The 57531-nt window shown below is 60.4% G+C and carries 52 protein-coding genes, 2 pseudogenes and 1 riboswitch (1 of these 55 only partly in view); of the genes and pseudogenes, 39 read left to right on the forward strand and 15 right to left on the reverse strand.

Going from position 1 to position 57531, the window contains the following annotated elements; all coding sequences use genetic code 11:
- The 13 genes and pseudogenes from ACN5AZ_RS15795 to ACN5AZ_RS15855 form a co-directional block, all read left to right on the forward strand.
- A pseudogene (locus ACN5AZ_RS15795) lies at positions 1 to 111 on the forward strand (bifunctional methylenetetrahydrofolate dehydrogenase/methenyltetrahydrofolate cyclohydrolase); the annotation flags it as partial.
- Between the two features lie 67 nt (positions 112 to 178).
- Positions 179 to 1063, forward strand: a complete 885-nt coding sequence (gene purU / locus ACN5AZ_RS15800; RefSeq protein ID WP_419429869.1) for a formyltetrahydrofolate deformylase — start codon at positions 179 to 181, stop codon at positions 1061 to 1063.
- 132 nt (positions 1064 to 1195) lie between these two features.
- On the forward strand, positions 1196 to 1873 hold the full coding sequence (locus ACN5AZ_RS15805) for a FadR/GntR family transcriptional regulator (RefSeq protein ID WP_419429870.1): 678 nt from the start codon (positions 1196 to 1198) through the stop codon (positions 1871 to 1873).
- Positions 1874 to 2239: 366 nt separating this feature from the next.
- Positions 2240 to 3619, forward strand: a complete 1380-nt coding sequence (locus tag ACN5AZ_RS15810; protein ID WP_419429871.1) for an ammonium transporter — start codon at positions 2240 to 2242, stop codon at positions 3617 to 3619.
- Positions 3620 to 3643: 24 nt separating this feature from the next.
- The gene (locus ACN5AZ_RS15815; RefSeq protein WP_419429872.1) at positions 3644 to 3817 is read left to right on the forward strand and encodes a hypothetical protein; all 174 of its coding nucleotides are present in this window, start codon (positions 3644 to 3646) and stop codon (positions 3815 to 3817) included.
- Between the two features lie 113 nt (positions 3818 to 3930).
- Positions 3931 to 5064 (forward strand): aminomethyltransferase family protein, encoded by a 1134-nt coding sequence (locus ACN5AZ_RS15820; protein WP_419429873.1) that lies wholly within the window; start codon positions 3931 to 3933, stop codon positions 5062 to 5064.
- A gap of 72 nt (positions 5065 to 5136) precedes the next feature.
- Positions 5137 to 5739, forward strand: a complete 603-nt coding sequence (locus tag ACN5AZ_RS15825) for a dimethylamine monooxygenase subunit DmmA family protein (protein WP_419429874.1) — start codon at positions 5137 to 5139, stop codon at positions 5737 to 5739.
- Positions 5736 to 6683, forward strand: a complete 948-nt coding sequence (locus ACN5AZ_RS15830) for a PDR/VanB family oxidoreductase (protein ID WP_419429875.1) — start codon at positions 5736 to 5738, stop codon at positions 6681 to 6683. Before ACN5AZ_RS15825 ends, ACN5AZ_RS15830 begins: the two co-directional genes overlap by 4 nt.
- Before the next feature lie 12 nt (positions 6684 to 6695).
- Complete coding sequence (locus ACN5AZ_RS15835) at positions 6696 to 7736, forward strand: heme-dependent oxidative N-demethylase family protein (protein ID WP_419429876.1); 1041 nt, start codon at positions 6696 to 6698, stop codon at positions 7734 to 7736.
- Between the two features lie 119 nt (positions 7737 to 7855).
- Positions 7856 to 9109 (forward strand): MFS transporter, encoded by a 1254-nt coding sequence (locus ACN5AZ_RS15840; protein ID WP_419429877.1) that lies wholly within the window; start codon positions 7856 to 7858, stop codon positions 9107 to 9109.
- Between the two features lie 176 nt (positions 9110 to 9285).
- The gene (locus tag ACN5AZ_RS15845) at positions 9286 to 11559 is read left to right on the forward strand and encodes a polysaccharide lyase family 7 protein (RefSeq protein ID WP_419429878.1); all 2274 of its coding nucleotides are present in this window, start codon (positions 9286 to 9288) and stop codon (positions 11557 to 11559) included.
- Between the two features lie 130 nt (positions 11560 to 11689).
- Complete coding sequence (locus ACN5AZ_RS15850) at positions 11690 to 12208, forward strand: redoxin domain-containing protein (RefSeq protein ID WP_419429879.1); 519 nt, start codon at positions 11690 to 11692, stop codon at positions 12206 to 12208.
- A gap of 173 nt (positions 12209 to 12381) precedes the next feature.
- Positions 12382 to 15267, forward strand: a complete 2886-nt coding sequence (locus ACN5AZ_RS15855) for an EAL domain-containing protein (protein WP_419429880.1) — start codon at positions 12382 to 12384, stop codon at positions 15265 to 15267.
- Position 15268: 1 nt separating this feature from the next.
- Here the strand turns inward: ACN5AZ_RS15855 and ACN5AZ_RS15860 are convergent, their stop codons facing one another.
- Positions 15269 to 15625, reverse strand: a complete 357-nt coding sequence (locus ACN5AZ_RS15860; RefSeq protein ID WP_419429881.1) for an H-type lectin domain-containing protein — start codon at positions 15623 to 15625, stop codon at positions 15269 to 15271.
- 374 nt (positions 15626 to 15999) lie between these two features.
- On the opposite strand from ACN5AZ_RS15860, the gene ACN5AZ_RS15865 reads away from it, so the two are divergent.
- The 4 genes from ACN5AZ_RS15865 to ACN5AZ_RS15880 all read left to right on the forward strand — a co-directional run bounded on the left by ACN5AZ_RS15865 (position 16000) and on the right by ACN5AZ_RS15880 (position 20178).
- A complete protein-coding gene (locus ACN5AZ_RS15865; RefSeq protein WP_419429882.1) occupies positions 16000 to 17013 on the forward strand; it encodes an AraC family transcriptional regulator in 1014 nt (337 codons plus the stop codon).
- Between the two features lie 544 nt (positions 17014 to 17557).
- On the forward strand, positions 17558 to 19393 hold the full coding sequence (locus ACN5AZ_RS15870) for a Hint domain-containing protein (protein ID WP_419429883.1): 1836 nt from the start codon (positions 17558 to 17560) through the stop codon (positions 19391 to 19393).
- A 45-nt stretch (positions 19394 to 19438) separates the two neighbouring features.
- On the forward strand, positions 19439 to 19669 hold the full coding sequence (locus ACN5AZ_RS15875; RefSeq protein WP_419429884.1) for a hypothetical protein: 231 nt from the start codon (positions 19439 to 19441) through the stop codon (positions 19667 to 19669).
- A 35-nt stretch (positions 19670 to 19704) separates the two neighbouring features.
- Complete coding sequence (locus ACN5AZ_RS15880; RefSeq protein ID WP_419429885.1) at positions 19705 to 20178, forward strand: Hint domain-containing protein; 474 nt, start codon at positions 19705 to 19707, stop codon at positions 20176 to 20178.
- Positions 20179 to 20228: 50 nt separating this feature from the next.
- Here ACN5AZ_RS15880 and ACN5AZ_RS15885 read toward each other — a convergent pair.
- Positions 20229 to 21282 (reverse strand): annotated as a pseudogene (locus tag ACN5AZ_RS15885) (IS30 family transposase).
- A gap of 173 nt (positions 21283 to 21455) precedes the next feature.
- On the opposite strand from ACN5AZ_RS15885, the gene ACN5AZ_RS15890 reads away from it, so the two are divergent.
- From ACN5AZ_RS15890 to ACN5AZ_RS15955, 14 genes are all read left to right on the forward strand, one after another.
- Positions 21456 to 22001 (forward strand): exonuclease domain-containing protein, encoded by a 546-nt coding sequence (locus tag ACN5AZ_RS15890; protein WP_419429886.1) that lies wholly within the window; start codon positions 21456 to 21458, stop codon positions 21999 to 22001.
- Between the two features lie 223 nt (positions 22002 to 22224).
- Positions 22225 to 23787, forward strand: coding sequence for an ABC transporter substrate-binding protein (locus ACN5AZ_RS15895; protein WP_419429887.1), 1563 nt, complete (start codon positions 22225 to 22227; stop codon positions 23785 to 23787).
- A gap of 103 nt (positions 23788 to 23890) precedes the next feature.
- Positions 23891 to 24871 carry an ABC transporter permease gene (locus ACN5AZ_RS15900; RefSeq protein ID WP_419429888.1) on the forward strand — a complete coding sequence of 327 codons (981 nt, stop codon included), beginning with the start codon at positions 23891 to 23893 and terminating at the stop codon, positions 24869 to 24871.
- Positions 24868 to 25830, forward strand: a complete 963-nt coding sequence (locus ACN5AZ_RS15905) for an ABC transporter permease (RefSeq protein WP_419429889.1) — start codon at positions 24868 to 24870, stop codon at positions 25828 to 25830. The genes ACN5AZ_RS15900 and ACN5AZ_RS15905 overlap by 4 nt, the downstream gene beginning before the upstream one ends.
- Before the next feature lie 4 nt (positions 25831 to 25834).
- A complete protein-coding gene (locus ACN5AZ_RS15910) occupies positions 25835 to 26827 on the forward strand; it encodes an ABC transporter ATP-binding protein (protein WP_419429890.1) in 993 nt (330 codons plus the stop codon).
- Positions 26824 to 27882 (forward strand): ABC transporter ATP-binding protein, encoded by a 1059-nt coding sequence (locus ACN5AZ_RS15915; protein ID WP_419429891.1) that lies wholly within the window; start codon positions 26824 to 26826, stop codon positions 27880 to 27882. Before ACN5AZ_RS15910 ends, ACN5AZ_RS15915 begins: the two co-directional genes overlap by 4 nt.
- Position 27883: 1 nt before the next feature.
- Entirely contained in the window at positions 27884 to 28849 is a 966-nt protein-coding gene (locus ACN5AZ_RS15920; RefSeq protein WP_419429892.1) for a LysR family transcriptional regulator, read from the forward strand.
- A 2-nt stretch (positions 28850 to 28851) separates the two neighbouring features.
- Positions 28852 to 30471 carry a peptide ABC transporter substrate-binding protein gene (locus ACN5AZ_RS15925; protein ID WP_419429893.1) on the forward strand — a complete coding sequence of 540 codons (1620 nt, stop codon included), beginning with the start codon at positions 28852 to 28854 and terminating at the stop codon, positions 30469 to 30471.
- Between the two features lie 54 nt (positions 30472 to 30525).
- Positions 30526 to 31458, forward strand: a complete 933-nt coding sequence (locus tag ACN5AZ_RS15930; protein ID WP_419429894.1) for an ABC transporter permease subunit — start codon at positions 30526 to 30528, stop codon at positions 31456 to 31458.
- Positions 31455 to 32429, forward strand: coding sequence for an ABC transporter permease (locus tag ACN5AZ_RS15935; RefSeq protein WP_419429895.1), 975 nt, complete (start codon positions 31455 to 31457; stop codon positions 32427 to 32429). The genes ACN5AZ_RS15930 and ACN5AZ_RS15935 overlap by 4 nt, the downstream gene beginning before the upstream one ends.
- Positions 32430 to 33392 (forward strand): ABC transporter ATP-binding protein, encoded by a 963-nt coding sequence (locus ACN5AZ_RS15940; protein WP_419429896.1) that lies wholly within the window; start codon positions 32430 to 32432, stop codon positions 33390 to 33392.
- Positions 33389 to 34372, forward strand: a complete 984-nt coding sequence (locus ACN5AZ_RS15945; protein ID WP_419429897.1) for an ABC transporter ATP-binding protein — start codon at positions 33389 to 33391, stop codon at positions 34370 to 34372. The genes ACN5AZ_RS15940 and ACN5AZ_RS15945 overlap by 4 nt, the downstream gene beginning before the upstream one ends.
- A 44-nt stretch (positions 34373 to 34416) precedes the next feature.
- A riboswitch (FMN riboswitch) is annotated at positions 34417 to 34586 on the forward strand.
- Positions 34587 to 34656: 70 nt separating this feature from the next.
- Positions 34657 to 35133: a 6,7-dimethyl-8-ribityllumazine synthase gene (locus ACN5AZ_RS15950; protein WP_419429898.1), complete on the forward strand. Its 477-nt coding sequence runs from the start codon at positions 34657 to 34659 to the stop codon at positions 35131 to 35133.
- 95 nt (positions 35134 to 35228) lie between these two features.
- Entirely contained in the window at positions 35229 to 36191 is a 963-nt protein-coding gene (locus ACN5AZ_RS15955) for a class 1 fructose-bisphosphatase (protein ID WP_419429899.1), read from the forward strand.
- Here ACN5AZ_RS15955 and ACN5AZ_RS15960 read toward each other — a convergent pair whose 3' ends face one another.
- The 9 genes from ACN5AZ_RS15960 to ACN5AZ_RS16000 all read right to left on the reverse strand — a co-directional run bounded on the left by ACN5AZ_RS15960 (position 36192) and on the right by ACN5AZ_RS16000 (position 46699).
- Positions 36192 to 36800 carry a glutathione S-transferase family protein gene (locus ACN5AZ_RS15960; protein ID WP_419429900.1) on the reverse strand — a complete coding sequence of 203 codons (609 nt, stop codon included), beginning with the start codon at positions 36798 to 36800 and terminating at the stop codon, positions 36192 to 36194.
- Between the two features lie 77 nt (positions 36801 to 36877).
- Positions 36878 to 37858, reverse strand: coding sequence for an asparaginase (locus ACN5AZ_RS15965; RefSeq protein ID WP_419429901.1), 981 nt, complete (start codon positions 37856 to 37858; stop codon positions 36878 to 36880).
- A gap of 101 nt (positions 37859 to 37959) precedes the next feature.
- A complete protein-coding gene (locus ACN5AZ_RS15970) occupies positions 37960 to 38844 on the reverse strand; it encodes a sugar kinase (protein ID WP_419429902.1) in 885 nt (294 codons plus the stop codon).
- A 60-nt stretch (positions 38845 to 38904) separates the two neighbouring features.
- Complete coding sequence (locus ACN5AZ_RS15975; protein WP_419429903.1) at positions 38905 to 39648, reverse strand: SDR family NAD(P)-dependent oxidoreductase; 744 nt, start codon at positions 39646 to 39648, stop codon at positions 38905 to 38907.
- A 48-nt stretch (positions 39649 to 39696) separates the two neighbouring features.
- On the reverse strand, positions 39697 to 42006 hold the full coding sequence (locus ACN5AZ_RS15980; RefSeq protein ID WP_419429904.1) for a DUF4962 domain-containing protein: 2310 nt from the start codon (positions 42004 to 42006) through the stop codon (positions 39697 to 39699).
- Between the two features lie 115 nt (positions 42007 to 42121).
- Positions 42122 to 43687, reverse strand: coding sequence for an extracellular solute-binding protein (locus ACN5AZ_RS15985; RefSeq protein ID WP_419429905.1), 1566 nt, complete (start codon positions 43685 to 43687; stop codon positions 42122 to 42124).
- Between the two features lie 35 nt (positions 43688 to 43722).
- On the reverse strand, positions 43723 to 44604 hold the full coding sequence (locus tag ACN5AZ_RS15990; RefSeq protein ID WP_419429906.1) for a carbohydrate ABC transporter permease: 882 nt from the start codon (positions 44602 to 44604) through the stop codon (positions 43723 to 43725).
- 5 nt (positions 44605 to 44609) lie between these two features.
- Positions 44610 to 45605 carry an ABC transporter permease gene (locus ACN5AZ_RS15995; RefSeq protein WP_419429907.1) on the reverse strand — a complete coding sequence of 332 codons (996 nt, stop codon included), beginning with the start codon at positions 45603 to 45605 and terminating at the stop codon, positions 44610 to 44612.
- Complete coding sequence (locus ACN5AZ_RS16000; RefSeq protein WP_419429908.1) at positions 45602 to 46699, reverse strand: ABC transporter ATP-binding protein; 1098 nt, start codon at positions 46697 to 46699, stop codon at positions 45602 to 45604. The genes ACN5AZ_RS15995 and ACN5AZ_RS16000 overlap by 4 nt, the downstream gene beginning before the upstream one ends.
- Positions 46700 to 46920: 221 nt before the next feature.
- Between ACN5AZ_RS16000 and ACN5AZ_RS16005 the strand changes: the two genes are divergently transcribed.
- The 5 genes from ACN5AZ_RS16005 to ACN5AZ_RS16025 all read left to right on the forward strand — a co-directional run bounded on the left by ACN5AZ_RS16005 (position 46921) and on the right by ACN5AZ_RS16025 (position 51959).
- The gene (locus ACN5AZ_RS16005) at positions 46921 to 47616 is read left to right on the forward strand and encodes a GntR family transcriptional regulator (protein ID WP_419429909.1); all 696 of its coding nucleotides are present in this window, start codon (positions 46921 to 46923) and stop codon (positions 47614 to 47616) included.
- Positions 47617 to 47772: 156 nt separating this feature from the next.
- The gene (locus ACN5AZ_RS16010) at positions 47773 to 48759 is read left to right on the forward strand and encodes a TRAP transporter substrate-binding protein (protein WP_419429910.1); all 987 of its coding nucleotides are present in this window, start codon (positions 47773 to 47775) and stop codon (positions 48757 to 48759) included.
- A gap of 52 nt (positions 48760 to 48811) precedes the next feature.
- Positions 48812 to 49351, forward strand: coding sequence for a TRAP transporter small permease (locus ACN5AZ_RS16015; RefSeq protein WP_419429911.1), 540 nt, complete (start codon positions 48812 to 48814; stop codon positions 49349 to 49351).
- Positions 49351 to 50634, forward strand: a complete 1284-nt coding sequence (locus ACN5AZ_RS16020) for a TRAP transporter large permease (protein ID WP_419429912.1) — start codon at positions 49351 to 49353, stop codon at positions 50632 to 50634. The genes ACN5AZ_RS16015 and ACN5AZ_RS16020 overlap by 1 nt, the downstream gene beginning before the upstream one ends.
- Positions 50631 to 51959, forward strand: coding sequence for an MATE family efflux transporter (locus tag ACN5AZ_RS16025; RefSeq protein ID WP_419429913.1), 1329 nt, complete (start codon positions 50631 to 50633; stop codon positions 51957 to 51959). The genes ACN5AZ_RS16020 and ACN5AZ_RS16025 overlap by 4 nt, the downstream gene beginning before the upstream one ends.
- Here the strand turns inward: ACN5AZ_RS16025 and ACN5AZ_RS16030 are convergent.
- Genes ACN5AZ_RS16030 through ACN5AZ_RS16045 form a run of 4 tightly spaced genes read right to left on the reverse strand, consistent with a single transcriptional unit; the run spans position 51956 to position 55640 of the window.
- Entirely contained in the window at positions 51956 to 52675 is a 720-nt protein-coding gene (locus ACN5AZ_RS16030; RefSeq protein WP_419429914.1) for an ABC transporter permease, read from the reverse strand. The two genes, ACN5AZ_RS16025 and ACN5AZ_RS16030, sit on opposite strands and share 4 nt — an antisense overlap.
- The gene (locus ACN5AZ_RS16035) at positions 52672 to 53595 is read right to left on the reverse strand and encodes an ABC transporter ATP-binding protein (RefSeq protein ID WP_419429915.1); all 924 of its coding nucleotides are present in this window, start codon (positions 53593 to 53595) and stop codon (positions 52672 to 52674) included. The genes ACN5AZ_RS16030 and ACN5AZ_RS16035 overlap by 4 nt, the downstream gene beginning before the upstream one ends.
- Before the next feature lies 1 nt (position 53596).
- On the reverse strand, positions 53597 to 54736 hold the full coding sequence (locus tag ACN5AZ_RS16040) for an ABC transporter permease (RefSeq protein ID WP_419429916.1): 1140 nt from the start codon (positions 54734 to 54736) through the stop codon (positions 53597 to 53599).
- A gap of 4 nt (positions 54737 to 54740) precedes the next feature.
- Positions 54741 to 55640, reverse strand: coding sequence for an ABC transporter substrate-binding protein (locus ACN5AZ_RS16045; protein WP_419429917.1), 900 nt, complete (start codon positions 55638 to 55640; stop codon positions 54741 to 54743).
- Positions 55641 to 55911: 271 nt separating this feature from the next.
- Between ACN5AZ_RS16045 and ACN5AZ_RS16050 the strand changes: the two genes are divergently transcribed.
- The 3 genes in view from ACN5AZ_RS16050 to ACN5AZ_RS16060 are tightly spaced (at most 4 nt apart) and all read left to right on the forward strand, a layout consistent with a single transcriptional unit that may run on beyond the window.
- The gene (locus ACN5AZ_RS16050) at positions 55912 to 56655 is read left to right on the forward strand and encodes an amino acid ABC transporter substrate-binding protein (protein ID WP_419429918.1); all 744 of its coding nucleotides are present in this window, start codon (positions 55912 to 55914) and stop codon (positions 56653 to 56655) included.
- Positions 56656 to 56659: 4 nt separating this feature from the next.
- Positions 56660 to 57334: an amino acid ABC transporter permease gene (locus ACN5AZ_RS16055; RefSeq protein ID WP_419429919.1), complete on the forward strand. Its 675-nt coding sequence runs from the start codon at positions 56660 to 56662 to the stop codon at positions 57332 to 57334.
- On the forward strand, positions 57331 to 57531 hold the start of the coding sequence (locus tag ACN5AZ_RS16060; protein WP_419429920.1) for an amino acid ABC transporter ATP-binding protein. Its footprint extends 534 nt past the window's final position; the window shows 201 of its 735 coding nt (coding positions 1-201); its start codon is at positions 57331 to 57333; its stop codon lies beyond the right edge, outside the window. Before ACN5AZ_RS16055 ends, ACN5AZ_RS16060 begins: the two co-directional genes overlap by 4 nt.

Below are 57531 nucleotides of genomic sequence, written 5' to 3' on the forward strand. Positions count from 1 at the left end.
CCGGTCCCCGGCGGCGTCGGCCCTATGACCATCGCCTGTCTGCTGGCCAACACCGTCACCGCCTGCTGCCGCGCCAACGGGTTGACCGAACCGGACGGGCTGACGGCGTAAGCCCCAAAACATCAGAAAAACAATAAACGGCCGGACACAGGGACGGCCGCCACATGGAGTATATGCAATGAAGAAATTCTGCCTGACCGTTACCTGCAGCACTGCGCGCGGCATCGTTGCCGCGATTTCCGGCTTTCTCGCCGAACATGGCTGCAACATCACCGACAGCTCGCAATTCGACGACGTGGGCACGGGCAATTTCTTTATGCGGATCAGTTTTGAATCCCAGGACGGGGCCGATCTGGCGAAGCTCAGGGCCGATTTCGCACCGATCGCCAAGAGCTTTGACATGACCAGCGCCTTTCATGACGAGGCCGAAAAGATGAAGGTGGTCATCATGGTGTCGCGCTTCGGGCATTGCCTGAACGATCTGCTGTACCGTGTAAAGATCGGGGCGCTGCCGGTGGAAATCGTGGCGGTGATCTCTAACCACATGGATTACCAGAAGGTTGTGGTAAACAACGACATTCCGTTCCACTGCATTCGCGTGACGCCGGAAAACAAACCCGAGGCCGAGGCGGCCATTATGAAAGTGGTCGAGGATGCCGGGGCGGAGCTGATCGTGCTGGCCCGTTACATGCAGATCCTGTCGGATGAGATGTGTCGCAAGATGTCGGGCCGCATCATCAATATCCACCATTCGTTTTTGCCGTCGTTCAAGGGCGCGAACCCGTATAAACAGGCCTTTGCCCGTGGCGTGAAGCTGATCGGGGCGACCTCGCATTACGTGACCAGCGATCTGGATGAGGGGCCGATCATCGAACAGGACGTTGTGCGCATCACCCATGCGCAAAGCCCTGATGATTTTGTCTCTCTCGGGCGTGATGTGGAAAGTCAGGTTTTGGCCCGCGCCATACATGCGCACGCAAATCATCGGGTTTTCCTGAATGGGAACAAGACGGTGGTGGTGCAGGCCTCTCCCGGCTCCTACAGCTCTGAACGCATGGGATAACCCGCGCGAGACTGAGTTCGCACAAAAATGCGGCATAGGTACTGGACGGGGCAAGGCGGATTGGTCTAATTGGTCCAAACCAGTCAGGACAGTGCCTTGCCCAGTCGCCCCACGCCACAGTCCGGCGCAAATTTGCCCGGATCTACAATCCGTTACGTGTTCGACACCCTGTCTACGCGGATTGTTACACAGGAATATGCCAGCGAAGAGCGGCTTCCGTCCGAGCGGCAGCTGGCGCAGGATCTTGGCGTGGCGCGCAACACGGTGCGCGAGGCGCTCGACCAGCTGGAGGCGCGCGGCATGATCCGGCGCCGCGCGGGGTCGGGGTCGTTCGTGACCTATGATCCAGAAGGCGCGACGGGGTCCACCTCTCCGGTGGCTGCCGATGTCGGCCCCCTGCAACTGCAAAGTGTGCGCGGCATTCTGGAACCCGAGATGATCCGCATCGCCATCGTCAACATGTCACCGCGCCAGATCGAAGCGCTGTCGGTCGTGCTGTCCAAGATGGAAGGCGTGCAGGGGGATGTGACCGGCTTTATGCGGCTGGAGGAAGAATTCCATCGTCTGATTGCCGAAGGCACGGGCAATCCGCTGCTGGTCGCCTGCTACAATCTGGTCCTTGACGCGCGGCGACAGGAATTCCGGTCTGCCATGTACCGGCGGCACCTGACACCCGCCCGCATGGCCGCCTATCAACGCGGCTACAACGGCCTGTTCAACGCCATCGCCGCCCGCGACATTGAAGAAGCCAGTGAGTTCATGAAGCTGGCCCTGATCGAAGATCAACGGATTTTGCTGCAAGAGGATTGATTGGATCAATCCGGTTTGCACCACCTTTGCGCCAGATCTCTTTCGCAGACCACCAACCCCGGAGCGCTTGTTGGCCAGCGAATCTGCTCATGCGAGGTCGGTCTGAAGGCCGCGCGTTTAGCGCCTTGCGCGCTTCATTCAACGCCCGCAGCGATTAATTTATGAACAAGCGCCACGTCACTGGGCCGCAATTTCCTTAAATCGACGTAAAAATATATTCCTCACAAGAAAAAAGTTTGACCGAAGATCGACCTGTCGGCTGAGGTTTGGCCATCAAGTGATCCAGTTGCCAAAATTGGTATGAACCAGAACAACAACGGCAACGGCGCGCTTGGGTGAAGTCATGCTCAGAACAGGGAGAACGACTTGGAACAGGATCTAACGTCCCTAGCCACCGCCGTTGCGGAGCTACAGGCGAGCGTCTCGGCCACGAACGGGACATTCGCTGAAACCTTTTACTACCTCACCATCCCGCTGATGGTGCTTATCCACGTCGGCTTTCTGGCCTACGAGATGGGTGCCTCGCGATCAAAGAACGCCTTGGCGTCGGGGATCAAGAACATCCTCGCCTTTGCGATGATCGTGCCATTTTTCTACTGCATCGGCTGGTGGATCTATTGGGCCTTCCCCACGGGTCTGACCCTGTCCGAAGGCGCCATGGGCATTTCCGGTCTGGCTTATGCCAACTCCATCGCCCTGCCATGGAGCGAATACATGGGACCGAACCTCGACGACCGCGCATCGGGCGTGTTCTGGGGGGCCTTTGTGCTGTTTGCCGCGACCACAGCGTCGATCATGTCCGGCGGCGTCATCGAACGCATCAAGCTGACAGGCTTTGTCGTTCTGGCAATCGTTCTGGGCGCCTTTGTCTGGATTTTGGCCGGGGCCTGGGGCTGGCATTCTGACGGCTGGCTGGTGACGAAATTCGGCTACCACGACTTCGGGGCGGCAGGGGTCGTTCATATGATCGCGGGCTTCTTCACCCTTGGCGTGTTGATCAACCTCGGGCCGCGTATCGGCAAGTTCAATGCCGATGGCAGCGCGAACCACATCGCGGGGCATTCCATGCCAATGACGCTGATCGGCCTGATGCTGATTATCGCAGGGTTCTGGGGCTTCTTGATGGGCTGCGTCATCGTTCCCGGCGAGGCCTGGTCCTGGAGCGCCACCATCGAAGGCACCATCTACGGCACGCCGATGACGATTTCGGGCATGACGTTCAATACGCTTATGGGCTTTGCCGGTGGCATCATCGGCGCGTGGATGGTCACACGTGATCCGTTCTGGATGATGTCCGGCGCGCTTGGCGGCATCATCTCCTGCGCGGCGGGTCTGGACCTGTGGTACCCGCCCATGGCCTTTGTGATCGGCTTTATCGGGGCCTCGGCCATGCCGTTTGTCGCAAGCTTTGTGGAAAAGCGCGGTGTTGACGACGCAGTAGGCGCGTTTGCCGTGCACGGTTTCCTGGGCATGTGGGGCGTTCTGGTCGTGGGCATTGCCGCTCAGGGCTATCCGGCGATGTTCGGCGAGGACGTGATCACCACTTCCTTCACCGGACAGCTTGTCGGCGCCATCGTGATGGGCCTGCTGGGCTTTGTCCCCGGCTATGCGGTCTCTTTCTTGCTGAAGGTGACAGGCCAGCTGCGGGTGCCGGAAGAGGCAGAGATCCTCGGTCTCGACGCGGTCAAGGTGCCGGCCAGCGCCTATCCCGAAGGGATGCGCGCCTCTGTCAGCCCTGCTGAATAACCCTCGGATACGAAAGGAAACATCATGGAAGCACCATTTGACGTAACCACTTGGGACGGCATCACCGGCGCCTTTTACACGGGCTACGGGTCGATCGAAGGGTTCTGGCTGATCGTATGTCTGGGATTGGTGGCTGCGGCTGTCACCTTTGGCTGGCGGCACGAGGAACACGCCTACAAGGCGACCAAGGGCAAATAAGCACCAAAGCTCCGGCGCCGCCAAGACGCGGCCCGGAGCACGCGGCCCCCGCATATCACAAACCAACCACGGGACAGGCCGCATACAATTGCGCACGACAGGAAGGATAAGACATGGTCACATCGTGGAGGTTCTCCGCCCTCGCAGACCGACACCGCGCCTTGGGCTCCGAGCTTGAGGACTGGAGCGGCATGGGCACGGCCTGGAGCTACGACAAGGATCAGAAAACAGAATATGAGGCCATCCGCACCAAGGCAGGTGTCATGGATGTCTCGGGCCTGAAGAAGGTCCATGTCGTCGGGCCGCATGCGCAATATGTGATCGACAAGGCCACAACCCGCAGCATCGAAAAGCTCAAACCCGGTCGGTCCACCTATGCCACCATGCTCAACGATCAGGGCAAGTTCGTGGACGATTGCGTGATCTACCGGATGGGGCCGCACAGCTTTATGGTGGTGCATGGCTCTGGCGCGGGACACGAGCAGCTGACCATGTATGCGGCGGGGCGCAATGTGGCGCTGCTGTTCGACGACGACCTGCACGACATTTCCTTTCAGGGCCCGCTGGCGGTGGATTATCTGGAAAAGCACGTCCCCGGCATTCGGGATGTGGTCTATTTCAGCCACATCCAGACGGTTCTGTTTGGCAAGCCTGTCATGATCTCGCGCACAGGCTACACCGGCGAACGCGGCTACGAGATCTTCTGCCGCCGTCAGGATGCGGGCGAGATCTGGGACACCATCGTGGCCGAAGGGGCGGACATGGGGATCGTGCCGACACGGTTTACCACGCTCGATTGGCTGCGCGCCGAAAGCTATCTGCTGTTCTTCCCATACGACAACTCAGAGATGTATCCCTTTGACAACGAAGGTCCGGGCGACACGCTTTGGGAGCTTGGTCTGGATTTCACCGTCTCACCCGGGAAAACCGGCTTTCGCGGGGCCGAAGAGCACTATCGCCTGCAAGGCAAGGAACGGTTCAAGATCTACGGCGTCAAGCTGGAGGGCACCTCGCCCGCGCCCGAAGGCGCCCCATTGTTCAAGGACGGGACGCAGGTCGGGATCGTCACGGTCGGGGTCTATTCCGAACTGAACGGCCACAACGTCGGGATTGCCCGCATGCCGGTCGAATGCGCGGTCGAAGGCACCGCCCTGAGTGTGGACATCGACGGCACACAGGTCCCCGCCATTGCCCATTCGATGCCGTTCTACGACGTCGACAAAAAGCGCCGTACCGCAAAAGGCTGATACCGCTTTAGGCGAAGATCGTTCCGGCAGGGCGTGTCTTGCCGGAACCCAAGGAAGACCACGGGAAACGCTATGTCCAACACCAAATTCTCCCCTTCGATAGACTCGCGACCCATCTATGCGGGGCTGACCCCCGGCGGCAGCGGCCCGGCCATCATGGTCGCGGATGAGGCGGGGGCTGCGGCCCTGACGGACCTGTTCGCCGCTGACCGGAGCATGCCCGCGCGCGCGCAGGTCATTCTGGTGGGGGCAGGGGACACCAGCCAATCCGCCTTGCGCAAACACGCCCCGGCCGGGCTGGCCTTGGCCGCTGATCTGGACACTGCCATCCCCGTTATGACACAGCTTTTGGCCACGGCGCATATGGGCACACGGATGTATCTGGCGGGCAGTGAGGGGCTGTTGGGCCGCGCCTCTGCCACAGCTCTGTCCGCTGGTCTGCCGCTTGATGCGATCGAGATGGAACATCGCGGCCCCATCGCGCGGCGTATGCAATGTGTACACTGCAAAGGCTTCACCGATGACGTGATCACGGACCCGTTTCGCTGTTCGCACTGCGGGCTGACCCTGTTTGTGCGTGACCATTTCTCGCGGCGTCTGGGCGCGTTTCAGGCGGTTTGCGTCGACGCCGAGACCCCCGGCATCGTCCCTGCCCCGCAGGAGATCCAGCCATGACCCATTTGAACCTGACCGTGACAGAGATCGAAACCCTGTCCCCCCTCGTCAAACGGTTCCGTTTTGAAGACCCGGACGGCGCGCCATTGCCCGCGTTCTCCGGCGGTGCCCATATCACGGTTGAAATGCCGATGGACGGGATCATCCGGCGCAACAGCTATTCGCTGATCTCGGACCCCAACGACGTCTCCGGGTATGAGATTGCCGTGCGCCGCGAGGATACCGGTCGGGGCGGGTCGCGCCACATGCACAGCGCTGTGACCGAAGGCAGCGCGGTCAAGGTCTCTGCCCCCGCCAATCTGTTCTCGCTCGATCTGCGGGCGCGCAAACATGTGCTGATCGCCGGGGGCATCGGCATCACCCCGTTCGTGTCGCAGCTTCGGCAGCTTGACGCTGTGCAACAGCCCTTCGAACTACACTACGCCGCGCGCAGCCGTGCAGAGGCCGCAGGCCTGAAACTGTTGCCGGAGACATCACAGATCCATATTCACATCTCCGAGGAAGGCTCACGGATGGATCTGGGCGCGATCCTGTCCAACCAGCCCCTTGGCACCCATGTCTACACCTGCGGCCCTGAAGGGTTGATTGCGGCTGTGGCCGATCAGACCGCACGGCTGGGCTGGCCCGCCACTGCAATCCACTCCGAAGCCTTTGCCGCGCCCCCGCCCGGCGCGCCCTTTGACGTGACCCTGCGCAGCAGCGGGAAAGCGGTGCATGTGAAGGCCGATCAAAGCCTGCTCGAAGCCTTGGAAGAGGCCCATGTGCCCATAGACTATTCGTGTCGAGGGGGCGCTTGCGGGCGCTGCGAGACTCGCGTGACCGCCTGTGACGGGCGCATCCAGCACAATGACCACTGGCTGTCCGAGACCGAACGCGCCGAGCAGAAAACCATCATGCCCTGCATGTCGCGTTTCAATGGCGCGCGGCTGGAACTGGATCTCTGAAGGAGACATCAGATGACCAAGCATTTTAACGACGAAACATTTCGCGGCGATTACACCTATCACAATTCGCCGGAGGCGATCCGCCGTTTTCCCTTTCCGTTTGACCAAGACAGCTACATGTATTCGGTCAATATCGAGCCGCACCCCGGTGGCCCGAAGGGCAGCCCGTTCGAGCACGCGTTTGACGTAGACGAACATTATGTCGCCGAGATGCAGGACCGCGCGATCACGCTTGCCGATGATCCGATGCGCTGCCAGTCGCTGCCGCACATGGAATTGGCCGGGTGGGATCTGCTGGAGCTGATCATGGTGTCCAAGGCGCGTGATTACCCGCAGTGGTTCAGCCTGACGCGCGATGGCGACCAGTGGCATTGGATCAACAAGCCGCTCGGCATCGAACAAAGGTTCACGTTCCTTGACAGCAGCACGCTGCCTTGCGGCCCGTTGGAGTACATCACCCGACAGGCGCAGGGGGATTTTGCACTTCTGCACGAACGGGAGGGCAACCTGTGGCTTGATGCCGGAATGATCACCTCGCAGGCGGATTGGTCGCTGGATTTTAATGTCGGCATGAACTTCTTTGAATGGCACGCGCCGGTGCCAAAGGCGCGATCCATGGGTGTTTTCGATAAAGCGCTGAAGTTTCTTCTGTCCGTCACGCAGGCGCAGGCCTACCGACGGCTGAACTGGACAATGACGGTCAACCCGCGCTTGGACACCTCGCCCGAGAACTATCACAAATGGGGGCCGGAAAAGCGGACCATCACGCCGGAGAACGTTGGCGAAAAGCAGTTTCTGCGCGTCGAGCTGCAGAATTTCTATCGGCTGCCTCGCTCTAACGCGATTGCCTTTCCGATCCGGTGCTATCTGTGCAACCTGAGGGATCTGGCGAGCCAGCCGAAATGGGGGCGGCGTCTGCATCGCGTGTTGCGCGACATCGACCCCGATCTGGCGGACTACAAAGGCTTTGCCGTGAACCAGCAGATGATCCTGTCCTATCTCGAACAATTCGATGATGGTGCGCCGACGTCGGCGGGGATTTTCCCCGATTGATACAGGCGGTGCGATGCGTGCCAATCCGTCGCAATCGACCCTTGATGCGGCGGTGCAGCATGCGCCGCGCACTGCCGCTGCGTGTAGCCTGACCCCGGGCGACATCCGGTGAGGGGCAGATGATCAACGTGCTATCAAGTGTTTGGGCGCTGCTGGTTGGCGTGGTATTTATCATGCTTGGCAATGGCATGCACTTTACCCTGATCGCGCTGCGCGGCGGGATCGAAGGGTTTTCCGCGACCGAGCTGGCCATCGTCACGTCGGGCTATTTCGTGGGCTTTCTGGCCGGTGCCACCCAGACGCCTGCCCTGATCCGCAAGGTGGGGCACGTTCGGGTCTTTGCGGCCTTGGGCAGCTTCATGTCCGCCGGCCTTATCGCCTTTACGCTGCTTGCGGAGCCATGGGCCTGGACCCTGTTGCGGATCATGGTCGGCTTTTGCATGTCGGGCATTTATGTGACCGCCGAAAGCTGGCTCAACGATGCGGCCACCAATGAAAACCGTGGCAAGATCCTGTCCGCCTATATGGTCGCGCAGACCTTGGGCATCATTGGCGCGCAGGGCTTGCTGACCTTGGGTGACGCGGCGACGGCGGCGCTGTTTATCGGCGCCTCGATCCTTGTGTCGGTGTCCTTTGGCCCGATCCTGTTGACCGTCACACCCGTTCCCGCAGCCGAGGTCACGCGGTCCATGCCGTTGCAGAGGCTGGCACGATCCGCCCCCTTGGGCACGGTCGGTATTTTCCTGCTGGGCAACGTCTATGCCACGCAGTCCGGTATGGGGGCGGTGTTTGGCACGCAGATCGGCCTGAGCACGGACCAGATTGTGCTGTTCATCGCGATGCTGTTCGCGGGCGCGCTGGTGCTGCAATATCCCGTGGGCTGGCTGTCGGACCGGATGGACCGTCGCATTCTGATTGCGGTGACCTCGGCCCTGGCGGTGTGTTTCTGTCTGGGCGGCTGGGCTGCGGGCGAAAACCAGTGGTTTTTGATGGGCGCCGCCTTCCTCAGCGGGGGTGTGACCACGCCGCTTTATGCGCTTTTGCTGGCCTACGCCAATGACAGTCTCGACCCGACAGAGATGCCCGCCGCTGCCGGGGGTTTGGTTCTGACCTTTGGCATCGGTGCCATTCTGGGGCCGCTGCTGACGGGATGGGCGATGGAGCATTTCGGCCCCTTCGCCTTTTGGGCCTACCTCGCGACCACCTTCGGGATGGTCACCACATACGCGCTGTACCGGATGACCCGCACCGAGGCCACGCCGGTCGAGGAGACCGACAGCTACATCGGTGTCCTGCCCACGGCATCGCCTATGGTGGTCGAAGCCGCCGGTGCATGGGCGGCAGAACAGGGGGAAGAAGGCCCTGCAAGCTGATAAATGGGTATGCAACTGACCTAAAGTCACGGAATCAATATCCCAATACAAAACCCGTCAAAATTTACAAATTTCCATTCATAAACAGTGATTTGTAAGATTCACAAAAAACACCCTCCCGCGATGTATCCAAGTTGATATACAAGTATAAGCAGTATCTTTGGGAGGAGATCACCGTGACACACCGAGCAACGGGCTTTGTTGGCCTGTGCGTCAGTGCGATGCTTGCATCGCAGGCTGCCGCGAACACCGCCTGTGACGCGTCAGATGCGCTGACGGTCATTTCGGCAACCGACGACGGCATGTATGATGACGTCTACGGGCCGCACAACATTATCGATGGCTCGACCGATCCGACCTCGCGCTGGTCGAACGAAAGCCTTGGCGCACCGAAAAGCGTCGTGCTGGATCTGGGGGCCGAACAGACGGTCAAGGGCCTGTCGATTGCGTGGTACAAGGGCAACGAACGCGCAACGCGCTTTACCGTAGACGCCTCTGTCGATGGCGAAAGCTACAGCCAGATCATCGCTGAGCAGCAATCCAGCGGCGAAACGCTGGATCTTGAAGCCTACGATATGGCACCGGTTCAGGCGCGCTATCTGCGGATCAACGGCAATGGCAACACCAGCAACGACTGGAACAGCATCACAGAGGCCGCCGTCACAGGCTGCGGCGTGGCCGTGGAAAAACCCGACCAGCCCGTGATCACCGAGAAGCTGGGCACCGGCATGTTCGGTCTTGATCCGGAGAAATCTCCGGGCGAGAATTTTGACCTGCTGGGATGGTATGTGACCACGCCTGCGGACGACGATGGCAACGGCATCTCCGACAGCGTCTATGAAAACGAGCTTGCGGCGGGCTGGACCGATCCGCGGTATTTCTACACCGACCCCGCCACAGGCGGCATGGTGTTCCGCGTCACACCGGCGGGGGCCAAAACCTCCAAGAACACCAGCTACACCCGCACCGAATTGCGCGGCATGCTGCGTCGGGGCGACTATTCGATCCAGACCCGTGTCGAGGGCGGTTACCCCAATAAAAACAACTGGGTCTTCTCCTCTGCGCCGTTGTCCGCGCAGGCCGCCTCTGCCGGTGTTGATGGCAAAATGACCGCCACTTTGGCCGTCAATCAGGTCACCCGCACGGGATCGGACAATCAGGTGGGCCGCGTTGTGATCGGCCAGATCCACGCCAAGAATGATGAACCGATCCGGCTGTATTACCGCAAGCTGCCGCAGAACAAATACGGCTCGATCTACTTTGCCCACGACCCCGAAGTCGGTAAGGAAACCTGGGTGAACGTCATCGGTGATCGCGGCAACCGCATTGCCAACCCTGACGATGGGATCGCGCTGGACGAGGTGTTCAGCTACGAGATCGAGGTGACCGGCGAGCCCGAGGGCGACCAGATCATCCCGATGCTGCACCTCAAGATCATCCGCGACGATGGTACCGAGGTTGTGGCCGAACCTTTTGACATGCGCGACAGCGGATTTTCGGTCGAAGACGAATTCATGTTCTTCAAGGCAGGCGCCTACACCGGCAACAACACCAGCCCAACACCGGAAACAGACTTTGACCGCGTGATCTTTTACAAGCTGGACGTCAGCCACGATCCCGCCCCGACAGACGGTCCGGCATTGGATATGAAGGCCGCTCCGGCTCCTGTCGTGGCAGAGGCCGAGCCTGCAAAAGCCGGCGTCGTCTTTGCCGATGATTTCGCGGACGGCGGGCGCGATGCCTCGGGCGAGATGGATGCAAATTGGTGGACGACCTCGACCAGCTCGGCCATCGAAATCGCACCCGGCAAGTTGGGCTTGGTGTCCGGCGGGTCGGGGCGCGGCATTCGCGGCACATTCACCCCCCAAGAGCTGTCGGTTGGTCAAACCCTGAAGGCGAGCTTTGATTTCACCACCCCTGCGACGCTGGGCACCGACCGAGACTCTGCCTTTCGGATCGGCTTGTTCGACACGCTTGGCCGTGCCGAGCTTGAGGGCGACCTGTCCGCTTCGTCGAAACAGCCCAACCCGGTCTACGATGGCCTGCCGGGCTACATGATGGATCTTGATGTTGGTCTGGCCAATCCGGACGCGGCGAATATTGGCATCCGCAAGCACAAGGATGACACCCAAGGGCGCCTGTTGGGGACGACCAAAGGGTACCAGAGCCTTGGCGAGGGCGGCGCCTCCTATCAGCTGGCCCCCGAGACTGCCTACAGCGGAAGCCTGTCGGTGGAGCGGCTGGCCGAGGGGCTGCGGATTTCCGGCAGTCTGAGCCAAGACGGCACTGTCTTGTCCGAATTCAGCCATCTCGACGAAGGCGCATCGCAGACGACCTTTGGCATGCTGGGCTTCCACGTGAACAGCAAAACCTTTGGCAGTTCTAAGACACCCGACGAGGCGGACAACGGCGTCGACTTTACCAAGGTCTCTGTCGAAATTCTGGAATAAGCTTTGACGCGAGACAGGGCAGGGCGGGGATATCTCCGCCCTGCCTGCCATTACACACAACCGTGACCTGAAACGACTTGGCTGCCGTTACGTGATCTGACTTACTGCCGCCGACACGAAAGGAAACTCCATGTCTCACACAGCCCCGCGCGTCGGCGCGCCCATCACCCCTTTGGACATCCCGCTTGCAGGCAAAGGCAAGACCACGACCGTGGGTGGCGACACCGGCCGTTGGACCATGCTGTTTGTCTATCGCGGCAAACATTGCCCGCGCTGCAAACGCTTTCTGAACAAGCTAGAGGCGATGTTGCCGGAGTGGCAGGCGCATATGGATGTGGTGGTCACCTCCGCCGATCCCGAAGACCGCGCGCTTGCCGATCAGGCCGAACACGGCTGGACCTTTGATCTGGGCTATGGGCTGACGGTGGATCAGATGCGCGACTTGGGTCTCTATGTCTCGAACCCGTTGTCAGAGGCCGAAACCGATGCGCCTTTTGCGGAGCCCGGCGCATTCGCGCTGCGGCCCGATGGGACGTTGATGCTGGTCGACATCTCGAACGGCCCTGCGGCCCGTCCCGATCTGGCAGAGCTTCTGGATGGCATGATTTTCAACATCACAAACGACCGTCCTGTTCGCGGCACCGCCTGACGCTCCCCCTGTGTTTTTTAACACTCTTGCCGTCAGGCATTAGCGATTTGTTAATCATTATACGCAAGGTTGTGGTCCACGCGCACCGGGCCTCAACCTTGTTTGTTTTCCGCGCCTGACGCTAGAAGATACGGCGCTTAGCGCGCGCCGACAAAGTGTATGAAAGCAAGGGTATGGGCTACACGAAAGAGGGCGCGCTGGATCTAGAGGCTTGTGAACGCGAGCCAATCCACAGCTTGGGTGCGATCCAACCGCCCTATGCCGCCGCCCTGTTTTGCCCCAAAACCAAGGCGATCACAGCCTTTAGCGCGAACTTGCCCGAGCTGACCGGTTTTTCAAAGCAAGCGTTATGCGACCTACAGGTCACCAAGCTTTTGACGCACTGGCCGGAGGCCTTTGACCGTCTGGGCCAGATGGATGTGGACGCCATTCCCGTTAAACTGGGCGCGGGTACAGAGTGTATGGCGTGGGTGCGCAGCCTCGGTGACAGCGTTGCCTTGGTGATCGACACCGAGCAGGCGGTATCGACGGTAAACGCAGGCTTCGCATCGGTTCTGCGGTTCAGCCGCGTGGTCGAACGTGCGCTGGAAACCGAAGAGCCGGATATCGGATTGCTTTGCGCCGATGTGGCGCAGACCGTGTATGGCATACTCGGGTTCGACCGCGTGATGGTCTATCAATTCGACACGGACTGGAACGGTCACGTCATTGCCGAACACGCAGCCCCACATGTAGACACCCATTTTCTGGGTCTGACCTTCCCGTCGTCGGACATCCCCAAGCCCGCGCGGGCGCTGTTTCTACGCAATCGGGTGCGCCCGTTGCCAGACGTGGACGCGACCCCAATCCCGTTGATCTGCTGTGATGGAAGCCCCGCCTCCGATCTGGACATCGGCACCTTGTCAGAGCGCGCGGTGTCCCCCATCCATCTGGAATACCTGCGCAACATGGGCGTGCGCGCGTCTTTGACCATTGCCGTGATCGTCGGGGGTAAGCTGTGGGGGCTTTTGGCCTGCCACCACCACAGCGGGCCGCGCCGTTTGGCGGCCTCCGATCTGGATTTGTGCCGCGTGCTGTGTGATCTGCTGTCCAACTGCCTGAGCACCCTGACAGAGCGCCGCAGCCGCAAATTCTCCGACGATGCGGAGACGCTCGCACGCGCCATGCGCCAGCGGGTCCGCGATATCGATCCGACCTGCGATCTCTCGACCGCTTTCGCCCCTTTTGAAAGCGAGATGCTGGATCTTTTGCAAGCAGACGGGGCGATTTGGCAGCGCGATACCACGCAGCTGCGATTTGGAACCGCGAAAAATACCAGCTTTGACGCTTTGATGGATACGCTGGCCCTGCGGGCCGAGGCAACCTCGGAGACCACGTTCCAGACAAACCATCTGACCGCGTATTTCCCCGATCTCGGCGACCCGATCCACGCGCTTTGCGCCGGTGTCAGCTACGCCTACAACGGGGATGAACCCGGCAGTCTGCTGGCGCTGCGTCCCCCGCAGGACCGGATGGAGACATGGGCGGGCGATCCGGCAAAACGGGCGAGTGCCACGGGGCGGCTGCGTCCGCGCAATTCCTTCGAGCTGTGGCAAGCGCGCACGAAAGACAAATCCGCCCCTTGGGATGAGGCGCAAACCAACCGGACAATCATCGTAAAAACAATGCTGTCCGAGATCGTATGGATCCTGCGACAGCGCCGCTCGGAGCTTGAGGCGCATAACGCGCGCATCACCGCAGAGGCCGCGCGCCAAGAGATGGAACATAACGCGCTTCACGACGCGCTGACCGGCCTTCCGAACCGCTGGTACCTGAACCGTCACCTTCAACAAGTGGCTGAAATAAATGCCGATCCTTCGGCCTACGTCGCCGCCCTGCATATCGATCTGGATCGGTTCAAATCAATCAATGACCGGTTCGGGCATGCCGTCGGGGATGCGGTTTTGCGCCATGTGGCCAATCGCTTGAACGTCGTGAAGCGCGCCGAGGATTTTGCGGCCCGCCTTGGTGGAGACGAGTTCGTCATCATCGCCCATAATACCCCTGACCGTGAGGATCTGGAAAGGCTGTGCGCCGACATCATCGGCGATCTGGCCCGCCCGTTTGAGATCAAACATCAAATCTTTGAGGTCGGGGCCAGCATCGGGGTGGATTGCGCGGCTCTGTCCGGTCTGGACCGCGATGCGCTGCTCGCGCGGGCGGACACCGCGATGTACGAAAGCAAGCGCAACGGGCGGGGGCAGGTTTCCTTTGTCTCGGAGCGGATGGCACAGCTACAGTCCGAAAAAAACCAGCTTGCCGATGATATTCTTATCGGACTGAAGCAACAGCAGTTCCAGTTCTTTTTTCAACTTCAATATGATGCGGTGACCCGCAATGTGGTTGGCGCCGAGGCGTTGATCCGGTGGGATCACCCCACGCGCGGCTTAATGCCCCCCATGAGTTTTCTGCCATTGGCGGTCGAGATCGGCGCCATGGGCGCGTTAGATGCGCTTGCGGTCGACGCAGCTGTCGCTGCGCGCCAGATGTGGCAGGATGCGGGTTTCTATGTGCCGAAGGTCAGCGTCAATATCTCGGCGCAACGTCTTGCGGAAATGGACGTCTCGGCCCTGATAAAACGGTACCCTCATCTTGGGGATATCATCAGTTTTGAATTGCTCGAAGTGTTGGATTTAAACGAGATCGACGAGACCAGCGTGGCAAACATCGAACGGGCAAGGGCGCAAGGCATCAGTCTGGAGATCGACGATTTCGGTACGGGACACACGTCAATCCTTGGTCTGATCCGGTTGAAGCCGAACCGTATCAAGATCGACAAGAATCTGGTGATCCCTGCGGTGCAAAGCGCCACCGCGCGCGAGGTCGTCCGGTCTATCGTGGCAATCGCACGCAGCCTTAACATTGGCATCACCGCCGAAGGTGTCGAGACCGAAGCCCATGCCTCGCTGATGCAAAGGCTGGGCTGCGATACCCTACAGGGATATGGCCTGGCCGTACCGATGAACGCCGACCGTGTGATCACTCACATGCAGCATGGCGCGAACAGGGCGGTGTCCTAACCTATTCGGCCAAGCCAATTGCCTGCCATGCGGCGCTGGCGCGGGCGATGTGCGTGTCGCCCCATGTCTTTATCTCGATGACGAAGCCATCCGTCGTGATCTCTGTCGCGTTCATGGCGAAGCGCAGGTTTTGATCATGGGCAGCGTCGATCCCGGACAGGCCGACGGTCACATTGGGCGCCTGTGAAAATGCGCGCTGGAACAGGACCGGGATATGCAGACTGCGATCACCTTCACCGGTCCACATGGGCAAGCCCTGGTCGACGTGATTAAACAACTCTCCAGCGCCGCTGATAACCAAAAGGCCATCCAGCTGGAGGAAGGTCTGATCGAAATTATTGCTCTTGCTACCGGTCATGTACGCCACGTTCTGCAACCCTGCCGTTGCACTTTACCACATCCAAACCGAAAGTATACACAACCAAAAGTTGAAAATTTAGTAGATCAATATCTTGGATATATCTTTCCGACGCGTGACGCACACATACGTGTGCGTCAGGCATGTTCAACTACGACTTTAGTACAAGTGCCTGTATAAAAAGACATTATGATCATGATTAAACGGTTCGCCATTTAAGTGACGCGAGTTGCGCGTCGCGGAAAGGCGTATTTTGGCTGTGGGTATCTTTTTCTGGCCTGTATCTCAGAATACCTCGGAACGGGAGTTGAGTTTCGCAAAGGTTGTGCGCTAGATAGAGGAACGCGGAAGAACATCGAAAGGTACGATCACAGATGGGGAACATCCTCCAAACGGCATTCGTGCAATCTGCCTCTGGTTCAGCGTTAACCAATGTTCACGAGTTCAAGACAGACTGCTGGGACGAGTTATCTGACTGGGCCAACAAGCTGTTCGCCCCGTCGCGTGTTGTCTACACCGGCAAAGCCGCCGAGATGCGCGCGCAGGCAAATGCGATCCACCTCGGTCGCATGGTCATTTCGCGCGCCTCGTACGGCACCGCAATCAACGCCTTTAACGAGGAAGGCGGCCTGCGTCATACCGTGGTCTCGACGACGCTGGTCGGCAGCGCACAGCACACCTGCGATTCCGGCCGCCTGAGTGCGGTTGCCCGTCCGGGCGAGGCGATTATCCTGCGCGGATCCACCACATCGCAAACCGCAGATCTGAGCCATGATTGCGTGCGCTTGAATGTGTCCATCGCGCCGGATCTGATGAATGATGTCTGTCAGGAATGGTTCGGCCGCCCCCTGGACGATTACAAAATGCCCGCCATGATGAAAATCAACGGTCAGGAAACCGGCTGGCTGACATTGTTGAAGTACGTCCTGCACCAGATCGGCGAGGCACCCGACCAATGGACGCTTGACCGGCTAGGGCGGCTTTTGAAGCATACGGTCTGCTCTCACATCCTGATCGAGATGTTCAATCACGCTGGCCGGGATCTCGGCGCGGGGGCGAGCTCGATCGCGCCGCGTATCGTACGTCAGGCAGAGGCCTACATGATCGAACATGTGGCCGACGCCCCGTCCCTGGTCGAGGTCGCCAAAGCCGCCGAATGCAGCGTGCGCAACCTGACGCAGACGTTTAAATCCTTCCGCGGGTATACGGTCAACCAATTCATGACGGAGCAACGCCTGACGGCTATTCGCCGCGAGCTATTGTCCTGCGGCGGTGATCGCACGATCAGCGAAATCGCCAGAAGCTATGGGTATATCCATATGGGCGAATTTGCGAAGCGATATAAAAACCGATTCGACGAATTGCCCTCGGATACGATTAAATCATAATTAACCTTTAATTAACTATTTCGCGCATCGCCCACGACGGCGAGCGATACCTATTGCCGGATTCCGATATTCCTTTCTAAAGGATACCAATGATTGGTATCGCAAATTGGCGTTCCCTATCGGAAAAGGGAGAAAACAAACGCAAACAACTGTTTCCATTTTTACAAGTTGCTTAATCGGATATTTACCCTCACCATTCGGATAGGTTTTTAAGGCAAGCACACGATTCCCGAGAATCCCGTCTGCCGCGGACCACAGAAATTGCGCCCGATGATATGTGGAGAATCCAATGCCCGACTATTCAGTAACAAACGTTTACAAAGTAGATGCGTCCCTTTTGGATGCAGACCTGGGCGCGATCCTTCAAGTTTCAGTATTGAACTCCGGACAGCAATACAGCGGAACATTTTCGGATAATGACGGGGCGCTATCCTCTTCGGATACGGGCGAAACTACTTTCACATTTTCTTCTACCGGCGAAACCTATCCGATCACTTATATCGGCTCAGGGCAGGCAACAGCGCTGTCGCTTTTGGGCCTGGGTTTGTTCCCCCGTCAAATCGCCGCGTTTGAGGTGGAGGGCGAGACCTACATCTACGCCCCCCAAGGCTTGCCGCCGCTCAGCGGCTTGCTCATGAACATCAGTATCACTGGCGATGCGGCTGTGGCTTTTGCTCGCGACGGCAAGGTCGACGGCACCGAAGCTGACGATGTGATGAACGTGGGCTACACCGACGCACAAGGTGACCAGATCACAAGTGGTGCTGACTCCATATACGGCTACGGCGGGAACGACGTCATCTCTGGGGGGGGCGGCAATGACACGATCTTTGGCGGCACCGGCAACGACTACATTCTCGGCGGGACGGGCAGTGATCGTCTGAACGGTGATGCCGGAAACGACACGCTGATCGGTGGGGATGGTAACGATACTATTTCCGGTGGCGGTGGCGACGATGTGATCAACGGCAGCGCCGGCAATGATCTGATGTACGGCGGCGACGGAAACGACGAGTTTCTAAGTGGTGGCGGCACAGGAAACGACACGGTTTACGCTGGTGAGGGCGATGACATCTGGCGCGCAGGTGACAGTCTGTCGGCCTCTGATGATGTCTATCTGCAGGGCGGCAATGACCTTGCCGAAATCGGCTACTATACTATTGCGCCCACTGAGGATCCCGACATTCTGGACGGCGGCGACGGTCAGGATACGCTGTCCTTCGATGCCTCGTCCGTTGATGGCTTTGCTCTCGGAGTGGATCTGAACGATGACGGGACAGCCACCGGCATTGGTTTCGGGTCGATCGTCACCAATTTCGAACATGTGCGCGGCAACTCCAGCAACAACAATATCAGCGGTAATATACTCGACAACGAACTGCTTGGCCTCGGCGGCAATGATACGCTGAACGGTGAAGGCGGTAACGATACGTTGGACGGCGGCGACGGCAATGACCTGATCACCGGCGGTGACGGCAACGACCTGATCACCGGCGGGGCAGGGGCCGACACGATGTCCGGCGGGGCTGGGGATGACACGTTCTTCATCACCGATGCGGCGCAAGCGGCGGGTGACAGCATCAGTGGCGGCACCGGGCCGGACGACACGCTGGATTATGACGTTCTGGACCTGACCGGCTCTGGGCCGCGCACCATCAATGCCGTCGAAGACCCCGACGACAGTGGGGCCTTTCGCGGAACGGTCACCTTTGAAACCGGCGCTGTTCTGCAGTTCAGCGGGATCGAGAACATTATCTGTTTCGGGCGCGGCACCCAGATCACGACCAACACCGGACAGAAGGCCGTCGAAACTCTGGAAGTGGGTGATCTGGTCGCGACGGTCGATCACGGCATGCAACCGATCCGCTGGATCGGCAGCACCAAGCTCAGTCCCGAGGATCTGGCGGCGAAACCCAAGCTTGCGCCTATTCGCATTCGCGCAGGAGCGCTTGGGGATGGCTTGCCGCTGCAGGATCTTTGGGTGTCGCGCCAGCATCGGGTTCTGCTGCGCTCCAAGATCGCAGATCGCATGTTCGGAAATCCCGAAGTCCTGGTACCGGCGGTGAAGCTGCAGGGCATCGAAGGAATTGACATCGATTACGAGGCGACAGACGTGGAGTATTTCCATATCCTGTTTGACCGTCACGAAGTCGTCTTTTCAAATGGCGCGGCAACAGAAAGCCTATTTACCGGACCGGAAGCCATGAAATCTGTTTCCGCAGAAGCCCGCGAAGAAATTTTGGAGCTGTTTCCCGATATCGCGTCCGAACATTGCATCCGGCAACCGGGGCGCCCTATTCCCGAAACAGGAAAGATGATCAATCAACTTTTGTTTCGTCATAAGAAGAATAACAAGCCGTTATATTCCGAAGCACTGTAAACTACACGCGCTGTAATTCGATCAAACCCAAGCAAGGGAGCCGATATGTCCGCACAAGACCATTTCGCAGATATTCCCGCCAGCGGTTGGGGCGTACGGAAAAACAAACCCGCGCCGAAATCTTTCGACTGGGACTATAAGATGGAGTTCGAGGCAACTCGGTCTTCTGAAGATTTCAAAGATGACATTCGCCCAAGCAGTGGTCTTTGGCTGGTGCCAGTCTTTATGGCGGGCATGTGCTTTTGGGGTGTGATCCTGAAGTGGGTCTTCTTCTGATATAGCGGTTTTGAGTTCGGCAAGGGGATGTCGCGATGACCCAATTCAGCAATGTCTGTGCAGATGTCGGCATCGTCGACTCCGTCGAGTTGTACACAAGGGCGGGCAGTTTGCCGGCCAGCCATTTGTATGCGGGCGACGAGATTATCAGCCGCGATGCAGGCTTTGCCAGGGTGCAACGCATTTCAACCTCGCAGGGCCGAAGGCGGCTGGTGCGTGTTGAGCGCGGCGCTTTCGGCAATGGTGTGCCACATAGCGATACGCTTCTGGCCGAAGACCAGCTTGTTCATGTGCCCGGACCGCTGACCAAATCCGGCCATCTTGCTAACAGTTTGCAATGTCGTGCCGTCGATCTGGTCGACGCTGGGCTGGCCACACACGAAGAGATCTGTGATGTGCGTCTGGTGCACATATACTGCGGCGGACCAAAGATACTCTATTGCAATGGGCTGGAAATCATCGGTGGCGATGCGATCATACCGGAACGCAGACGGCAGTTTTCCCGGTGACGTGATGGGTCGGTGAACTCACGGTGAAGCGCAATTCCTGATATGTCTTTCTATTCCAATCGGTTCTGGATTTCCATCAGCTTAGCCTCGAAGACTTCCGCAGGCGTTCGGTAACCAAGACATTTGCGAGGGGTGGAATTGAGGCGCTGACAGATCGACCTCAAATATCGATTTGTCAGCGCCGTTGGGTCGGTTGATCGGGGTAGATATTTCCGCAGCCTGCTGTTGGTGTTTTCGACGGTGCCCTTCTGATACGGCGCTTGCGGGTCACAGAACCACGCGTCCGCTCCGAGCCCGGCCTTCAGATGTTTCCAGGCCGAGAACTCGGTGCCGCGGTCAAAGGTGATCGACTGGCGTGCATCGGCGGGTAGGGGAGTCAAGCCCTGGATCAGCGCCTCCATGATCGGTTTGGACTGACGATCTTCGTTGCGCATCACCACAGTTAACCGGCTGACGCGTTCGACAAGGGATGTGACATTCGCCTTGCCATGCTCCTTGCGGAACATCATCAGATCGCACTCCCAGTGGCCGAAAACAGCGCGCTCTGCGACGGCTTCAGGCCTATGTGACAAGCTCTGCGTATCAAAGATGTGGCCACGCTGATGGCGTCGATACCCTCGTGGCCTGCGACGACGACGATGTTCGGGCAGATGCCGGTAGAACTGTTCGTCGCGGCCATCCTTGGAATAAGCAAACCGATAGATCGTCCTCCTCTCGGGATATCGCGTGCCGCGATACCCTGCCGGGCTGCGCGTGGCTCACGCGGATCGGATGGCGTTCGAGCCGCATGCGTCCGGCTATCTGTTCCGGCGACCAGCCAGCCTTTAGTCGGTCTTCGATAGCTTCCTTCAATTCAGGGTGAACGATCATCTTGCGATGGATGGCGCGGCGCTTTTCGTACATGCCTTGGGCGTTCATCGCATAGTAGCCATTCAGCTCGGGCAGTTCCTTGTCAGTAAAGAAATTCCTGTTCAGTTCGCGGTAAATCGTTGAGGGCGCTCGACCCAGCCGATCCACAATCTCAGGGATGGGCATCCTGGCTTCTCGCCACTTGGCAATCTTGATGCGTTCCTGGAAACTCAGGTGAGGGAAGCAGCGTCCCATTGGCGATCCTCCGTACAACATTCTGTTTCGATACAGAATTTGCACTTCGTTTGTGAATCCACCCGGCTACATGTTGCCTGCGTGATAATCAACATTATGTAAAGAAATAGCCACGTTGGCCTTGGGCTTCATTCCGTTTAAACACGGGAGCACCGCCGCTCAGGAGCCCAGCCATGCACACAATCCCGCCCATCCTTGACGGCGACTTCCGGTTTTTTGCGTTGGACGTGGAGACCGCGAACACACAACGCGGGTCAATCTGCCAGCTTGGCATCGCGGGCGTGCGTCACGACAACACGATTGAGACATGGACGAGCTACGTCGATCCGCAGACGGATGACTGGTCCTGTACCCACATCCACGGCATCACCGGCGATCATGTTCTGGGCGCGCCCTTGATTGCCGATGTGTTGGACCTGTGGGATGCGCCCTTGATGGGCGCGGTGATTTACCAGCACTCCGGCTTTGACAAAGCCGCCATTGTCGCCGCGTGCCGGACCTATCAACGCGATGCCCCGGACTGGACGTGGCGCGACAGCGTTCAGGTCGCGCGCAAGGCCTGGCCGGAGCTTAAGGGCAATGGCGGTCATGGTCTGGCCTCGTTGAAGCGGCATTTGAACCTGTCGTTCCGCCACCACGACGCTGGCGAAGATGCCCGCGCCGCAGCACAGGTTGTCTTGGCTGCCGAGGCGCACACCGGCGTGCCCCAGCCCGCGTGACGGCCCCAAAGAATGCTCAAAAATGCGTCGCTGCGCATTAACCAAGGGTCAGTCCAGCCTATCAAGCTGGATAACTTACGTTCGCCAAGGCACTGTTACTCCTGAACAAATGGCTCCGCAGCATTGCCCATGTGTGGAACGCATGTGCTCATGCAAGATCGGCATTTGCACATAATTAACCCATTTCCATAGGTTTGCCGTCAGTCAAAACAGGGAGCCTATAATGAATTTCCTTAAATCTTGCGTCGCAGCGACCGCGCTTGCGACCGCCTTTTCCAGCACAGCTTTTGCCGAAATCAGCCTGAACGTCGCCTATGACGCGGATCCTGTGTCCATGGACCCCTATGAGCAGCTGTCCGGCGGCACGCTGCAGCTCAACCATATGGTGTTCGACCCGCTGGTGCGCTGGACCCAAGACCTGCAGTTCGAAGGCCGTCTTGCGACAAGCTGGGAGCAGATCGACGAGACCACCATGCGCTTTACGCTGCGCCAAGGTGTGAAATTCCACTCCGGCAACGAGATGACCGCAAAGGACATCGACTGGACCTTTGACCGCATCAAGCAATCGCCCGACTTCAAAGGCATCTTTGCTCCCTTCACCGATATCGAAGTGGTCGACGACTACACCGTCGATCTGAAGACCTCCGAAGCCTATCCGCTGGTGCTGCACACCGCGACCTACCTGTTCGCGATGGATTCCGAATTCTACAGCGGCACAACCGAGGACGGTGCCGACAAGGCCGAAGTGGTCAAGCACGGCGACAGCTTTGCCTCGCGCAACATCTCCGGCACCGGCCCCTTTACCGTGACCGAGCGTGAGCAGGGCGTGAAGGTCGTGTTCGACCGTTTTGACGGCTACTGGGACACCGACTCCGAAGGCAACGTGGACGAAATCGTCCTGACCCCGATCAAGGAAGACCCCACCCGTGTGGCGGCCCTTTTGTCCGGTGACGTTGATTTCATCGCGCCCGTTCCGCCGACCGATCTCAAGCGCCTCGAAGATGCCGACGGCGTGCAGCTGATCACGATGCCCGGCACCCGCATCATCACGTTCCAGATGAACCAAGACCGTGTAGAGGCCTTCAAGGATCCCAAAGTCCGTCAGGCCATCGACATGGCGGTGAACAACTCCGGTATCGTTGATCGCATCATGCGCGGCTTTGGCACCGTGGGTGCGCAGGCATCTCCCGAAGGTTACGCAGGCTACATCGACGGTCTGGCCCCGCGCTACGACGTGGAAAAAGCCAAAGAGCTGATGGCCGAGGCAGGCTATGCCGAAGGCTTCTCGATCTCGATGATGGCGCCCAACAACCGCTATGTGAACGACGACAAGATCGCACAGGCCGTGGCCTCGATGCTGTCCCAGATCGGCATCACCGTGGATCTGCAGACCCTGCCCAAGGCGCAGTACTGGCCCGAATTCGATGCCCGCGCGGCGGACATGATGATGATCGGCTGGCACGCGGATACCGAGGATTCGGCCAACTTCCACCAGTTCCTGACCGCCTGCCCCGATCCTGAAACCGGCAACGGCCAGTACAACTCGGGCAACTACTGCAACGAAGAAGCCGATGCGCTGATGGTTGCGGCCAACGCCGAAGTCGACCCCGACAAACGCGCGGCCCTGCTGCAGGATCTGGAACAGATTCTGTATGACGAAGCCGCCTTTATCCCGCTGCACTGGCAGGATCTGGCATGGGGCGCCAAAGAAGGCATGAACGCGGACGAAATCGTCAACGCGCTGAACTTCCCCTACTTTGGCGACCTTGTGGTGTCGCAGGACTAAGAACCCCTTCAGGGGCGCATGGCCGCGCCCCTGATCCTTGGGCGGGCCGTGCTATAGTGGCGCGGCCCGCCATTGGGCAACGATAACAAAAGGACGGCCAAAGATGTTCGCCTACCTCGTCAAACGGGTGTTCCAAGCCATCGCGGTCATGCTGGTGATCTCGCTGATCGGTTTTGCCATTCAGGGCAATCTCGGAGACCCCCTGCGGGAGCTCGTCGGTCAATCCGTGTCCGAAGACGTCCGCCAAGAGCTGCGTGATGAGCTGGGTCTGAACGACCCGTTTCTGGTGCAATACTGGCGCTTTCTGGGCAATGCCTTGCAGGGCGATCTGGGCACGTCCTATTTTTTCAAGGAACCGGCGCTGGACGTCATCCTGAAAAAGCTGCCCGCCACGCTGGAGCTGGTCTTTGGCGCGACGATCATCATCATCGGCCTGTCCGTCCCATTAGGTGTCTATACCGCGATCCGCCCTGACAGCTGGCTCAGCCGCGCCATCATGGCCGTGTCGATCATCGGTATTTCGATCCCTGTCTTTCTGACCGCAATTGCCATGATCTATCTGTTCTCGGTCGAATTGGGCTGGGCACCGTCCTTTGGCCGTGGCGAGACAGTGCATGTCTTTGGCTACTGGGAGACAAACTTTCTGACCGTCGATGGCTGGGCGCATATCATCATGCCATCGGTCGCGCTGTCGTCTATCATGTTGCCGATGTTCATTCGTCTGATCCGGGCGGAGATGCTTGAAGTGCTGCAATCGGAATATGTCCGCTTTGCCAAGGCCAAGGGCATTGCCCCCTGGCGGATCTATTTCGTCCACGCGTTGAAAAACACGCTGCTGCCGGTCATCACCGTGGGCGGTGTGCAGATCGGCACCATGGTCGCCTATACGATCCTGACCGAAACCGTGTTCAGCTGGCCGGGCATGGGGTCCATGTTCCTTGAGGCGGTGAACCGCGTCGACACACCCCTGATCGTGGCCTACCTTATCGTGGTCGGCTTTATCTTTGTCATCACCAACACAATCGTTGATCTGATCTACGGGCTGGTCAATCCCACCGTCAAACTCGCGAGGATGGGCGCATGACCGACCAATCCGCAGAAAACCCCGTTTTGCTGGCGCGGCGGCCGTCGCGGCTGCGCGCGCTTTGGAACAGCCCGATTGGCTATAACTTTCGCCGCAATCCGGTGGCGATCGTCTCCCTGACGGTCTTTGTGATCATCACGGTGCTTAGCCTGCTGGCCCCGGTGATTGCGCCGTTCGATCCCTATGATCCGGCACAGATCGACATCATGAATTCGGAATATCCGCCCTCATGGGTGGATGGCAGCCTGCCTGAATTCTGGCTGGGCACCGATGATCAGGGACGCGATCTGTGGTCGACGATCCTCTACGGCACGCGCCTGTCGCTGATGATCGGCCTGTGCGCCGTGGTGGTTCAGGCGTTTCTCGGCATCTCCATCGGGTTGATTTCTGGCTATGTCGGCGGGCGCACCGACAGCATTTTGATGCGACTGGCCGACATCCAGCTGTCGTTTTCCACGCTGATGGTGGCGATCATCTTTCTGGCGTTGACGCAGGCGCTGTTCGGCTCCGAAGTATTCAGCCGCTATGCCGTTGTGTTTCTGATTGCGGTGATCGGGGTGGCGGAATGGCCGCAATACGCGCGCACCGTGCGCGCCACGGTCCTTGCAGAGAAAAAGAAGGAATATGTGGACAGCGTCCGTGTTCTGGGCTTTGGCCCCGGCCGCATCATGATCCGCCACATCCTGCCCAACTCGCTGTCGCCGATTTTTGTCATCTCCACCGTGCAGGTCGCCAACGCGATCATTTCCGAGGCCTCGCTGAGCTTTCTAGGGCTGGGCATGCCGCCCTCGCAACCCTCGCTTGGCTCGCTGATCTCCGCAGGCTTTGACTATATCCTGTCGGGGTCGTGGTGGATCACGGTCATCCCCGGTACGGTGCTGGTGGTGCTGGTGCTTGTGATCAACCTGCTGGGCGATTGGGTGCGTGATGTGCTCAACCCGAAACTTTACAAAGGGTGACGTCATGAGCCTGCTTTCCGTCCGTGACCTCACGGTCAAATTCAAGAACCGCGGCCAATCCGTCACCGCGCTGAACGGCATCTCCTTTGACATTGCGCGCGGCGAACGTGTTGCGGTTGTTGGGGAATCCGGTGCGGGCAAATCGATCACCGGCTTTGCCTGCATGAACCTGCTGTCGCGCCCCGGCTACATCGCCGGCGGCCAGATCCAGTTCGAAGGCCAGGATGTCCTGAAGATGTCCGCCCGCGAACAGCGCGGGTTGCGCGGCAACCGTATGGCGATGATCTTTCAGGACCCCATGGTCACCCTGAACCCGGTGCTGACCATCGGCCAGCAGATGATCGAAACGCTGCGCGCGCACCGCAAGCTGTCCTACGAAGAGGCGCGCCAGATCGCTGCCGTCAAGCTCAAGGAGGTCTACATCCCCTCCCCCGAGGCGCGGCTGGACCAATACCCGCACGAGCTGTCGGGCGGGATGCGTCAGCGGATCGTCATCGCCATCGCGCTGTTGCTGGACCCGCAGCTGATCATCGCCGATGAACCCACCACGGCGCTGGATGTGACCATTCAGGCCGACATCATGGAGCTGCTGCTGGAACTGTGCCGCTCCAACATGGTCGGATTGATGCTGATCACCCACGATCTGGGCGTTGTCAGTCAGGTGACAGAGCGCACATTGGTCATGTATGCAGGTCGTATTATCGAAAGCGGGCGCACCCGTTCGATCATCAACGACCCGCAGCACCCCTATACCCAAGGGTTGATCAACGCCCTGCCCCAGCAGACCCCGCCGGGCCAGCGCCTGAAGCAGATCCCGGGATCAATGCCCTCGCTCAATTCGATGCCGCAGGGCTGCCCGTTCCATCCGCGCTGCCCGCTGGCCACCGATATTTGCCGCGAAACCATGCCCCGGACCACGCAATATGGCGACGTGCAGGTCGCCTGCCACGAGGTCCAGCGCCTGCAATCCGAACTGCCGACGGAGGCCGCACAATGACCGAAAAAGACACCGGCCCCCTGCTGCAGATACGCAACCTTGAAAAGCGCTTCGACGTGGACAGCGGGTTTCTTGAAAGCCTGAAATTCAAGGGCGGCAAGATCGTCCGCGACACCCGTGCGGTGCATGCGGTCAACGATATCTCTTTCGACATCGGTCGGGGCGAGGCGGTCTGCGTTGTCGGTGAATCCGGTTGTGGCAAATCGACCGTCGCGCGCATGGTGGCCAATCTTTTGCAGCCCTCGGGCGGATCGATCACCTATGACGGCCAGCGCATCGACACGCTGCGCGGGCGCGATTTGCTGCCGATCCGCAAGAAAATACAAATGGTGTTCCAGAACCCCTATGCGTCGCTGAACCCGCGCATGACCATCGGCCAGACGCTGGAGGAACCGACCCGCTACCACAACCCGCAGGCCAGCGCGGGCGAGGTCCGTGACAAGGTGGCCCATGTGATGAAGTCGGTGGGCGTCGATCCCAACTGGGCGGCGCGCTATTCGCATGAACTGTCCGGAGGACAACGCCAGCGGATCGCCATCGCCCGCGCGCTGACTGTTGATCCCGAATTTATCGTCGCGGACGAACCGATTTCCGCGCTGGACGTGTCGATTCAGGCGCAGGTTCTGAACCTGATGCTGGAGATGCAGGAACAGCACGGCATCACCTATCTTTTCATCACGCACGATCTGTCGGTGGTCGAACATTTCGGCACCAAGGTTGTGGTTTTGTATCTTGGCTCCATCTGCGAGGTCGCGGACACCCGCACCCTGTTTGCCGCCCCCAAACACCCCTACACCAAGGCGCTGCTGTCCGCCGTGCCTCAGCTCAAGGACGACCGCCCCAACCATATTCGCCTGCAAGGTGAGATCCCGACGCCCATCAACCTGCCCAGCGGTTGCCCGTTCCAGACACGCTGCCCCTTGGCCAACGACCGCTGCCGCGCAGAAAAGCCTGCAGCCGTCACCCAACCCGACGGAAGCCTTGTAGCTTGCCACGCAGTAGAAGAAGGTCGAACGGAACCGGGGGTTGAGTCGGGCTTGCAGGAGGCCATCTGAGGTGGAATTTAACTGGCTCAGGGATTTCATTGCCTTGACCGCGACACAGAGCTTTTCTCGTGCCGCGGAAGAGCGCCATGTGAGCCAGCCTGCCTTTTCCCGCCGCATCCGCGCGTTGGAGGCCGCGATTGGCGCCACCCTGATCAACCGCGAAACCCTGCCGCTGTCGCTGACGCCAGCGGGCGAAATTTTCCATGCGCAGGCGCAGCTTATGCTGCGCAGCCTCGAAGAGACCATCGAACGCTGTCAGGCCGCAGAGGTCGAGGATGAAAACCTGTTGCGGCTGGCGGCCTCGCAGTCGCTTTATTCCACCTATCACGGTGATCTGGTGCAGCCGCATGTAGATCGCGGCGATCTGACGGTGGAACTGGGTTCGGTTGACTGGCCAGCCGAGAAATACCCCGCCAGCCTGCATTCCGGCGGCGTGGATCTGGTGATGGTGTACTGGCACCCGTCGCTGGGCTTTCTGCGCGGGTTGGATCAGGGTGCCTATACCTATTGCGTGGTGGCGCGCGACCGGCTGATGGCCTTTTCCAAACCGGGCCCCGATGGCAAACCGCTGCACCGCCTGCCCGGCAGCGACAAAACCCGCGTGCCGCTGATCACCTATGGGTCTGCCTCGGTCTTGCGGCCTGTTGTCGACGATCTGCTGGACCGCAACGCGGGCACGGCCAACACGTTGTTGGTCAGTCAGAACGCGCTGTCCTCCTCCGTCAAGGCGCTCATCCTCGAAGGGTTCGGCTTGGGCTTTCTGCCGCGCCGGTTTGCAGCGCCCGAACTGGACCGCGGCACGCTGGTGCCTGCGGGCGACGACCGGTTTACCGCTGATCTGGAAATCCGCCTGTATCGCAGGCGCGAGAACATGAAGCCAAGGCTCGACCCGCTGTGGGCCGCGTTTTGCGACATGACCACCGACGGCGACCACGACAACGTGGCGCCTTTCACCTCCACCAAACAGGGAGACTAACCATGATCAAGGCCACTGCCCTTGCCGCGCTGATCGGCTCGACCATGCTGACTGCGACGGCCTTTGCCGCCAATGTGCCCGAAGGCACCACGCTGGCCGAGGACCAGACCTATACCTATCGTGTGCTGGATGAATACGACAGCCTCGATCCGCAACTGCTTGAAGGCGTGGACAGCTCCACTGTTGTGCGCGACCTGTTCGAAGGTCTGTACAACATGGCCCCCGACGGCAGCCTGACCCCCGGTGTCGCCCTGTCGCATGAGGTGTCCGACGACAACCTGACCTACACGTTCACCCTGCGCGATGATGCCAAATGGTCCGACGGCAAGCCCGTCACCGCCGGTGATTTTGTCTATGCGTGGCAGCGCGCGGTGAACCCCGAAACCGCCTCGCCTTATGCGTGGTACATGGAACTGATGTCCATCGCCGGTGCCGCCGACATCATCGCGGGCACGGCAACCCCCGACACGCTGGGCGTCACCGCGATTGACGACACCACGCTCGAGGTCAAGCTGTCCCAGCCCCTGCCCTATTTCGCGGATATGGTTGCCCATGCCACCACCTTCCCCGCGCCGAAATGGGCCATCGACGCCCATGGCAAGGAATGGACCCGCCCCGGCAACATGGTGGGCAACGGCGCCTATGTGCTGACCGAACACACCCCCAAGGAACGTCTGGTGCGCGAGCGCAACGACCAGTATTGGGACAACGACAACACGGTCATCGAAAAGGTCGTGGCGCTGGTGATCGGCGACGAAAATCAGGCGCTGACCCGCTACAAGGCGGGCGAGCTGGACAAGACCGACATCCCCGCCGGCCAGTACCCCAACCTCAAAGAGGAAATGCCCGACGAGGCCTTTGCCGTGCCGCGTCTGTGCAACTACTACTTCAGCTTCAACATGTCCGACACCGGTCCCGAAGCGTTCAAGGACGTCCGCGTCCGCAAGGCGTTGGCGCTGGCCATCGATCGCGATGTGATCGTGGATGCGGTGCTCAAAGGCGGCCAGTTCCCCGCCTATAACTTTACCCCTGCGGCGACCAACGGCTTTGAGATGCCCGAGATCGACTACGCCGGTATGACACAGGCGGAGCGCGACCAGATGGCCAAGGACCTGCTGGCCGAGGCAGGCTATGGCGAAGGCGGCGAGCCGCTGGAATTTGCCTATCTGTACAACACGTCGGAATCGCACAAACAGGTGGCCATCGTCGCCACCCAGATGTGGAAGCAAAAGCTGGGCGTGTCCGCCACGCTGGAAAATCAGGAATGGAAGGTGTTCCTCGAAAACCGTGGCAACCAGAACTACGACATGGCGCGTGGGGCATGGTGTGGCGACTACAACGAGGCGTCGACCTTCCTTGACCTGCTGTCCTCTGCATCAGGCTACAACGATGCGAAATATTCTAACGCACGGGTGGACGAGCTGCTGGCAGAGGCGAAGTCGTCCCAGGACACGACGCCGCTGTACACCGAGGTCGAACAGATCATCGCCGCGGATATGCCGGTGATCCCGATCTATCACTACTCCGTCAACCTGCTTCTTGATGAAAGCCTCAAGGGCTGGCCGATGGATAACGTGATGCAGAAAATGTACTCCAAGGACTTTTACAAAGTCGCCGAGTAAACCAGATCGTGGCCCCCGCATCAGGGGGCCACACCCCGCCTAAAGGTTCCCCAGATGTTGCAATATACGTTCCGACGCACCCTTGCGGTGTTGCCGACGATCCTGTGCCTGATCGTGATCTGCTTTTTCCTGATGCGCCTTGCACCGGGCGGGCCGTTCACGTCCGAACGCCCCCTGCCGCCCGCCATCATGGCCAATGTGCTGGAACGCTACGGGCTGGATCAGCCGCTGTATGTGCAGCTGTGGACCTACCTGAAAAACATCTTCTTCAACTTTGATTTCGGCCCCAGTTTTGCGCAGCGCGACCGTGACGTGAACGACATTATCGCCGCCGGGTTTCCGGTCACGCTGACCTACGGGTTCTGGTCGGCGGTGTTTGTGCTGCTTCTGGGCATTCCACTGGGCGTGATCGCGGCGCTGCGCCAGAACAGCCTGTGGGATTACATCATGACGGGCTTTGCGATTTTTTCGCAGATCTTCCCGAACTTTGTGCTCGCGCCCCTGATGGTGCTGACCTTCACGCTGGCGCTGGGGCTGTTGCCCGGCGGCGGCTGGAACGGCGGGCAGTGGCAATATGTGGTGATGCCTGCGGTGGCGCTGGGGACATCCTATCTGGCCAATGTGGCGCGCATCACGCGGTCTTCCCTGCTCGAAGTGCTGGGCGCGCCCTATATCCGCACCGCCCGCGCCAAAGGGCTGCCCGAACGGGTGATCCTGTGGCGTCACGCGCTGAAACCCACGCTGCTGCCGGTGATTTCCTACATGTCGCCAGTGTTTGTCTACATGATCACAGGCTCCGTCTTTATCGACGTGTTCTTTAGCACCGGAGGCATCGGGCAAAGCTTTATCGACGCGGCCTATACCCGTGACTATTCGGTCATTCTGGGTCTGGCGATCCTGTATTCCGTGCTGACCTTTGCGCTGAACCTTGCGGTGGATCTGGCCTATGCGGCCATTGATCCCAAAGTCCGGAGTGGCCTGAAATGACCAATCCCGAAACCACACCCAACCACGAAAACCATCCACGCACGGCCTTTGGTGCCCGCCGCCAGTTCGAGGCCGCAGAGATGGCCGCCGCCGAGGAAATGATCACCTCGCGCAGCTTCTGGGCCGATGCGCGGCGGCGGTTTTTCAAAAACCGCATGGCAATGATCGGCTGCGTGTTTTTGTCCCTGATCTTTCTGTTTGCCATCTTCGGCGGGCTGTTCGCCCGGTTCACCATCGAGGAAATCGACTGGTCGCTGCTGGGCAACGTGGAAACCCAAGGCGGTCCGCGTCTGGACAACGGCCACTGGTTCGGCGTCGACGAGCTGGGCCGCGACCTCTACGCCCGCGTGGTCCAAGGCACACGCGTGTCGTTGCTGGTGGGCTTTGTTGCGGGCGTTGTATCGGTGCTGATCGGGTCGGTCTTTGGCGCGATCGCAGGCTATTACGGCGGGCGGACCGACCAGATCATCATGGCCGCCTATAACATCACCCTGTCCATTCCCTACATCATCTTTTTCGTGGTCTGGCAGGCGTTCTTTGGCCGGTCGGTGACGCAGATGATCCTTGTGATGATCCTGATCAACTGGACCGCCGGTCTGTTGATCACACGTGGTCAGGTGATGACGCTGAAGAACCGCGAATTTGTCGATGCGGCGCGGATGATGGGCTTGTCAGATGTCAAGATCATCGCCCGCCACATCCTGCCCAACATGCTTTGGGTCATTGTGATCTACACCTCGATCACCATTCCCGACGCGATCATGATGGAAAGCCTTGTGTCCTTCCTTGGCGTGGGCATTCAGGAGCCGATGACATCCTGGGGCGCGCTGATATCAGAGGGCGCATCCACCATGACCTATGGCACCCTGTGGCAGCTTGCCTTTCCGGCGCTGTTCTTTGCCGTAAACCAGATTTCGCTGTATTACATCGGGGACGGGCTGCGCGACGCTCTCGACCCGAAGGAGCGCTGAATGACCCTTTTGTCCGTTGAAAACCTGTCGATCCGCTTTGAAACCCCCGATGGTCTGGTGCATGCGGTCAACGATGTGTCCTTTGAAATCGAAAAGGGACGCACGCAGGCGCTGGTCGGGGAATCCGGCTCTGGCAAATCGCAGATCGCACTGTCGATCCTTGGCCTGCTGGCGAAAAACGCCCGCACCTCGGGACGCATCCTGTACGAGGGGCGCGACCTGCTGGCGATGTCCCCGCGCGAGCTGAACAAGATCCGCGCCAAAGAGATCGCCATGATCTTTCAGGACCCGATGAGCAGCCTGAACCCCTATATGACCATCGAACGGCAGTTGAACGAAAGCCTTGAGCTACACGAAGGTCTGCGCGGGGCCGCCGCCCGCAAACGGGTGATCGAGGTGCTTGACGCGGTGCAGATCCCCGATGCGGCAAACCGGCTGCGCAGCTACCCGCATGAATTCTCCGGCGGGATGCGCCAGCGGATCGTCATCGCCATGGCGCTGCTGTGCAATCCCAAGCTGATCCTTGCGGATGAGCCGACCACCGCGCTGGACGTGACGGTTCAGGCACAGATCATGCGCCTGCTCGAAGACATCCGCCGCGATTTCGACACCTCGATCCTGCTGATCACCCATGATCTGGGCGTTGTGGCCGGCGCCTGTGAAGACACCTTGGTTTTGTATTCCGGCAAGGTGATGGAACGCGCCTCCACCCGCGATCTGTTCGCCCAGCCGCAGCACCCCTACAGCCGTGGTCTGCTGCGCGCGGTGCCCAATATCCATGACGAGGCCGGTGAGCTGCACGCCATCCCCGGCCAGCCGCCCAACACAATGCACGCGCTCAGCGGTTGCCCCTTTGCGCCGCGCTGCGTTGACGCCATCGACGCCTGTTTCGACACCTTGCCAGAGCTGCGCGGCACCACACGCCAGCGCGCCTGCATCCGCCCCGTGGAGGAATTGACATGACCCTGCTGTCCGTCCGCGATCTGCATGTGCAATTCACCATAACCAATTCCGCCCCTTGGCCATGGCAGACACCGGATGTGGTCCGCGCGGTCAATGGTGTCAGCTTTGATCTGGCCCGTGGGCGCACGCTGGGCATCGTGGGGGAATCCGGTTGCGGCAAATCCACCCTCATCCGCGCTATCGCCGGTCTGGTCCGCCCGTCATCGGGGACGGTCACGCTAGACGGGGAGGCCGTCGATTACACCGACCGCCGCGCGGTGATGGCGCTGCGCCGTCAGGTCCAGATGATTTTTCAGGATCCGGTCGCCTCGCTCAACCCGCGTATGACGGTGCAACAAACGCTCGAAGAGCCGATCCGCCAGTTCTTCCCCGAGCGTTCCGCCCAGACGCGCAAGCAGAACGTGCGCGATCTGCTCGACCGTGTCGGCATCCCGCAGCGCAACGCCAACCGCTATCCGCATGAATTTTCCGGCGGGCAGTGTCAGCGCATCGGCATCGCCCGCGCGCTAGCAGCCGAGCCGCGTCTGTTGCTGTGTGATGAGCCCGTGTCCGCGCTGGACGTGTCGATTCAAGCGCAGGTGGTGAACCTGCTGCGGGAGCTGCAGCAGGAGATGGACCTGACGCTGGTCTTTGTGGCCCATGACATCGGCATCGTGCGCCACATCTCGGATGATCTGCTGGTCATGTACCTTGGCGGGATGATGGAACTCGGGCGCGCCCGTGATGTGGTGCGGCAGGCGCGGCACCCCTATACCCAAGCCCTGCTGTCGGCGGTGCCGGTGCCTGATCCGGATGTGACCGTGGTGCCGCAGATCCTGACCGGCGATCTGCCCTCGCCCTTGGATCTGCCGCGCGGGTGTTTCTTCAAATCACGCTGCCCGCAGGCCATTGCCGCCTGTAGCACCGACCGCCCTGCCCTGCGCCAGATCGGTGGCGCACAGGTGGCCTGCATCCGTGCCGAAGAAGACGTGACGGCATAACCACCACAAGGGGTGGCCAGCGGTCGCGTGATCTGCAATCACTGGGCTGTTCTCAGGGCGGGGTGCAATTCCCCACCGGCGGTGACAGCCCGCGAGCGCCACAAAAGCTGCGTCCGCATCCCCATAGCGGGATGCAAAGCGCCGCATCTGTGGGTCAGCAGATCCGGTGAAATTCCGGGGCCGACGGTAACAGTCCGGATGGAAGAGACGCGACGGACGAGGGGCAACGCCCCCCGTGCGGCCGAAAGCCTTGGGACCTTTTGTAGCAAACGGAGGGTTCCGACATGACTGACAACACCAACAAACGCATCGCGTTCATCCGCGCACGCTGGCACGCCGATATCGTTGACCGCGCCCATGACGGCTTTGTCGCCGAGGCACAAACCACGCTGCCCGGCGCGCAGGTGGACGCCTACGACGTGCCCGGCGCGTTCGAGATGCCGCTGCTGGCCAAACGGCTGGCGAACACCGGCCGCTACGACGCGGTGGTGGCCGCAGCCTTTGTCGTGGACGGCGGTATCTACCGGCACGATTTTGTCGCCGACGCCGTGGTCAAAGGCCTGATGGAGGCGCAGATGCAGACCGATGTGCCGGTCTTTTCCGTCTCGCTCACGCCCCACAACTATCAGGAAACCGAGCTTCTTACCGATTTCTACCGCGATCATTTCGTGACCAAGGGCGCCGAGGCCGCGCGCGCCGTCCGCGGTGTTTTCGACGTGGTCCTGCCCGCAGACGCAGACCTGTCGGTTGTCAACGGCTGATCTCTCTGCCCCCGCCCCTACGCGGCGGGGGTATTGCCACTTGCCTTCAGGGGCGCGGGCGTGTCGTATCGCGCAAAACCTGAACGGAGCCTTCGATGCTGACCCTGCCCAATGACAGGCTGATCACCGCGCCTTTGCTGTCAGAGTGTCTGACCCCAGATGAGGTCGGGCATATCATCGCGCGGCTCGCGCAAGCCTTGCCCGCAATCGCCGCCCGTCTGGCCGCAGGCAAGCTGCCCGGAGATCCCGCAGCGCTTGTCGGCACCAATGACAGCGGCGACGCGCAAAAGGCGCTGGATGTCGGGGCACATGACCACATTCTGGCCGAACTGCGCGGCTGTTCGATCCGGCACATGCTGTCGGAAGAGGCCGAGGCCGTCGAAACGCTGGACGCGGAGGGGCAATGGGACATCGCCATCGACCCCATCGATGGATCGGGGTCCATCGGCATCGGCGCGCCTTTGGGCATGTTGTTTGTCCTCTACCCTACCGGACCCGCCGATTTCGCGCGCCCCGGATCAGAAGCTGTGGCGGCTGGCTATGCCTCCTTCGGGCATTCGCTGGATTTCGGCTTTACGCTTGGACACGGCATCCAGATCTTCGCCTTTGACGGGCAGGATTTCCGACAGGCCGCGCGCGATGTCATGCTGCCCGCCAAGGCCTCGACCATCGCCTATAATGCCTCCAATGAACGCCATTGGTCCCCCGGCCTGCAACGCTGGGCGCAGGATCTGCGCGCGGGGGCAGATGGGCCAAGGGGCCGCGATTTCAACATGCGCTGGCTGGCCGCCGCCGTGGGCGAGCTGCACCGTATCATCCTGAAAGGCGGCGCGTTTCTGTACCCTGTCGACAAACGGCCCGGTTACGAAAACGGGCGCTTGCGACTGGCCTATGAGGCGGTGCCCATCGCCGTTCTGATGGAGGCCGCAGGCGGTGCTGCCACCGATGGCACGCGGCGCATTCTGGATCTTGTGCCGGACCATCCACATCAAAACACCGGACTGGTGTTCGGCGCGCGCGACGAGGTCGACACCATCGCGCGCTACCTGACGGAGTAGTCAGACGAAAAGCGCCTCTGGGCTGGTCATCGCATCAAGGTCGCGCATTGCGTTAATCCAGCGCGCCATGTCCTGTGTGGGCGCAACCTGTGCCTTGTCCAGCCATTGCACGTAGCCCCAAATGGCGCAGTCGCCGACACCGGGCTTTGCCCCGTGAAAGAACGGACCATCCCCCAGCAGCCGCGAAAAGTTTACGCAATCTATGGTATAGCGCGCCTCGAGCCAGCCGATCACCTCGGGCGGCAGACCGGCACTGCCCGGACGGTGTGCCTCGATCAGTTGCGGCAGGCACAAGCCGATGCGATTGCCCTCCCACATCACCAGTTCGCGGGCGCGGCGACGGCCAGCGGGGGTCTCCATACCCAGTGTGGAAAACCGCTCTCCAAGCTCCAGCAAGATGGCGCCGGATTGGAAAATCACATCCTCGTCCAGCGTCAGCACCGGCACCTCGCCCAAGGGGCTGATGGCGCGAAACGCATCCGGTCGCGTGTCCCGTGCCGCCCAGATATCGATCAGTGTGACCTGATGATCCAGTCCGGCAAGGCGCAGGGCCAGCGCGACCTTGCAGGCGTGGCCTGAGTCAGGATGTCCGTAAAGATGCAAAGCCATAGGCGCCCCCTGTGTTGTGGCCTACATAGGGGCGCAGGGCGTCGGTCAGGTCAAGCCGCAACGATGATAAACAGGCGTCAGGAAAAGGCCGCGACAGTGTCTGCGATCTGCGTGGCAGAGGCTTTTGCCCCCAACAGCACCGACAGCAAAAGCCGCGCTTTGTAGGGGCTTAGGGTGCCCCCCAGCAAACAGCCCACCTCGATCAGTGTGGTGGCACCGGAATCCTTGCCGTAGATGGCCATGGTCCGGCCTTCGTGACAGCGGCTGGTGACGATAACCGGCACGCCATTGGCGATCAGGCTTTGCGCGCAGGCCGCAAAGCCCACAGGGGCATTGCCCCGGCCAAAACCGGCGATGACCACGCCGCTGACGCCGGTCGTCGCGCAGGCCTGCAGCAGGCGTGGTGTGGATCCCAAACCGGGGGCGATGATCTCGACGTTTTCGTCCAGCATCGGGGCCTGCAACTGCACCCGCGCCGCCGGTCTACGCCCTATATAGACCCGTCCCGCATCCACATCACCGAGCTTGCCAAAACCCGCCGAGCGGAAGGTGTCGACACGCGATGTGTGCACCTTGGATACATCGCGGGCGGCGTGGATCTCGCCCTCGAACAGGATCACACTGCCAAGGCCCCGCGCCTCGTCCGAGGCGGCATAGATGATGGCATCACCCAGATTGCGCGGCCCGTCGGTGTCGGGCTCGCCTGCGTGACGCTGCGCGCCGGTAAAGACGACAGGTTTGTCCGAATGCACCAGAAGATCGGCCAGAAAGGCGCTTTCTTCCATCGTGTCGGTGCCATGGGTGACGACCACCCCTGCGACCGTGTCATCGACCAGCGTTTCCGTGATCTTGGCGCAAAGGGCGTGGATCGTTGCAAGATCCAGCGCGTAGCTGCCCTTTGCCGGGAAATCTACAACGCGGCAGTCGATGCCCTCGGGGCGTTCGTGCAGGGCATCCAGCAGCCAGTCGCCCGCAAGCGCGGCATTGACCGGACCACCATCGTGGTCGGAAACAGAGGCGATCGTGCCCCCGGTCGAGATCAGAACAACGGTTTTCATCTGCGGGCGTCTCCGGTTGGCGGGATCAGGCGGCAGCCACCGCCCTTGATCCGGTCCTAGCCGCTTTGCCCGCAGCGCAAAAGCCCGAAACGCGCGCGCCTTCAGGCGGCGAGGTCGACCAGCGCGCCGCGCGACTGGATCACTTGCCCTGCCACTGCGCTGGCCTGCAACAGGCGATCCTCCATCGACATATGCTTGTCCAGACAAGCAAACAGACCGGCGTTAAAGCTGTCGCCCGCCGCTGTCGTGTCGATGATATTGACCTGTGGCGGTGTCACACAACCGGTCTGCTCATCCCAACGGTAGTGGATCGCCCCACCGCCGTTTTTGACCACAACGCCTTGTACCGATCCATAGCGGGCCAGAGTGGCCTGTGGATCGGTGTCGCCGAAATGCACCTGCTCGTCCTGGAACGACGGCAGCACAATGTCCGACGCCTCGGCCCCAAGCATCACCCAATGGCGCATCGCCTCCGGGTTCTCCCACAGGCCCGGTCGCAGGTTGGGGTCAAACGCCACCCGCACCCCGCGTCCGCGCGCCTCTGACAGCGCGTCCAGCAGCCGCAACCGGCTGCGCGGCCCCAGAATGGCCAGCGTGATCCCGCTGAAGTAAACCATATCGGCAGGGGCCATCGCTGACCGCAGCCTGCCTGCGTTTTCCGCCAGCATGCGCGCCGCCGAATTCTCGCGCCAGTAAGAGAAACTGCGCTCTCCATCCTGCAGGGAAATCATGTACAGGCCCATCGTGCGATCCGCACGACGGTGCACCGCGCGTTGGTCAATCCCGCGCGCCGCCAGTTCCGTCATAAACCGGTCCGACAGGGCATCTGTCCCGACACAGGTCAAGTAGCTACAGCCCACGTCAGGCCGCAAACCAGCGAGATACCAGACCGTATTGAACGTGTCCCCGGCAAAGCCCTGACCAAAGGTCTGGCCTGCCAGCGGAGCCAGTTCTACCATGCATTCCCCGATGGATAGAAACCGCATGTCTTTCCCTTTTAAAACAAGGTTGTCCGGCCCGCCGTTGCCAGCGGACCGGACGCAATATCAGCTGAACAGCATGCCGCCGTTGATATCCACGTTCACGCCGGTCATGAAGGCGCTGTCTTCGGACGCGAGGAAGGCAACCGCGTTGGCGATGTCCTCGGGCGTACCTTGGCGGCGCACCGGTGCGTTGGCCTCGTAGCCGCGGCGCGCCTGATCGGGCGTAAAGATGTTGTGGAAATCGGTGTCCACCATGCCCGGGCACAGCGCGTTGACACGAATGTCAGGGCCCAGTTCCTTGGCAAGGCTGCGGGTCATGGTCATGACCGCGCCTTTGGACGTGGCATAGGCACCCGAACCGGGGCCACCACCGTCGCGGCCTGCCTGGCTGGCAAGGTTCACGATCGTGCCTTTTTCCATGTGCTCAAGCGAGGCTTTGACCATCATGAAGATGCTGGTGAGGTTCAGGTCCATGACCTTTGTCCAATGGGCCAGATCCATCTCGCGGAAGCTTTTGCGCGCAACCAGACCGCCCGAGTTGTTCACCAGAACATTCAGACCGCCAAAGGTGTCCACGGTGGTTTGCACCAGCTTGGTGACCTGTTCCTGATCCATCAGGTCGCCCTGAACGGCGATGGCGTTGCCGCCCTGTTCCTTGATGTGGGCCACGACCTTTTCGGCACCTTCCGCCGAGGCGTAGTAGTTGATTGCGACATTGGCCCCCTCAGACGCCAGTTTGATCGCACAAGCGGCGCCGATGTCACGTCCACCGCCCGTGACGATGGCTGTTTGTCCCTTGAAACGCATATTTTATCCTTCCGGTATAGTTGCCGGTCTCCTCCCGGCGATTGATGTTCAGGTATTGGCGAGCTTTTTCATGACCACCTTGAAGGTGTGCTCTTCCTGATCGGTGAAATAGAGATCAGCGTCATAGCCCTGATCGTCCATGAAGTTGAAAATCCGCTTTGGCGCGTCCAGACGGTAGGGCACCAGCAGCGTCGCAATGCGATGCCGGGTGGCAGCCGGGTATTTCGCCGTCAGATAGGTGGACACGTGAAGACCCTCGTAATCGGCGGGGTCCACATCGGGGAAATCCGTGGTCTGGGTAATCTCGGGTTTGCCCGATTCCGACCAGACAACCTGCCCGTAAAAGCCGGCTCGCTCGCCCGTGTTGCGGAACGAGGATTTGCCCAGCTCATAGCGGTTGTTGGCGTGCAACAGCCATTCCAGTGTGACCGGCTCGGAGGCGTCGACCTTATCGACGATCACGAAATAGCTGTTGCGCACAAAGTAGATTTCGCGCTCGGCCAGCGTGACCTCGGGCGACAGGCTTTGGTAGGCGGCCGTTGCATCCCCCGCGATATAGATGTGGTCCTCGCGCTGTTCTGCGGCCAGAATTTTGCCCGTGGCCCCCATCGCGCGGTTCTTGTCCTTCTCCGCGTACTGGCCCTTACCATTGATCAAAATGGCGTTCTTGGACCGTGTCTGGCGGCGCCACTGGCGGTGCATGGTCGAGTTGAAGGCCACGTAGTAGCCCGACTGGATCGCCAGATCCTCGCCATAGGCGGCCAAGCAGAAGGCGTTCTGGTCACCGTGGCTGTGGCTGATCGACCCGAAGCCCGAGGATTTGAACACAAACTGGATGTGTTCGTCGGGGTTGGCCATCTCGTGCTGGACGCCGACCCAACCGATGCCTTTGAAGTGGCGCAGCCCCCCTTTGGGCGGGGTTGCCTCGATCTCGGGGAAATCGGTGCGGAAGGCCATCTCGTCAAAGTTGGTATCCCACCAGCCCCAGTTGTAGAACGCCCCTTCGGTGCCGGGGTTCAGGCGCAGGTTTTCCTCGCAGTACCACTGGTATTCACCATTGCCGGTGACGCCTGCGAACTGGCGCATGTTCAGGCCGGTTTTGATCGCGGGCAGATCGCCTTGGGTGCTGTCGTCGCCAAAAGTGGCGCGGCGTGTGTTGGGCGCCTTGCAGAACAACGGGAAATCGCCGGTGTTTTGCAGGAAGGGACGCTTGTACAGGTCAATGCCTGTGAAGGACTTCAGACGGTTGGCCGCGTCGATCAGATAGGCGATGCCCATCATCCAGTAGTTCGTACCCTCGGCCCAACCACCGTCGCTGTCGCCCCAGGGCGAATAGACCGTGGCGAGAAAGTCGATGCAGTAATCCAGCCAGCCGCGCGCCTCGTCGCCTTCGTCATCGCCGAGCAGAGCGATACAGGCCGGGACCAGCGTCAGCGAAACAGAGCGCACCGCATGGCTGTCGTAGGGGAACAGGTGGATCTTGGCGTTCAGCATGGCGTGATCTGCGATGTCGCGGGTCCGCTCGAGCAAGGCGGCACGGACGGTGCTGCGTTCCTCGTCGGACAACTCGCCATACAGCCAGTCATAGCCCCAGGCCAAAGCGTTGTTCACGCGGTAGGCCCATTCGTCGGTGTAGGCGCGGCTGGTCACACCCATCGGGTCCCAGCTGGCCACTTCGAGAAGCTGCGCCTTTGCCTTTGCTGTCATCTCGGCATTGCCTGTGACCGCACCGCCGATGGCAAGGTGGCGGATGCAATACCAGACCTCTTGCAGGTCGATGTATGTCTGACGCCAGACAGGGGCGACACGCTGATGGTTGGGATAGCCCGCAGGCTCTGTCATCAGGTCGCGGTCCATCCACGGCAGGACGGATTTTTCGTAGAACACATCCCAGCCGCAATGGGTCGGGTCTGCGGCGACGGCCTTGCGGAAGTCGGCCAGACGGTCAGCGGTCAGCCACAGACGCGGGTGGCTGGTGGCGCTGTTGGTGTAGCGGTCAGCTGCCAGCGGCAGCGGGGTTTCGGGCAGCGCATCGGTGATGGTGAAACGGCGCGCCTCGGACCATGCGGTCAGTGCCTTTCCGCTGTCATCACAGACCGCGTAGGACCATTCATAATCGCCGGCGGGCAGCGCTTCGTTCGGGGTAAACATGTTCCAGCGCAGCGGGCCGAACTGACGCGGCTTGCCACCGTCCAGCGGGGAAATGCGCAAAGTATAAAGCGCCTCGTCTTCGACCACGGGCAACCATGTAAAGCGCGGCGGGTTCTCGGTAATATCTGTCCCGTCGGTCGGCGCGTATTGGATCATCAGACGACCGGCGCGCGGTTCGTCAAGCGTGGGAGTGGCTGTGCCGTGCATGGGGCATCTTTCGGTTGAATATCGCAATTCGGCGGGGCGAAAGATCTAAGATCCGCCGCCCCGCCGCCCCCTTGGCGCCCCGTCGTGTGGACGAAGCAACCTCAGGGTCGGAGGATCAGTTGTTATACTGGCGTTCGTAGGCCGAGTTCATGACTTCGAGGACATCGTTCATGCCCATCTTGTCGAGCGCGGCCATGTAGCCGTCCCAGTCTTCCTTGACGTCGCCGGACCCAAGGATCCACGCCTGCTGACGTTCCAGCATGTAGGTCTGGATGGTCGGCCAGTACTTGTCGTAGATCTCCTGCTCGTCCTTGTTGAAGGACACGCCGAGGAATTGCTCGACCAGCAGGTCTTCGGTGTCATACAGCTCGATACCTTCGCGGGCGCTGTCACGGGTCCACTGCCATTCATAGCGGTAGTCCTGCGGGTAGCCGCGGTAGATCTGCGCGCCTTCGAGGTACATCTGGCTGTTCACCGGCTGACCGGAGTCCAGAACATCCGAGGTAAAGGTCGGCTCGCCGTCAACCATGGTCCAGGTCTTGCCCTCGACACCGAAGTTGGCCAGCAATGCGCCCTCTTCCGAGAAGAAGTAATCAAAGTACTTGATCGTCTCTTCGGGATGCTCGTTGGCATAGGTGATCGCCCAGCCGTCGGGCTTCATCGGGATGCGACGGTTTTCTTCGATGCGCGCGCCGCTCGCCGATGCCGGCGGCAGGAACGGGATGAAGTTGAAGCCGTCGATCTTTTCCGACAGGGCCACGTTGTAGCCGGATGTGGAAGCGAACCAATCGTGCGTCATACCGCCGAGATCTTCGCCCAGCAGGTAGTCGCGCGCCGAGGATCCACGTGTGAACACTTCGGAATCGATCAGACCTTCGTCATACCACTGCGCGATGTTGGCCAGACCGTCACGGTAGCCTTCTTGCGCGTAAGGGTGCACCACCTTGCCGTCCTTGACGTAGAACTGGTGATAAACGTCCGCACCGGTCGACCGCGCATCCCACAGGTTCAGCAGGCGCAGCACTTCTTCCCAGTCGCGGGCAAAGAAGGGCACTTCGTCTTTCATGCCGTTGCCGTTGGGGTCCTGATCGCGGAACGCCACCAGCACGTCATACAGCTCGTCGACGTTGTTGGGCGCTTCGAGGCCCAGCTTGTCCAACCAGTCCTGACGGACAAACCATGCGCGGGCATATTTACCGTCGGGCAGGTAGGGGATGTAGTAGACATTGCCGTCATAGGCCGCGATTGCGTTCCAGATGTCGGGGTGTTCGTCGAACCATGCCTTGATGTTGGGCGCGTGCTCTTCGACCAGATCGTTGAGCGGAACAAACGCACCTTCGGGACCGTACTGGTTCACCGGCTGCTTGATGTTGTTGCCACCAACGATATCGGGCATTTTGCCCGCTGCCAGCAGCAGGTTCATCGCCTCGTTGTTGTCCTTGGTGTTACGGCCGGATGTCTGGTCCACAAGATGCACACCGGTCCGCTCACGCGCGACTTCCTCCACCGGGTAAATCTTGGACGTGTCACCGCCGGGGCCGTAGCCCTGCGCACGCGGCCAGTGCATGTGGATCGTCAGTTCCAGCGGCTCATCCACGATGGGCAGATGGCTTTCGGCAAAGGCCGGGCTTGTCAGGGCCGTGGTGCCTAGGATGGCTAGGGCCGTCTTCACAACTCGCATGGTTTCCTCCCTTTTGCGAAGTCTTTCCGTCACACTCATTCCTTTACCCCGCCCAAGAGAATGCCCTTGGTGAAGTACTTTTGCAGGAATGGGTAGATGAGCAGGATGGGTATGATCGAGCAGACGATGATCGCCGCGCTGATGGTCTCGAAGGAATAGACAGACGTCAGAAGCGTGCTGGCAAATTCCTCGTCATCGCTGAGATCGGCAATGACCTTGCGCAGATAGACCTGAAGCGGGATCTTTTCTTCGTCCTGCAGCAGAACCATGGCCCAGAAAAAGCCGTTCCAGCGCGAGACGATGCAGAACAGGGCAACGGTCGCAATGGCCGGTTTCGACAGCGGCACGTAGACCTTCCACAGGACCTGGAATTCATTGGCCCCATCCATGCGCGCGGCTTCCTCAAAGCTTTGCGGCACGCTTTCAAAGAAGTTGCGCAGCAAGATGATGTTAAAGCCGTTGACCGCAAATCCGATGATGATGCCAAAGTAGCTGTCCAACAAACCCAGATCGCGCATGTTCAGAAAGAACGGGATCAGACCTGCGTTGAACCACATGGTAAAGGCCACAACGAGGTTCCAGAACCGACGCCCGTACAGTTGCGGACGCGACAGGGCGTAGGCGCCGGGAATGATGAACGCGAGGCTCGCGATGGTGCCGAAGATCGTATAGATGAAGGTGTTTTTGTAGCTGGTCCAGAACAGCGGCTCCGCCAGCACATACTTGTACGCCTCCAGTGTGAAGCCCACCGGAGTGAGCACCACATTCCCTGCCCGTGCCTCGAACCCGGTCGAGAGCGACAGCGACGCCATGTAGATGAACGGGTACAGCGTCGACAGGGTAAACAGACCGATCAGGATCATGTTCACGATGACGAAAAGTTTGTCACCCCGAGAGTAGAGATTCATGTTCTGCATCTGGCTCACCACAGGCTCGTGCGCGAGAAGCGCTTGGAAATCGCGTTGGCGCTCATCACCAGGACAAAGGCAGTCACGGCGTTGAACAGACCGGCGGCAGCGGCAAAGTCATACTGACCCGACTGCAGACCCTGCCGGTAGATGAAGGAGTTCACCACATCGGCGGTCTCGTAGGTGGCAGGCTGGTACAGCAGGATCACCATCTCGAAGCTGATTTCGAGAATGTTGCCGATACGGATGATCAACATGATGATGATCGTCGGCAGGATGCTGGGCAGGGTGATCTTCCACATCATCTGCCAGCGGCTTGCCCCGTCGACCACGGCGGATTCATACAGCGTGGGCGAGATGCCCGCGATGGCCGCAAGGTAGACGATCGACTGGAAGCCCGCCTCCTGCCAGATGCCCGTCCCGATAAAGATCGGCCTGAACCATTCCGGTTTGGTCAGGAAGTACACCGGCTCGATCCCGAACCACCCAAGGGCGGTGTTGATGATCCCCGCTGACGGGCTGAAGGCCGTGATCACGATCCCCGCAATAATCACCGAAGAGATGAAGTGCGGCAGATACACAATGGTTTGCGCAGTCTTCTTGAAGGTCTGGTTGAGCACCTCGTTGAACATCAGCGCCAGCAAGATCGGCATGGGAAAGCCGAACAGCAAGGCGTAGGCGCTCATGATCAGGGTGTTGCGCAGGGCGCGCAGGAATTGCTCGTTTCCGAACAAGGTCTCGAAATGCTCCAGCCCGACCCAAGGGCTGCCCGAGATACCACGGAAGATGGAGTAATCCTTGAACGCGATCTGCAGGCCGTACATCGGCTTGTACAAGAACAGCACCAGCCAGATGATTGTCGGCAACAGCATCAGATACAGCTGCCATTCGCGTTTCAGGTGGTCGCCCACCTTGGCAATGCGCGAGGGTTGGCGGTAGCGCTGCGCCTCGCGGGCCTCGATCACCAGCTCTTCGGTGGTCGTGCCTTCGATGTCTGTTGTGTCGGTCATGCGGCGGCCTCGACAGGCGTGTGTTGACCGGCAAGCGCCTGACCTGTGTCGCCGTCAAAGACGCGCAGCAGGTCCGGTGCAATGGTGAACTGGGCGGTGTCGCCCAGGGCAGGCGCACCACCGATGGTGGAATGACGGATGACAAAGGGATCGCCGCCAAGGCTTGCGTGGATCAGCGCCTCGGAGCCAAGTGTTTCCACCAGATCGACGTCGACGCTCACGCCGCCCTGTCCCAGCGTGACGAATTCGGGCCGGATGCCCAATGTCACGGCCTTGCCCTCGGCCAGATCCGGCAAGGGTGCCAGCGGCAGGCTTTGACCGTGGAATTCCGCACGCGGCGCGCCGCCCTTCATGGTAACAGTCGCCTGCACCATGTTCATCGGCGGCGAGCCAAGGAAGCTTGCGACAAATGTATTGGCCGGGTTCAGGAACAGCTCCATCGGGGAGCCGATCTGTTCAATATGGCCGTCGCTCATCACCACGATCCGGTCGGCCAGCGTCATCGCCTCGACCTGGTCGTGGGTCACGTAGATCGAGGTCGCCCCCAGACGGTTGTGCAAGCGCTTGATCTCGGCGCGCATCTGCGTGCGCAGCTTGGCGTCAAGGTTCGACAGCGGTTCGTCGAACAGGAACACCTTGGGGCGGCGCACAATGGCACGGCCCATGGCGACACGCTGGCGCTGACCGCCGGACAGATCGGCCGGGCGACGTTCCAGATATTTGGTCAGCCCCAGAATACCGGCCACTTCATCAACGGAAGAGGCGATCTTCTCTTTGCTTTCCTTACGGATGCGCAAGCCGAAGGCGATGTTGTCCGCCACGTTCAGGTGCGGGTACAAAGCGTAGTTCTGGAACACCATTGCCACGTCGCGATCCTTGGGCGCGACGCGGTTCATAACGCGATCATCGATGGTCAGCGTCCCGCCGGAGATCTCTTCGAGACCTGCAATCATGCGCAGCGTTGTGGACTTGCCGCAGCCTGACGGGCCTACCAGTACAACAAACTCGCCGGGCTGGACGTCCAGCTCGATCCCGTGGACGACTTGCAGCCCTCCATATTTCTTAACGATCCCGTCAAGCCGAACTCCGGTCATAGTCATTCCTCCCCTTCACACGCCCTTGACCGCGGGCGTGGGCCTTTCGGGGGAAAGTGACGTGATTCGGGTGAACTGTCAATTCTTGTATCCAAGTTGGAATACTAGTAACGTTTCGTTAAGTTTCTGCACTGTAGGACCGTATTGGTATCAAACCCCCGCTTTCACTGGCGCGCGGGCTATCTGGTGGGCTATAGACATCGGCACGCAAAGGAGCGCGCATGAACAAGATCGCTACTCTTCCCGCAGCCAAGCGCAGCACCGTCGACGAGATTGTCGACTACCTCTACAAAGAGATCACATCGCTGCGGCTGATGCCGGGAACCCGCATTTCCGAGCCGGACATCGCCGAGAAATTCGGTGTGTCCCGCCAGCCGGTCCGTGACGCATTCCGTCGTCTTGAAACCATGGATCTGATCCTTGTTCGGCCCAAGCGCGCCACCGAGGTTCGCAAGTTTTCCGCCCGTGGTATCGAGAAAAGCCGCTTTGTCCGCGCAGCGGTCGAGGCAGCAGTTCTGCGCGAAGCGGCCAAGCATTGTGTGGCCGCAGACGGTTTTCAGCTCGATGCCTGCATTGCCATGCAACAAAAGGCGCAGGCCGAAAACGACTATGTCGGATTCACCAAGCTCGATTACGAATTCCACCAGACGATCTGCAATATCGCGCAGGTGCCCTATGCCTTTGACGTTATTCAGGCGGAAAAGGCCAAGGTCGACCGGCTGTGTATTCTCAGCCTGTCAAAGGAGCGTCGCATGCTGGTTCTGATCGACGACCACGAGGCAATCGCCCGCGCGATCAAGGCAAATGACCCCGAAGCAGCGGCGGCTGCGGGCATGTTGCACCTGACCCGGCTGGACGAGACAATCGCCACAATCCGCCTGAACAACGCGGCATATTTTGAGGACGACGATGCTTAACCTGTGTTAAGCTTGCCCAAGGCACTCCCTGTGCCGTTTTTCAAAAAACACGATAAAAAGTTCTTGTATCCAAGATAAAATACCAACATGCTGCGAGTCGTATTCCGCACGGAGGAGGTGTGGGAAACCATTCATGCGATTTCAGGGAGGAACAGCATGACATTTATGAACAGATTTACGCGTACAACCGCAGCGGTTGCAATCTTGGCCGCAGTCGCCACAGGTGCCCAGGCACAAAACCTGCGCGGCTGGAACATCCACGTCGAGGATTACCCCGTCTCCATCGCGATGGAGAGCTTTCTTGAAGAAGTGAGCGAAAAGACCGGCGGCGAAATCACCGGCAAAGTGTTCCACAACGGCGTTCTGGGCTCGCAGCCCGATGCGATCGAACAGCTCCGTCTTGGCGCGCTCGACTTTGGTGAATTCAGCCTCGGGCCGATGGGTCCGGTTGTCCCCGAAACCAATGTGGTATCCCTGCCCTTCATCTTCTCTTCGGTGCCGGACATGTACCGCCTGATGGACGGCGAAGTGGGTGAGGCCATCGGCGCAGGCATGGAAGCCAAGGGCATCAAGGCGCTTGGCTGGTATTCCGCCGGCGCGCGCAGCTTCTACAACTCGGAACGCCCGATCAACACCCCCGCCGATGTCGAGGGCATGAAGGTCCGCGTCATGTCCAACGACCTGTTCGTCGACATGATCGCCGCGATGGACGGCAACGCAACGCCGATGGCCTTTGCCGAAGTGTACCAGTCGCTCAAGACCGGTGTTGTGGACGGCGCGGAAAACAACCCGCCCAGCTACGAGTCCACCAACCACTACGAAGTGGCCAAGTTCTATTCGCTGTCCGAACACCTGATCATTCCCGAATGTCTGTGCATGTCGTTGAAGACCTGGGAAAAGTTCACGCCTGAGCAGCAGGAAATCGTGATGGCCGCAGGCCGCGCCAGCGCCGAATACCAGCGCGAGATGTGGGCCGAACGTGAAAACGCAAGCCTTGAGACCATCAAGGCCGGTGGCGGCACTGTCAACACCATCGAGGACAAGACCCCCTTCCAGGAGGCCATGACCCCGGTTTACGACAAGTTCCTTGAGAACAACCCCGATCTGACGGAGCTCGTCACCTTGATCCGCAACGCTGAATAAGCAACGCTTCGGGGGCCGGCACATCGGCCCCCGTTTTCTTGAAAGACCTTCCATGACGAATGAACCGATCCTTTTCCAACGGGTCGAACAAGGTCTGAACCTTGTCCGGACGTTGTGCATGGCGGTGGCCTCTGTGGCGCTGGTCGTGCTGATTGTGACCTTTGGCTGGCTGGTGTTTGGCCGCTATGTGCTGAACGTCACGCCCACGTGGGTCGAACAACTGGCCCTGCTTCTGATTTGCTATATCGCGTTCCTCGGTGCTGCCGCAGGCGTGCGCGAAGACACCCACATCGGGGTGACCCTGTTCCGCGACCTGCTGCCGATCCCGGTGCAGAAAGTCGTGATGATCCTTATCGATTTCATCCTTGCCGGTTTTGGCACGGTCATGCTGCTTGCCGGGCTGGAGCTGATGAGCTTTGGCATGGATACCGTTCTGCCGATGCTCGGCCTGCCCGAGGCCGTGCGCACCGCCGCCATCACATCGCTGGGCGGTCTGGTCATTTTGTTTGCGGGCCTGCGGGGCCTGCTGCGCATACTGCGCTTTCAACGCTGGTCCCCCGAAGACCGCCCGTTTGACGAAGAGGTGCTGTAATGGGTCTGGCTATTTTGTTGGGCGTCTTCGCTGCCGGAGTCGTCATCGGCATGCCTGTGGCCTTTGCCATGGGGATCGCTGCCGCGTCAGCCTTTGCGTTTGAAGGCTTCCCGCCCCTGATTACATTCCAGCGCGCCACCTCTGGCGTGTCTGTCTTCTCGCTTCTGGCGATCCCGTTCTTTATCTTCGCGGGCGAGATCATGCTGCATGGCGGTATCGCAAAACGCCTTGTACGTCTGGCGTCCGCGCTGGTGGGCCACCTCAAAGGTGGCTTGGCCATGGTCAACATCTTCTCGTCCATGCTGTTTGGCGGCATCTCCGGCTCTGCCGTGGCGGACATCTCGGCGCTTGGCTCTTTGTTGGTGCCGGTGATGAAGGAACGGGGCTACCGTCCTGATTTCGCAGTCAACGTGACGGTCACCAGCTCTATCGCGGGGATTGTCATTCCGCCCAGCCACAACATGATCATCTTTGCGGTGGCGGCGGGCGGCGGGATCTCGGTCTCCGGTCTGTTTCTGGCCGGTGTGGTGCCGGGCATCCTGATGTGCGTCAGCCTCGCGATTGCGGCCTACATCCTGTCGGTGAAACACAACTACCCGTCTGAACCCTTCCCCGGCTGGAAGGTCGTGGGCGAGGCGGCGATGGACGCCATCCCCGGCTTTATGACTGCCGTCATCATCGTCGGCGGCACGCTGTCAGGCATCTTTACCGTGACGGAATCCGGTGCCTTTGGTGCGATCTATGCCTTGGTGCTGACGGTGTTCTACTATCGCAGCCTGTCCTTCCGCGCCTTTGTCCGCGCGGTCACCGGCGCCGTGCGCACCACGGCAATGGTCATGATCCTGATCGCCTTCGCCAGCTCCTTTGCCTACCTGCTGGCCTTGTACCAAGTGCCCGCGCAGCTGTCGGATCTTCTGGTGACGATTTCGGACAACCCCATTGTGATCCTGCTGATGATCAACGTGATCTTGCTGATCCTCGGGATGATCATGGATATGGCCGCGCTGATCCTGATCTGTACGCCGATCTTTTTGCCCATCGCCAAAGGTCTGGGGATGGAGCCGACCCAGTTCGGCATCATGCTGCTGATCAACCTTGGCATCGGTCTGTGCACCCCGCCTGTGGGCACCTGCCTGTTTGTGGGCTGTGCCGTCGGGCGCATCCGGATGGAGCAAGCACTAAAGTCGATCTGGCCCTTCTATCTGGCGATCTTTGCCGCGCTCATGCTGGTCACCTACGTGCCTGCCGTGTCCTTGTGGTTGCCGTCAGTGCTGTTGGAATGACCCGCGACACGCGGGGGCTTATGGGTCTGGCATGGCCCATGGCCATGCGCATGCTGATGCTGCACGGCATCGTCGTGATCGACGCATGGCTGGTGGCCCCATTGGGAGAAAACGCGCTGGCTGCCATGGGGCTGGCCAGCGCGATTGGCGGTCTGCTGCTGGGGGCACAGAATGCCTTTGCCAACGCTTCACAAATATTGGTCGCTCAGGCCTTTGGCTCTGGCGTGCCGGAACGTCTGCGTGACAGCTACCGGGGCGGGCTTGCCATCAGCCTTGGCGTCTGCGCCTTTGGCCTTGCGGCGCTTTTGGTGGTGGCCGATCCCTTGCTGGCTGTGTCGGGGCAAAGCGCGGCCGTGCAGGCGGATGCACGCCTGTACCTGATCGTCTTTGTCGGCGTGGTGATGGGCGAGGCGGTCGGTCAAAGCCTGTCGGCCTTTTTCAACGGGCTCGGCAATACGCGTGCGCCATTCTACAGCTACCTTGTCTCAGTGCCGCTGAACATCGGCTGCTCTTATGTGCTGATCCACGGGCTGTGGGGCCTGCCGCAGATGGGGGTCGCCGGTGCCGCACTTGGCAGCGTGATCGGAGCGGTTGTGCGCGCGGCCTATCTCGTTTGGCGTCTGTCGCGGCTGGAAGGTGCGTGGAAAGCCGCCCCGACCGGCCCGTTGCGCGCCGTGATCCGTGCGCATCTGGCCTTTTCACTGCCGGTGGCGGCGACCTTCTTTAGCGCGCAAGCCTCGCAAAGCGTATGTATGCTGATCTACGCCGCTTACGACGTCTGGCAATTCGCGGCGCTGACGCTGATCATGCCATGGGTGCAGGTGGCTGGGACCTTTGGCATGGCCTGGGCGCAGGCCGTTGGGCTGGATGCCGCGCAGCATCTGGGCCAAGGCGGCGGTCGCGCCGCGCTGACCACCCTGTTGCGCACCGCGTGGAAAGGGGCATTTGCCATGTCGGCGGTGGTTGCCGCGCTGTACGCCGTTGTGATCCTGTCTGCCGATACGCTTTACCCAGCGTTGGAGCCGCAGACACGAACCGCGCTGTTGACCTTCTTGCCCGTTCTGCTGCTGTTGCCTTGGCCCAAGAATTCCAACGCGATTTGCGGCAACACGCTACGCGCGGCAGGGCGCACGGTCTATGTGATGCACATTTTCCTGTGGTCGCAATGGCTGTTCAAGGTGCCCGCCAGCGCGGCGCTTGTGCTGTGGCTGGACGCGCCGGTGGTCTGGGTGGTGGGGCTGATGCTTGCCGAAGAGATCATCAAGCTCTGGCCCTTTCATCGCGGACTGCTGCGGGGGCGTTGGCGCGATGCCTTGCCGCCTTAACGCGACAGGTGACGTTCCAACTGCACCAAAGCGTCGTAGACCAGAACCGCGATCAGCCCCGTGATGATCCCGCCTTGCAAAACGTAGGCCGTGTTGTTGGTCAACAGGCCCGCGATGATGACCTCGCCCAAGGTGCGCGCGGCAACGGTTGACCCGATGGTCGCCGTGCCGATGGCAATCACCACAGACAGGCGGATGCCGGTCAGGATGACCGGCAGGGCCAGTGGCAGCTCGACCCCCAGCAGCCTTTGGCGGGGGGACAATCCGATGCCACGGGCCGCTTCGATGGTAACGGGCGGCAGGCCGCGCAGCCCCGTGACCGCATTGTCGAAAATCGGCAGCAGACCGTACAGGAACAGCGCGACCAAAGTTGGTCCCGCCCCAAACCCCAAGGCTGGCACCGCCAAAGCCAGCACCGCCACTGGCGGAAAGGTCTGCCCGATGTTCGTGATGGTCCGTGACAGCGGCAAAAACGCAGCGCCCACCGGCCGCGTCACGAAGATGGCGAGCCCCACGGCCACGATTGTTGCCGCCCCCGACGCCAGCGCCACCAACCCAAGATGGCTAAGCGTCAGCGACCACAGCGGCGCGCGCGCATAGATCACTGGCCCGCCTTGCGGCGCAAAGGGCGCGAGCACGGGAGTGAACACCTGCGGCCAGATGACCATGACAGCCACCAGCAAAAGCAAACCAACGCGAATGCCCCAACCGATCATGCGGGCTGTGCCACGCGGTCGCGGATGGCTCGTAACGTGATCCGCTGTCCCTGCCCCACCGGCAAAGCATCCCGTCCCGTCCACAAACAGGCGCTGAGCGCTTCGCGCAGGGTGGCGTCGGCAGCAATGGGGCTGCCTTCGGCGCCGCCCGCCTCGGCCAGTTCGGCCACTTTCATCAGCGACAACAGTCGCAAGGGGCGGTCCACATCGCCGATCATCTCGGCCACGAAATCGCTGGCGGGTTTGCGGATGATCTCTGACGGTGGGGCATATTGCACCAGACATCCCGCATCCATCACCGCCACACGATCACCAAGGCGGATCGCCTCTTCCATATCATGGGTCACCAGAATGATCGTCGCCCCAAGATGGCGCTGGATACGGAGCAGATCCTCTTGGGCGCGGTGCCGGATAATCGGGTCGAGTGCGCCAAAAGGCTCGTCCATCAGCAACACATCCGGACGCGAGGCCAGCGCGCGGGCCACGCCCACCCGCTGTTGCTGACCGCCCGACAGCTCTGACGGGTAGCGCTGGCGGAACTCGGCCGGGGGCATGGAAAACAGCTCTAGCAGATCGTCGACCCGTTCTTCAATCTGCGCTTTGGGCCAGCCCAACAGGCGCGGCACCGCAGAGATATTGCGCGCCACCGTGTGATGCGGAAACAGCCCATGTCCCTGAATGGCGTATCCGATCCGCCGCCGCAGCCGATGTGGCACCATATCCCGCGTAGCGTCGCCGTTGATGCGCACCTCTCCGGCCGAGGGTTCCTCCAGCCGGTTGATCATACGCAACAATGTGCTTTTGCCAGAGCCTGAAGTGCCGACGATCACCGTGATGGTGCCGCTGTCCACCTGCATAGACACCGCGTCCACCGCAACAGTGTCACCAAACGCTTTGGTCAGATTGTCGATCTCGATCATCTCATTGGCTCCGTTGCTGGGGTTGGGACAGGTCTACGAGGCAATCCATCGCGATGGCCGCGACCAGTGCCAGCGCCACGGTGGGCAAAGCCCCCAACAGGATCAGGTCCGTGGCCGTCTGGTTCAGCCCCTGGAACACAAAGCTGCCAAAGCCGCCGCCGCCGATTAGCCCCGCGATCACGGCAAGGCCGATGTTCTGGACCATCACGATGCGCAACCCCGTCAGCAGCACGGGCAGGCCCAGCGGGATCTCGACCTGCCACAGGCGTTGGAGGGGCGACAGGCCCATCCCGCGCGCGGCCTGCGCCGTGGCGGGGGGCACGGCATCCAGACCCGCAACCGTATTGCCCACGACCGGCAAAAGCGAATACAGGATCAAAGCAATAAAGGCAGGCGCAAACCCGATCCCGGCAATCCCGATCTCACGCGCGCCGGGCACGCTTGCCGCCACCCACGCCAGAAGCGGGATCATGATTCCGAACATGGCAAGCGACGGGATGGTTTGCAGAAAGCTCAGAACCGGCAGCATGGCGCGTCGCAGCGCCTCCCTCCGGTGACACCAAAGCCCCAAGGGAAAGCCGATCAGCGCCGCAACCGCCAATGACCCGAACGCAAGCTGGACATGGCGGATAAACGCGGTGGCAAAGGGGCGCTGGCGGGACATGTATTCCTGCGAGATCGACAGATCCGCCAAGGCTCCGGACCATAAAATGCCTGCCAATACACCCACCGCGAGGGTCAAAAGCCCCAGCCGCAAAACCGCACCGGGCCGCAACTGGGTCAGCGCATCGGCCATCAGCAGCGCATAGATCGCAAACAGACACCAAAATCCGGCAGCAGGCGAGACGCGCGCATATTGCCCTGCCCCGTCCAGCGCCGACACAGCTCCCTGCGACAGCGCCCAGATCAAACAGGACAAACCCACAGCGCCCCCCAGCAGCCGCACCCAAGGCCACCGCTGCGAAAGCCCCGCAAGCAGCCCCAGACACAGCCCTGCAAACGGCAGCCACAGGCCCAAGTCCCATAGCCGCATCCCATCGCCCGCAACAATGCGGTTGGCCGCAAGCGTCAAAAAGGGCGCGGCCAAAGCGGCCGCACCCGTCAGGGCAAACAACAGCCCCGGCGGGGAAATCCCCCGCACGCGCTTAGTCCAGAACGCCAGTTTGCGTCAGGTAGTCACGGGCCACCGCCTCGGCAGGTTCCCCGCCAACCTGAATGCGCCCGTTGAGCTGCTGAAGCGTCTCCAGCGTCAGCGCGCCAAAAATCGGGTTCAGAACCTCGGCGATTTGCGGATATTCCTCCAGCACCGCGCTTCGCACTGTGGGCGCGGGCTCGTAGACGGGCTGGACGCCCTGATCGTCAGCCATGACCACCAGACCCGTCGCGCCCACGCCGCCGTCTGTGCCATAGACCATCGCCGCATTCACGCCAGAGGTGCCCCGCGCCGCCGCCTGAATGGTCGCTGCGGTATCGCCGCCGGACAGGATCACGGTCTGGTCTTGATCCAGTGCAAACCCATAGGTGTCCTGCATTGCAGGCAAAACGGCGGGAGAGGAGACAAATTCCGTCGACGCCGCCAGTTTGACGTCCCCGCCCCCGGCAACCCATGCGCCGAAATCGCTCATCGTGGACAGATCGTTGTCTTCGGCCACGGGGCCGGTGACCGCGATGGCCCATGTGTTGTTGGCGGGCGCACTGTCCAGCCAGATCACGTCCTGTGCGGCATCCAGTTCCGCGGCGCGCGCATGGGCGGCCTCCGCATCTTTCCAGACATCGCTGTCCGCCTCATTGTGAAAGAACGCGGCGTTTCCGGTGTATTCGGGATAGATGTCGATCTGACCGGCAAGAATAGCCTCGCGCACAACCTGTGTGCCGCCCAACTGCAAACGACGTTCCACCGGCAGGCCCGCATCTTCAAGCGCGAGCGCGATCATATTGCCAAGCAGGCCGCCCTCTGTGTCGATCTTGGACGACACGACAATATCGGCGCTGGCCGCTTGGGCGCCAAAGATCACCGTCGCTGCAATCAAGGATTTGTTAAGCATTAAAAGGCTCCCGCCGGAAAGATTGGTCGGACCGTAACGGTCCGCGTCAGACCCAAAGAGTAGATTGCGCGCCCTGCCCGCCAAGCTTTGATACGAAAATTTCGCAATAAACCTGGGCAAACCACAGCTTTGTTCGTCGCGCACATTCATGCAAAGAACATCTTTCCAACAGCGCCAAGGATGATAAACGCGCGGTCTTATTCGCGGCGCTTCGGTTGATTGCCGCACCTTTGGGGCCATCTCTTTGGCCAACGAACTGAAAGGCTCTGTCATGAACCGTATTCTTGCTGCCGCGCTTGCGGCCACATTGGGCACCGCTGCCTCTGCTGAAACCCTGACTGTCGGCATGTCCGGCGGCTATTTCCCGTTCACCTTCGTCAAGCAAGACGTGCTGCAGGGCTTTGAGGTGGATGTGATGAACGCCGTGGGCGAAGAAGCCGGGCTCGACATCGAATTTGAAACCATGTCGTTTTCCGGTCTGATCGGCGCATTGGACGCAGGTCGCATCGACACGGTGGCCAACCAGATCACCATCACGCCGGAACGCGAGGCGCGCTTTGCCTTTTCGCAGCCCTATGTCTTTGACGGGGCGCAGGTTGTTGTCCGTGATGGCAATGACAGCATTGGCGGGGTCGAGGATCTCAAAGGGCGCACCGTGGCCGTCAACCTCGGCTCGAACTTCGAGCAGCTTCTCAACGATCTGCCCTATGCCGATGAAATCGACATCAAAACCTATGAAAGCAACATCGCGCAGGACACCGCACTGGGCCGCGTGGATGCCTTTGTGATGGACCGCGTGTCCTCGGCGCAGCTGATCGCTGAAAGCCCGCTGCCGCTTGCGCTGGCCGGTGCGCCGTTCTCGGAAATCCGCAACGCCCTGCCGTTCCGCGACACCGACGAAGGCCGCGCCCTGCGTGACAAGGTCGATGCCGCGCTGACCACGCTGAAAGACGACGGAACACTGGCCGAGATTTCGGACAAGTGGTTCGGCACCGACATCACATCGGCGGAGTGACGGGATGCGGGGACTCGACCTCGACTATATGCTGGGGCTGTTCCCCGTCATCTTTGGCTACGTGCCGCTGACGCTGGCCATGGCGGCTGCGGGGATGGTGTTCGCACTGATCCTCGCGTCGCTGATGGCGGTCGAACGGGTGTTCCGTGTGGCGTGGCTGGACTGGCTGGTGGTGCTGTTCATCAGCTTTTTCCGCGGCACGCCGCTGCTGGTCCAGTTGTTTCTGTTCTACTACGGGCTGCCACAGGTTTTGTCGTTCCTGACGCGCATCGACGGGGTGACCGCCGCGGTGATGGGGCTGACGCTGCATTTCGCGGCCTACATGGCCGAAACCATCCGCGCGGCGATCACGGGTGTTGACCGCAGCCAATGGGAAGCTGCGCAGTCCATCGGCATGACGCAGACCCAGATGATGCGCCGCGTGATCCTGCCACAGGCCGCGCGGGTCGCAGCGCCCACGCTGGTGAACTACTTTATCGACATGATCAAAGGCACCTCGCTGGCCTTCACTCTTGGCGTGACCGAGATGATGGGCGCAGCTCAGAAAGAGGCCGCCGGCAGCTTTTTGTATTTCGAGGCGTTCCTTGTGGTGGCCATCATTTACTGGGTCATGGTCGAATGTCTGAGCCAAGCACAAAAGCAGTTGGAAACCCGTTTGAACAAGGCATACGCAAGATGATCCGCATCGAAGGTCTGACAAAGCGTTTCGGGGATACGACCGTTCTGGACGGCATCGATCTTGACATTCAAGACGGCGAACGGGTGGTGATTATCGGCCCCTCCGGCACCGGCAAATCCACGCTGTTGCGGTGCCTGAATTTTCTCGACACGCCCGACGCGGGGCGCATCACCGTGGGCGGCATCAGCGTCGATGCC

The sequence above is a fragment of the Sagittula sp. SSi028 genome, from assembly GCF_048553715.1.
In the GTDB taxonomy this organism is placed as follows: Bacteria; Pseudomonadota; Alphaproteobacteria; order Rhodobacterales; family Rhodobacteraceae; genus Sagittula.

Coding starts and splice junctions, on each gene's coding strand:
- ACN5AZ_RS15935 (WP_419429895.1), top strand. CDS start 31,455: ATGACCAATCCCGAAACCACACCCAACCACGAAAACCATCCACGCACG.
- ACN5AZ_RS15940 (WP_419429896.1), top strand. CDS start 32,430: ATGACCCTTTTGTCCGTTGAAAACCTGTCGATCCGCTTTGAAACCCCC.
- ACN5AZ_RS15900 (WP_419429888.1), top strand. CDS start 23,891: ATGTTCGCCTACCTCGTCAAACGGGTGTTCCAAGCCATCGCGGTCATG.
- ACN5AZ_RS15820 (WP_419429873.1), top strand. CDS start 3,931: ATGGTCACATCGTGGAGGTTCTCCGCCCTCGCAGACCGACACCGCGCC.
- ACN5AZ_RS15825 (WP_419429874.1), top strand. CDS start 5,137: ATGTCCAACACCAAATTCTCCCCTTCGATAGACTCGCGACCCATCTAT.
- ACN5AZ_RS15890 (WP_419429886.1), top strand. CDS start 21,456: ATGCACACAATCCCGCCCATCCTTGACGGCGACTTCCGGTTTTTTGCG.
- ACN5AZ_RS15910 (WP_419429890.1), top strand. CDS start 25,835: ATGAGCCTGCTTTCCGTCCGTGACCTCACGGTCAAATTCAAGAACCGC.
- ACN5AZ_RS15925 (WP_419429893.1), top strand. CDS start 28,852: ATGATCAAGGCCACTGCCCTTGCCGCGCTGATCGGCTCGACCATGCTG.
- ACN5AZ_RS15965 (WP_419429901.1), bottom strand. CDS start 37,858: ATGAAAACCGTTGTTCTGATCTCGACCGGGGGCACGATCGCCTCTGTT.
- ACN5AZ_RS15960 (WP_419429900.1), bottom strand. CDS start 36,800: ATGGCTTTGCATCTTTACGGACATCCTGACTCAGGCCACGCCTGCAAG.
- ACN5AZ_RS15990 (WP_419429906.1), bottom strand. CDS start 44,604: ATGCAGAACATGAATCTCTACTCTCGGGGTGACAAACTTTTCGTCATC.
- ACN5AZ_RS15985 (WP_419429905.1), bottom strand. CDS start 43,687: ATGCGAGTTGTGAAGACGGCCCTAGCCATCCTAGGCACCACGGCCCTG.
- ACN5AZ_RS15930 (WP_419429894.1), top strand. CDS start 30,526: ATGTTGCAATATACGTTCCGACGCACCCTTGCGGTGTTGCCGACGATC.
- ACN5AZ_RS15865 (WP_419429882.1), top strand. CDS start 16,000: ATGGGGAACATCCTCCAAACGGCATTCGTGCAATCTGCCTCTGGTTCA.
- ACN5AZ_RS16010 (WP_419429910.1), top strand. CDS start 47,773: ATGACATTTATGAACAGATTTACGCGTACAACCGCAGCGGTTGCAATC.
- ACN5AZ_RS15875 (WP_419429884.1), top strand. CDS start 19,439: ATGTCCGCACAAGACCATTTCGCAGATATTCCCGCCAGCGGTTGGGGC.
- ACN5AZ_RS16055 (WP_419429919.1), top strand. CDS start 56,660: ATGCGGGGACTCGACCTCGACTATATGCTGGGGCTGTTCCCCGTCATC.
- ACN5AZ_RS15945 (WP_419429897.1), top strand. CDS start 33,389: ATGACCCTGCTGTCCGTCCGCGATCTGCATGTGCAATTCACCATAACC.
- ACN5AZ_RS15975 (WP_419429903.1), bottom strand. CDS start 39,648: ATGCGTTTCAAGGGACAAACAGCCATCGTCACGGGCGGTGGACGTGAC.
- ACN5AZ_RS16050 (WP_419429918.1), top strand. CDS start 55,912: ATGAACCGTATTCTTGCTGCCGCGCTTGCGGCCACATTGGGCACCGCT.
- ACN5AZ_RS16005 (WP_419429909.1), top strand. CDS start 46,921: ATGAACAAGATCGCTACTCTTCCCGCAGCCAAGCGCAGCACCGTCGAC.
- ACN5AZ_RS15895 (WP_419429887.1), top strand. CDS start 22,225: ATGAATTTCCTTAAATCTTGCGTCGCAGCGACCGCGCTTGCGACCGCC.
- ACN5AZ_RS15905 (WP_419429889.1), top strand. CDS start 24,868: ATGACCGACCAATCCGCAGAAAACCCCGTTTTGCTGGCGCGGCGGCCG.
- ACN5AZ_RS15835 (WP_419429876.1), top strand. CDS start 6,696: ATGACCAAGCATTTTAACGACGAAACATTTCGCGGCGATTACACCTAT.
- ACN5AZ_RS15855 (WP_419429880.1), top strand. CDS start 12,382: ATGGGCTACACGAAAGAGGGCGCGCTGGATCTAGAGGCTTGTGAACGC.
- ACN5AZ_RS16020 (WP_419429912.1), top strand. CDS start 49,351: ATGGGTCTGGCTATTTTGTTGGGCGTCTTCGCTGCCGGAGTCGTCATC.
- ACN5AZ_RS15970 (WP_419429902.1), bottom strand. CDS start 38,844: ATGCGGTTTCTATCCATCGGGGAATGCATGGTAGAACTGGCTCCGCTG.
- ACN5AZ_RS16015 (WP_419429911.1), top strand. CDS start 48,812: ATGACGAATGAACCGATCCTTTTCCAACGGGTCGAACAAGGTCTGAAC.
- ACN5AZ_RS15830 (WP_419429875.1), top strand. CDS start 5,736: ATGACCCATTTGAACCTGACCGTGACAGAGATCGAAACCCTGTCCCCC.
- ACN5AZ_RS15840 (WP_419429877.1), top strand. CDS start 7,856: ATGATCAACGTGCTATCAAGTGTTTGGGCGCTGCTGGTTGGCGTGGTA.
- ACN5AZ_RS15880 (WP_419429885.1), top strand. CDS start 19,705: ATGACCCAATTCAGCAATGTCTGTGCAGATGTCGGCATCGTCGACTCC.
- ACN5AZ_RS15815 (WP_419429872.1), top strand. CDS start 3,644: ATGGAAGCACCATTTGACGTAACCACTTGGGACGGCATCACCGGCGCC.
- ACN5AZ_RS15955 (WP_419429899.1), top strand. CDS start 35,229: ATGCTGACCCTGCCCAATGACAGGCTGATCACCGCGCCTTTGCTGTCA.
- ACN5AZ_RS15850 (WP_419429879.1), top strand. CDS start 11,690: ATGTCTCACACAGCCCCGCGCGTCGGCGCGCCCATCACCCCTTTGGAC.
- ACN5AZ_RS15915 (WP_419429891.1), top strand. CDS start 26,824: ATGACCGAAAAAGACACCGGCCCCCTGCTGCAGATACGCAACCTTGAA.
- ACN5AZ_RS16000 (WP_419429908.1), bottom strand. CDS start 46,699: ATGACCGGAGTTCGGCTTGACGGGATCGTTAAGAAATATGGAGGGCTG.
- ACN5AZ_RS16035 (WP_419429915.1), bottom strand. CDS start 53,595: ATGATCGAGATCGACAATCTGACCAAAGCGTTTGGTGACACTGTTGCG.
- ACN5AZ_RS16045 (WP_419429917.1), bottom strand. CDS start 55,640: ATGCTTAACAAATCCTTGATTGCAGCGACGGTGATCTTTGGCGCCCAA.
- ACN5AZ_RS16025 (WP_419429913.1), top strand. CDS start 50,631: ATGACCCGCGACACGCGGGGGCTTATGGGTCTGGCATGGCCCATGGCC.
- purU (WP_419429869.1), top strand. CDS start 179: ATGAAGAAATTCTGCCTGACCGTTACCTGCAGCACTGCGCGCGGCATC.
- ACN5AZ_RS15950 (WP_419429898.1), top strand. CDS start 34,657: ATGACTGACAACACCAACAAACGCATCGCGTTCATCCGCGCACGCTGG.
- ACN5AZ_RS15860 (WP_419429881.1), bottom strand. CDS start 15,625: ATGACCGGTAGCAAGAGCAATAATTTCGATCAGACCTTCCTCCAGCTG.
- ACN5AZ_RS15980 (WP_419429904.1), bottom strand. CDS start 42,006: ATGCACGGCACAGCCACTCCCACGCTTGACGAACCGCGCGCCGGTCGT.
- ACN5AZ_RS16030 (WP_419429914.1), bottom strand. CDS start 52,675: ATGATCGGTTGGGGCATTCGCGTTGGTTTGCTTTTGCTGGTGGCTGTC.
- ACN5AZ_RS15995 (WP_419429907.1), bottom strand. CDS start 45,605: ATGACCGACACAACAGACATCGAAGGCACGACCACCGAAGAGCTGGTG.